The sequence below is a fragment of the Streptosporangium sp. NPDC002607 genome (assembly GCF_053592655.1).
In genome coordinates this window covers 1-57,671 of sequence record NZ_JBSFWD010000023.1, presented here as the reverse complement: position 1 = coordinate 57,671, position 57,671 = coordinate 1, and the positions used below count along the sequence as shown (strand labels likewise).

The 57,671-nt window shown below is 68.4% G+C and carries 46 protein-coding genes and 6 pseudogenes (1 of these 52 running past the window's edge); 40 read left to right on the top strand and 12 right to left on the bottom strand.

The window, feature by feature from the left end; translation table 11 throughout:
* The 6 genes from ACWD3H_RS25120 to efeB form a co-directional block, all read left to right on the top strand.
* Positions 1-847 carry the 3' portion of an alkaline phosphatase PhoX gene (locus tag ACWD3H_RS25120; RefSeq protein WP_355561523.1) on the top strand. Its footprint begins 308 nt before the window's first position, so only the last 847 of its 1,155 coding nucleotides appear in the window; the start codon falls outside the window, past its left edge; the stop codon is at positions 845-847.
* Positions 848-943: 96 nt separating this feature from the next.
* Entirely contained in the window at positions 944-1,729 is a 786-nt protein-coding gene (locus ACWD3H_RS25115; RefSeq protein ID WP_451956704.1) for an SDR family NAD(P)-dependent oxidoreductase, read from the top strand.
* Complete coding sequence (locus ACWD3H_RS25110) at positions 1,719-2,381, top strand: TetR/AcrR family transcriptional regulator (RefSeq protein ID WP_451956703.1); 663 nt, start codon at positions 1,719-1,721, stop codon at positions 2,379-2,381. Before ACWD3H_RS25115 ends, ACWD3H_RS25110 begins: the two co-directional genes overlap by 11 nt.
* Before the next feature lie 182 nt (positions 2,382-2,563).
* Positions 2,564-3,415 carry an iron uptake transporter permease EfeU gene (gene efeU / locus ACWD3H_RS25105; RefSeq protein ID WP_355561514.1) on the top strand — a complete coding sequence of 284 codons (852 nt, stop codon included), beginning with the start codon at positions 2,564-2,566 and terminating at the stop codon, positions 3,413-3,415.
* A gap of 21 nt (positions 3,416-3,436) precedes the next feature.
* Complete coding sequence (gene efeO / locus ACWD3H_RS25100) at positions 3,437-4,582, top strand: iron uptake system protein EfeO (protein ID WP_355561511.1); 1,146 nt, start codon at positions 3,437-3,439, stop codon at positions 4,580-4,582.
* 28 nt (positions 4,583-4,610) lie between these two features.
* Entirely contained in the window at positions 4,611-5,864 is a 1,254-nt protein-coding gene (efeB, locus tag ACWD3H_RS25095; protein ID WP_355561508.1) for an iron uptake transporter deferrochelatase/peroxidase subunit, read from the top strand.
* Positions 5,865-6,131: 267 nt separating this feature from the next.
* On the opposite strand, the gene ACWD3H_RS25090 is transcribed toward efeB, so the two are convergent.
* The 3 genes from ACWD3H_RS25090 to ACWD3H_RS25080 are packed head-to-tail and all read right to left on the bottom strand — an operon-like array spanning position 6,132 to position 10,908.
* On the bottom strand, positions 6,132-8,894 hold the full coding sequence (locus ACWD3H_RS25090) for an ABC transporter permease subunit (RefSeq protein ID WP_451956702.1): 2,763 nt from the start codon (positions 8,892-8,894) through the stop codon (positions 6,132-6,134).
* Between the two features lie 16 nt (positions 8,895-8,910).
* Positions 8,911-9,621 carry an ABC transporter ATP-binding protein gene (locus ACWD3H_RS25085; RefSeq protein ID WP_386308636.1) on the bottom strand — a complete coding sequence of 237 codons (711 nt, stop codon included), beginning with the start codon at positions 9,619-9,621 and terminating at the stop codon, positions 8,911-8,913.
* A 15-nt stretch (positions 9,622-9,636) separates the two neighbouring features.
* Complete coding sequence (locus ACWD3H_RS25080) at positions 9,637-10,908, bottom strand: ABC transporter substrate-binding protein (protein WP_451956701.1); 1,272 nt, start codon at positions 10,906-10,908, stop codon at positions 9,637-9,639.
* 113 nt (positions 10,909-11,021) lie between these two features.
* Between ACWD3H_RS25080 and ACWD3H_RS25075 the strand changes: the two genes are divergently transcribed.
* The 5 genes from ACWD3H_RS25075 to ACWD3H_RS25055 all read left to right on the top strand — a co-directional run bounded on the left by ACWD3H_RS25075 (position 11,022) and on the right by ACWD3H_RS25055 (position 19,150).
* Positions 11,022-12,350 carry a Rieske 2Fe-2S domain-containing protein gene (locus tag ACWD3H_RS25075; RefSeq protein WP_451956700.1) on the top strand — a complete coding sequence of 443 codons (1,329 nt, stop codon included), beginning with the start codon at positions 11,022-11,024 and terminating at the stop codon, positions 12,348-12,350.
* 153 nt (positions 12,351-12,503) lie between these two features.
* Positions 12,504-13,694 (top strand): epoxide hydrolase family protein, encoded by a 1,191-nt coding sequence (locus ACWD3H_RS25070; RefSeq protein ID WP_451956699.1) that lies wholly within the window; start codon positions 12,504-12,506, stop codon positions 13,692-13,694.
* 459 nt (positions 13,695-14,153) lie between these two features.
* Entirely contained in the window at positions 14,154-15,590 is a 1,437-nt protein-coding gene (locus tag ACWD3H_RS25065; RefSeq protein WP_451956698.1) for an aldehyde dehydrogenase family protein, read from the top strand.
* A gap of 686 nt (positions 15,591-16,276) precedes the next feature.
* Complete coding sequence (locus ACWD3H_RS25060) at positions 16,277-17,740, top strand: MmgE/PrpD family protein (RefSeq protein ID WP_451956697.1); 1,464 nt, start codon at positions 16,277-16,279, stop codon at positions 17,738-17,740.
* A 576-nt stretch (positions 17,741-18,316) separates the two neighbouring features.
* Positions 18,317-19,150 carry an IclR family transcriptional regulator gene (locus tag ACWD3H_RS25055; RefSeq protein ID WP_451956696.1) on the top strand — a complete coding sequence of 278 codons (834 nt, stop codon included), beginning with the start codon at positions 18,317-18,319 and terminating at the stop codon, positions 19,148-19,150.
* A 335-nt stretch (positions 19,151-19,485) separates the two neighbouring features.
* On the opposite strand, the gene ACWD3H_RS25050 is transcribed toward ACWD3H_RS25055, so the two are convergent.
* Complete coding sequence (locus ACWD3H_RS25050; RefSeq protein WP_451956695.1) at positions 19,486-20,787, bottom strand: Rieske 2Fe-2S domain-containing protein; 1,302 nt, start codon at positions 20,785-20,787, stop codon at positions 19,486-19,488.
* Between the two features lie 1,363 nt (positions 20,788-22,150).
* On the opposite strand from ACWD3H_RS25050, the gene ACWD3H_RS25045 reads away from it, so the two are divergent.
* The 9 genes and pseudogenes from ACWD3H_RS25045 (at position 22,151) to ACWD3H_RS25005 (ending at position 30,772) form a co-directional block, all read left to right on the top strand.
* Positions 22,151-23,347 carry a cytochrome P450 gene (locus ACWD3H_RS25045; protein ID WP_386308628.1) on the top strand — a complete coding sequence of 399 codons (1,197 nt, stop codon included), beginning with the start codon at positions 22,151-22,153 and terminating at the stop codon, positions 23,345-23,347.
* Between the two features lie 46 nt (positions 23,348-23,393).
* Complete coding sequence (locus tag ACWD3H_RS25040) at positions 23,394-24,533, top strand: hypothetical protein (protein ID WP_451956694.1); 1,140 nt, start codon at positions 23,394-23,396, stop codon at positions 24,531-24,533.
* Positions 24,530-26,026, top strand: a complete 1,497-nt coding sequence (locus ACWD3H_RS25035; protein WP_451956693.1) for a phosphotransferase family protein — start codon at positions 24,530-24,532, stop codon at positions 26,024-26,026. The genes ACWD3H_RS25040 and ACWD3H_RS25035 overlap by 4 nt, the downstream gene beginning before the upstream one ends.
* A 411-nt stretch (positions 26,027-26,437) precedes the next feature.
* Positions 26,438-27,538: an NAD(P)-dependent alcohol dehydrogenase gene (locus ACWD3H_RS25030; protein WP_451956692.1), complete on the top strand. Its 1,101-nt coding sequence runs from the start codon at positions 26,438-26,440 to the stop codon at positions 27,536-27,538.
* A gap of 13 nt (positions 27,539-27,551) precedes the next feature.
* A complete protein-coding gene (locus tag ACWD3H_RS25025; protein ID WP_451956691.1) occupies positions 27,552-28,556 on the top strand; it encodes a hypothetical protein in 1,005 nt (334 codons plus the stop codon).
* Between the two features lie 415 nt (positions 28,557-28,971).
* Positions 28,972-29,253 (top strand): annotated as a pseudogene (locus tag ACWD3H_RS25020) (phosphotransferase); the annotation flags it as partial.
* Positions 29,254-29,257: 4 nt separating this feature from the next.
* Entirely contained in the window at positions 29,258-29,869 is a 612-nt protein-coding gene (locus tag ACWD3H_RS25015; protein ID WP_451956756.1) for a phosphotransferase, read from the top strand.
* 47 nt (positions 29,870-29,916) lie between these two features.
* Positions 29,917-30,186 (top strand): hypothetical protein, encoded by a 270-nt coding sequence (locus ACWD3H_RS25010; protein WP_386308623.1) that lies wholly within the window; start codon positions 29,917-29,919, stop codon positions 30,184-30,186.
* 172 nt (positions 30,187-30,358) lie between these two features.
* A complete protein-coding gene (locus ACWD3H_RS25005) occupies positions 30,359-30,772 on the top strand; it encodes a nuclear transport factor 2 family protein (RefSeq protein WP_451956690.1) in 414 nt (137 codons plus the stop codon).
* Between the two features lie 12 nt (positions 30,773-30,784).
* Here the strand turns inward: ACWD3H_RS25005 and ACWD3H_RS25000 are convergent, their stop codons facing one another.
* Both ACWD3H_RS25000 and ACWD3H_RS24995 read right to left on the bottom strand, forming a co-directional pair.
* Positions 30,785-31,396, bottom strand: coding sequence for a TetR/AcrR family transcriptional regulator (locus ACWD3H_RS25000; RefSeq protein WP_451956689.1), 612 nt, complete (start codon positions 31,394-31,396; stop codon positions 30,785-30,787).
* Entirely contained in the window at positions 31,397-33,025 is a 1,629-nt protein-coding gene (locus tag ACWD3H_RS24995; RefSeq protein ID WP_451956688.1) for an MFS transporter, read from the bottom strand.
* 394 nt (positions 33,026-33,419) lie between these two features.
* Here ACWD3H_RS24995 and aspS point away from each other — a divergent pair, with 394 nt between their 5' ends.
* Positions 33,420-34,724: an aspartate--tRNA(Asn) ligase gene (aspS, locus tag ACWD3H_RS24990; protein WP_451956687.1), complete on the top strand. Its 1,305-nt coding sequence runs from the start codon at positions 33,420-33,422 to the stop codon at positions 34,722-34,724.
* A 178-nt stretch (positions 34,725-34,902) separates the two neighbouring features.
* Here aspS and ACWD3H_RS24985 read toward each other — a convergent pair whose 3' ends face one another.
* A complete protein-coding gene (locus tag ACWD3H_RS24985) occupies positions 34,903-35,322 on the bottom strand; it encodes an ATP-binding protein (RefSeq protein ID WP_451956686.1) in 420 nt (139 codons plus the stop codon).
* The gene (locus ACWD3H_RS24980) at positions 35,319-35,510 is read right to left on the bottom strand and encodes a hypothetical protein (RefSeq protein ID WP_451956685.1); all 192 of its coding nucleotides are present in this window, start codon (positions 35,508-35,510) and stop codon (positions 35,319-35,321) included. Before ACWD3H_RS24980 ends, ACWD3H_RS24985 begins: the two co-directional genes overlap by 4 nt.
* 354 nt (positions 35,511-35,864) lie before the next feature.
* Between ACWD3H_RS24980 and ACWD3H_RS24975 the strand changes: the two genes are divergently transcribed.
* The 13 genes and pseudogenes from ACWD3H_RS24975 to ACWD3H_RS24915 form a co-directional block, all read left to right on the top strand.
* Positions 35,865-36,701 (top strand): helix-turn-helix domain-containing protein, encoded by an 837-nt coding sequence (locus tag ACWD3H_RS24975; RefSeq protein ID WP_451956684.1) that lies wholly within the window; start codon positions 35,865-35,867, stop codon positions 36,699-36,701.
* Complete coding sequence (locus ACWD3H_RS24970; protein ID WP_451956683.1) at positions 36,683-36,907, top strand: DUF397 domain-containing protein; 225 nt, start codon at positions 36,683-36,685, stop codon at positions 36,905-36,907. Before ACWD3H_RS24975 ends, ACWD3H_RS24970 begins: the two co-directional genes overlap by 19 nt.
* Positions 36,908-37,034: 127 nt before the next feature.
* Entirely contained in the window at positions 37,035-37,340 is a 306-nt protein-coding gene (locus tag ACWD3H_RS24965) for a hypothetical protein (RefSeq protein WP_451956682.1), read from the top strand.
* Positions 37,341-37,639: 299 nt separating this feature from the next.
* On the top strand, positions 37,640-39,490 hold the full coding sequence (locus ACWD3H_RS24960; RefSeq protein WP_451956681.1) for an ATP-binding protein: 1,851 nt from the start codon (positions 37,640-37,642) through the stop codon (positions 39,488-39,490).
* Complete coding sequence (locus ACWD3H_RS24955; protein WP_451956680.1) at positions 39,475-40,188, top strand: response regulator; 714 nt, start codon at positions 39,475-39,477, stop codon at positions 40,186-40,188. The genes ACWD3H_RS24960 and ACWD3H_RS24955 overlap by 16 nt, the downstream gene beginning before the upstream one ends.
* A gap of 10 nt (positions 40,189-40,198) precedes the next feature.
* Positions 40,199-41,344: an alpha/beta fold hydrolase gene (locus tag ACWD3H_RS24950; RefSeq protein WP_451956679.1), complete on the top strand. Its 1,146-nt coding sequence runs from the start codon at positions 40,199-40,201 to the stop codon at positions 41,342-41,344.
* Between the two features lie 40 nt (positions 41,345-41,384).
* Positions 41,385-41,721, top strand: a pseudogene (locus tag ACWD3H_RS24945) (transposase); the annotation flags it as partial.
* 112 nt (positions 41,722-41,833) lie between these two features.
* Positions 41,834-42,040, top strand: a complete 207-nt coding sequence (locus ACWD3H_RS24940) for an AMP-binding enzyme (protein ID WP_451956678.1) — start codon at positions 41,834-41,836, stop codon at positions 42,038-42,040.
* A 4-nt stretch (positions 42,041-42,044) separates the two neighbouring features.
* Positions 42,045-42,113 (top strand): annotated as a pseudogene (locus tag ACWD3H_RS24935) (hypothetical protein); the annotation flags it as partial.
* An 83-nt stretch (positions 42,114-42,196) separates the two neighbouring features.
* Positions 42,197-42,907: a zinc-binding dehydrogenase gene (locus ACWD3H_RS24930; RefSeq protein WP_451956677.1), complete on the top strand. Its 711-nt coding sequence runs from the start codon at positions 42,197-42,199 to the stop codon at positions 42,905-42,907.
* 139 nt (positions 42,908-43,046) lie between these two features.
* Complete coding sequence (locus ACWD3H_RS24925) at positions 43,047-44,114, top strand: NAD(P)/FAD-dependent oxidoreductase (protein WP_451956676.1); 1,068 nt, start codon at positions 43,047-43,049, stop codon at positions 44,112-44,114.
* Positions 44,083-45,315 (top strand): cytochrome P450, encoded by a 1,233-nt coding sequence (locus ACWD3H_RS24920; RefSeq protein ID WP_451956675.1) that lies wholly within the window; start codon positions 44,083-44,085, stop codon positions 45,313-45,315. Before ACWD3H_RS24925 ends, ACWD3H_RS24920 begins: the two co-directional genes overlap by 32 nt.
* 175 nt (positions 45,316-45,490) lie before the next feature.
* Positions 45,491-45,637: pseudogene (locus ACWD3H_RS24915) on the top strand (IS701 family transposase); the annotation flags it as partial.
* Here ACWD3H_RS24915 and ACWD3H_RS24910 read toward each other — a convergent pair.
* A pseudogene (locus ACWD3H_RS24910) lies at positions 45,632-45,817 on the bottom strand (MFS transporter); the annotation flags it as partial. The pseudogenes ACWD3H_RS24915 and ACWD3H_RS24910 sit on opposite strands and share 6 nt — an antisense overlap.
* Positions 45,818-46,004: 187 nt before the next feature.
* Between ACWD3H_RS24910 and ACWD3H_RS24905 the strand changes: the two are divergent.
* The 4 genes from ACWD3H_RS24905 (at position 46,005) to ACWD3H_RS24890 (ending at position 49,611) form a co-directional block, all read left to right on the top strand.
* Positions 46,005-47,228 (top strand): cytochrome P450, encoded by a 1,224-nt coding sequence (locus ACWD3H_RS24905; protein ID WP_451956674.1) that lies wholly within the window; start codon positions 46,005-46,007, stop codon positions 47,226-47,228.
* A gap of 2 nt (positions 47,229-47,230) precedes the next feature.
* Complete coding sequence (locus ACWD3H_RS24900) at positions 47,231-47,881, top strand: TetR/AcrR family transcriptional regulator (protein ID WP_451956673.1); 651 nt, start codon at positions 47,231-47,233, stop codon at positions 47,879-47,881.
* A gap of 257 nt (positions 47,882-48,138) precedes the next feature.
* Positions 48,139-49,365 carry a cytochrome P450 gene (locus ACWD3H_RS24895; protein ID WP_355613839.1) on the top strand — a complete coding sequence of 409 codons (1,227 nt, stop codon included), beginning with the start codon at positions 48,139-48,141 and terminating at the stop codon, positions 49,363-49,365.
* Between the two features lie 51 nt (positions 49,366-49,416).
* Positions 49,417-49,611 (top strand): ferredoxin, encoded by a 195-nt coding sequence (locus ACWD3H_RS24890; protein ID WP_350923953.1) that lies wholly within the window; start codon positions 49,417-49,419, stop codon positions 49,609-49,611.
* Between the two features lie 68 nt (positions 49,612-49,679).
* Here ACWD3H_RS24890 and ACWD3H_RS24885 read toward each other — a convergent pair whose 3' ends face one another.
* Together ACWD3H_RS24885 and ACWD3H_RS24880 are read right to left on the bottom strand one after the other, a co-directional pair.
* The gene (locus ACWD3H_RS24885; RefSeq protein ID WP_451956672.1) at positions 49,680-50,429 is read right to left on the bottom strand and encodes a Mut7-C RNAse domain-containing protein; all 750 of its coding nucleotides are present in this window, start codon (positions 50,427-50,429) and stop codon (positions 49,680-49,682) included.
* Positions 50,430-50,510: 81 nt separating this feature from the next.
* Positions 50,511-51,110, bottom strand: a complete 600-nt coding sequence (locus ACWD3H_RS24880) for a TetR/AcrR family transcriptional regulator (protein WP_451956671.1) — start codon at positions 51,108-51,110, stop codon at positions 50,511-50,513.
* A 69-nt stretch (positions 51,111-51,179) separates the two neighbouring features.
* Between ACWD3H_RS24880 and ACWD3H_RS24875 the strand changes: the two genes are divergently transcribed.
* The gene (locus tag ACWD3H_RS24875; protein WP_451956670.1) at positions 51,180-51,911 is read left to right on the top strand and encodes an SDR family NAD(P)-dependent oxidoreductase; all 732 of its coding nucleotides are present in this window, start codon (positions 51,180-51,182) and stop codon (positions 51,909-51,911) included.
* Positions 51,912-52,126: 215 nt separating this feature from the next.
* On the opposite strand, the gene kstD is transcribed toward ACWD3H_RS24875, so the two are convergent.
* Entirely contained in the window at positions 52,127-53,860 is a 1,734-nt protein-coding gene (gene kstD / locus ACWD3H_RS24870; RefSeq protein ID WP_451956669.1) for a 3-oxosteroid 1-dehydrogenase, read from the bottom strand.
* A 797-nt stretch (positions 53,861-54,657) separates the two neighbouring features.
* On the opposite strand from kstD, the pseudogene ACWD3H_RS24865 reads away from it, so the two are divergent.
* Positions 54,658-57,671, top strand: a pseudogene (locus ACWD3H_RS24865) (type I polyketide synthase); the annotation flags it as partial.

Below are 57,671 nucleotides of genomic sequence, written 5' to 3'. Positions count from 1 at the left end.
CGGCGCCTCGGCGATCCGCTTCGACTCCGCGGGCAACGCCGTCTCGGCCACCTCGATCCTGTCGGGCACCCGGCAGAACTGCGCGGGCGGCGCGACACCGTGGAACACCTGGCTGTCATGCGAGGAGGTCGACCGCGGCTACGTCTACGAAACCCGTCCCTTCGGCGGCGCGGCGACACAGCGCCCGGCCATGGGCCGCTTCAAACACGAGGCGGCCGCCGCCGACCCGGTCCGCAAGGTCGTCTACCTCACCGAGGACGAGACCAACGGGCGGTTCTACCGCTTCATCCCCACCACCTGGGGTGACCTGTCCTCGGGCACGCTGCAGGTGCTGTGCGCGGGCTCGGCCACCTCAGGCTCCTTCACCTGGGCGAACGTTCCCGATCCCGACGGTTCTCCGACCGCGACCCGCAGCCAGGTCTCCGGATCGAAGTCCTTCAACGGTGGCGAGGGATGTCACTACGCGGGCGACACCGTGTGGTTCACCACCAAGGGTGACAACAGGGTCTGGCAGGTCAACGTCGCCGCCGGCACCTACGAGCTCGCCTACGACGACAACCTCGTCAGCCCCGGCACCGCGCCGCTGACCGGCGTGGACAACGTCACCGGCTCGACCTTCGGCGACCTCTACGTCGCCGAGGACGGTGGCAACATGGAGATCTGCCTGATCACTCCCAACGACACCATCTCCCCGTTCCTGCGCATCAGCGGCCAGGGATCCTCGGAGATCACCGGTCCGGCCTTCACCCCCGCCGGCAATCGCCTGTACTTCTCCTCCCAGCGCGGCACGTCGGGTTCCTCCTCCGGGGGGATCACCTACTGCGTGACCGGCCCGTTCCGCACCTGAGGGACTGCCGGGCCGTGCGGCGCCGATCGCATGGCCCGGCCGTCCGGTGGTTTCTCGATTCTAGAGAGACTCTCTAGAATCGGCTACGATTTTGCCATGGGACCTACTGTCGTCATCACCGGTGGCAACCGCGGGATCGGGCTGGCCACGGCCGAGGAGTTCGCCCGCCGCGATCACCGGGTGGTGATCGTGGCCAGGAATCCCGCCGCGGCGGGCGAGGCCGCCCGGCTCGGCGCCGATCTGGTCGCCGGAGATCTCTCAACTTTGAAAGGGGTCCGGGCTGTCGCCGAGGCGCTGGCCGGAACCTGCCCGCGGCTCGACGTGCTGGTGCACAACGCCGGGGTCTGGCCATCGGCGCGGCGGCTCACCGAGGACGGGTTCGAGGAGTCCTTCGCCGTCAACCACCTGGCGCCCTTCCTGCTCAACCACCTGCTGGAGGATCGCCTGACCAGGGTCGTCCAGGTCACCGCGGGCCTGTACGTCAAGGGCCGTGCCGACCTCGTGCGCACCCCGGCCGGTACGGACTTCTCTCCCCTGCGCACCTACGCCGACACCAAGCTCTGCAACCTGGCGCTGATGCCGCTGTGGGCCGAGCGCTGGAAGCCGCGGGGCATCACGATCGACGCCGTCCACCCCGGAGTGATCAGGACCGGGCTCGGCGACCGGGGCGGCCCGGTGGGGGTGCTGCTGAAGACCGCGAAGCTGCTGTGGAAGGCACCGGCCGACGGCGCGGCTCCGGTCGTACGGCTGGCGCTCGACCAGGCCGGCACCGGACGGTACTTCGACGTCGACCGTGAACTGCCCCTCGCCTCCGTGGCCGCTGACCTCGCGTGGGCGGGGAAACTGTGGACGCAGGCCGCGGAGCTGACCGGTGTCGCCTAGACAGCGGCGCGGCGAGGAGACCCGGGAGCGGCTGCTGGCGGCGGCACTGGACCTCTACGCGGAGAAGGGCGCCGACGGCTTCACCATGACGGCGGTGACCGCTACCAGCGGCGTCAGCGTCGGAAGCCTCTACCACCACTTCGGCAGCTTCGACGGGCTGGCGGCCGCCCTCTACGCGCGCTGCCTGTCCGAGCTGCTCGACGCCGTCATCGCCGCACTCGACGCGGTGCCGCAAGGGCAGGAGGGAGGCCCCCGTGACGGCACGGAGGCGCGGGCCGCCGCCGGCGTCCGGGCCGTGGTCACCGGATATCTCGGTTTCACCCGTGAGCACAGGGCCGCCGCGCGCTTCGTCCACGCCTCCGCCTACGCCGACTTCCTGGCCGCGCACGCGGATCTGATCGCGGCGGAGAGGGAGTCCAGGCTGACCTGGATCCTGGGCTGGCTGCGACCGTACGTCGAGGCGGGGCTGGTCGTGGGGCTGCCCGACGAGTTGATCGAGATGCTGGTCGTCGGCCCGGTCGCGGAGACGGCCCGCCGCTGGCTGGCCGGGGCCCCCGGCATCGACCTGGACGAGGCGTCCCGGCTGCTTCCCGAGCGGATCTGGCGATCCCTGCGGGCCGCCGAGGCCGCCGAAGCCTCGGTGACGAGGTAGGAGAGGTACGAGGTGCCAAGGGTGGAACGCCCCAAGATGGCGTGAATCACTTGATCGTACGCATACGGCATTATCACCCCCCTTGTTCATGTCTTTCGTACCCCTGTGGGAATTACCTCCTTGTGGAGAGTAAGGTTGCCCTGCCCTAATTTAGGTAAGGCTTTCCATCTCATGGAGTGACGGTGTTCGCCAGCTATCTCATCGGATTACGCGAAGGCTTGGAGGGCGCCCTCGTCGTCTCCGTGCTCGTCGCCCTCCTCGTCAAAAGCGATCGACGTGACCGGCTTCCCCTCGTCTGGGCCGGGGTCGGCGCCGCTCTCGTGCTGTCGATCGCGTTCGGCGCGCTGCTCACCTTCACCGTCGCCCATCTGGAGCACCGGCAGCAGGAGTTGTTCGATGCGACGACCTCGCTGCTGGCCACCGTGTTCGTCACCTGGATGATCTTCTGGATGCGGGGTGCCGCCCGCACGATCTCCGGTGACCTGCGCGCCAAGCTGAGCGAGGCCCTGGAGGTCGGCGCGCTCGCGGTGGCCGTGATGGCCTTCCTCGCCGTGGCGCGCGAGGGCCTGGAGACCGCGCTGCTGTTCTTCGCCTCGGTGCAGGGCGCCACCACCACCGCCGTCCCGCTGATCGGGATCAGCCTGGGCCTGGTCACCTCGGTCGTGCTGGGCTGGGCCATCTACCGCAGCGCGATGCGGATCAACCTGACCAGGTTCTTCACCTGGACCGGTCTCCTGCTGATCCTGGTCGCCGCCGGAATCTTCAAGTACGGAGTGCACGACCTGCAGGAGGCCGCCATCCTGCCGGGCCTGTCCACCTACGCCTTCGACATCAGCGGCGTGCTGCCCGCCGACTCCTGGTACGGCACCCTGCTGTCCGGGATGTTCAACATCACTCCGCAGCCGAGCGTGCTGGAGATGGTGGCGTGGGCCGTCTACGCGGTGCCCACGCTTATCCTCTTCCTGCGGCCGTGGCGTAGCCGCCCGACGCCCTCACCCGCCACCCCCTCGACCGACCCGCAGCCCGCGGGCTGAAACCGCCTGAACAGGACGATCATGCGTACTTTCCTTGCCATCGCCGCGGGTGCACTCGCTCTCACCGGCCTCGTGGCCTGCTCCTCCGAGCCCACCGCGGCCACGGGCGCGGGCGCCTCCGCCGCCCCGGCCAAGGGCGGCCCCGTCGCGGTGGCCGCCACCGACACCGAGTGCAAGGTCGCCGTCACCGAGCTGGCCGCGGGCACCTCGACGTTCGCGATCACCAACGGCGGTGCCAAGGTCACCGAGTTCTACGTCTACGCACCTGGTGACCGGGTCATGGGCGAGGTGGAGAACATCGTGCCGGGCCTGACCCGCGAGGTGATCGTCGAGCTGCCGGCCGGCAGCTACGAGGCCACCTGCAAGCCCGGCATGGTCGGCAAGGGTGTCCGCAGCCCGCTCAAGGTCACCGGCGAGCACAAGCCGCTCAGCGACGACGCCCAGCTCGCCGAGGCGACCGCCAGCTACAAGCGCTACATCAAGTCGCAGAGCGACACGCTGCTGATCAAGGCACAGGAGTTCGTCGACGCGGTCAAGGCCGAGGACATCGAGAAGGCCAAGGCGCTCTTCCCGGTCTCCCGCACCTACTGGGAGCGGATCGAGCCGGTCGCGGAGATCTTCGGCGACCTCGACCCGGCCATCGACGCCCGGGAGAACGACGTGGCCGAGGGGGAGGAGTGGACCGGCTTCCACCGGATCGAGAAGGACCTCTGGGTCAAGAAGGACATCAGCAAGGACGGCCCGATCGCCGACAAGCTGATGGCCGACATCAAGACCATCGTGGAGCAGTCCAACTCCGCCGAGCTGTCGCCGGTGCTGCTGGCCAACGGTGCCAAGGGCCTGCTCGACGAGGTGGCCTCCGGGAAGATCACCGGTGAGGAGGACCGCTACTCGCACACCGACCTGTGGGACTTCGACGCCAACCTGCAGGGTTCCAAGGCCGCGGTTCAGTCGCTCCGTCCGGTTCTGGAGGAGCGCGCCCCCGAACTGGTGAAGACGCTGGACGAGAAGTTCGCCGGGGCCGAGGCCGCGCTCGGCGCGCACCAGAAGGGCGACGGCTGGAAGCTGCACACCGAGCTGTCCAAGGACGACCTCAAGAAGCTGTCAGACGCGATCAACGCACTCGCCGAGCCGATCAGTAAGATCGCCGCGGTGGTGGCAAAGTAACGATCGTTCCAGGTGGGGGAGGGATGCGATGAGTGAGCGGATCAGCCGCAGGAAGCTGTTCGGCATGGGGGCGGCCGGCGTGGCGGTCGCCGGTGCGGGGGTGATAGCGGTGCGTGGGATCGGTGACGAGCCCGCGCCCACCACGGTCGCCTCCGTCTCCGACGCGGCCCCCTTCTACGGCGAGCACCAGGCGGGCATCGTCACCCCGGCACAGGACCGGCTGCACTTCGTCTCCTTTGACGTCATCACCGAGAAGAAGGCGGAGCTGGCCGAGCTGCTCCAGGAGTGGACCGCCGCCGCGGCCAGAATGACTCAGGGCCAGGAGGCGGGCACGTTCGGCGCGGTCGGCGGCCAGCCGGAGGCACCGCCGGACGACACCGGCGAGGCGCTCGGCCTGCCCGCCTCCGGGCTGACGCTGACCGTCGGCTTCGGTGGATCGCTCTTCGACGACCGGTTCGGGCTGGCCTCGCGCAGGCCGGCCGCGCTGGCCGACCTGCCGCACCTGCCCGGCGACGCGCTGCTGCCGGAGATCTCCGGCGGTGACCTGTGCGTGCAGGCGTGCGCGCACGACCCGCAGGTGGCGGTGCACGCCATTCGTAACCTGGCGCGCATCGGCTTCGGCCGGGTCTCGGTGCGCTGGTCCCAGCTCGGCTTCGGCCGCACCTCGTCGACCTCGCGCGCGCAGGCGACGCCGCGCAACCTGATGGGGTTCAAGGACGGCACGGCCAACCTCAAGCTGGAGGACGTGGCGCTGCTGAAGGAACAGCTCTGGGTGGGGCCCGGTGACGGCCCCGACTGGATGGCCGGCGGCAGCTACCTGGTCACCCGCAAGATCCGGATGCTGGTCGAGACCTGGGACCGGGCACCGCTGGCCGAGCAGGAGCAGATCTTCGGCCGGGACAAGGGAGAGGGCGCCCCGCTGGGCAAGAAGAACGAGTTCGACCTGATCGACTTCGAGGCCAAGGGCCCCGACGGGAAGGCCCTGATCTTCGACGACGCGCATGTACGGCTCGCCCACCCGTCCCACAACGGCGGTGCGCACCTGCTGCGCCGCGGCTACAACTACGTGGACGGCTCCGACGGCCTGGGCCGGCTGGACGCCGGCCTGTTCTTCATGGCCTACCAGCGCGACCCCCATCGCCAGTTCGTCACCGTGCAGCGCTCCCTGGCGGGCAAGGACTCCCTCAACGAGTACATCAAGCACGTCTCCAGCGCCCTGTTCGCCTGCCCTCCCGGCGTACGCGACGCGGGCGACTACTGGGGCCGCGCCCTGTTCTCCTGACCACCGAACGCATGTGATCGGCCATCGCCCGGCCGGCGACCCGCCCGCGAGAGCCGGTGCCTTGTGAGGGGCACGCCGGGTCCGGCGGGCGGGTCGGGGAAACGGACTGATCGCAAGGTCGGCACCGCGCCCCGGCCCGATCCGACGACGAGGGAAAGCCGCAGGCCGACGGCTGTCGAGGCCGCGCCGATCAGCGGCCTTGCCTGCCCGTCGTGATCGTCGTCAGCCGGTGGGCTGGGCGTTGGTGATCGGTTGTCAGGAGGGTCGTTAAGAGTCGGCCGGGATCGCCGCGGAGGGGTGGGTGTCCGATTCGGTGATGGCGGTCCGTGAACCGAGGTAGGCGTCGAGGACGTCGGGCAGGGTGAGCACCTGGTGGGGTGGGCCGGCGGCCAGGAGCCGGCCCGAGCGGAGCACGGTCACGGTGTCGCAGCAGGCGGTGATCAGGTCCATGCGGTGTTCGACCAGCAGGACGGCCACCCCGCGGTCGGCGACGGATCGGATCAGGTGGCCGAGTTCATCGGCTTCGTTGTTGTCCAGGCCTGCGGCGGGTTCGTCGAGCAGCAGGACCGATGGTGCGGCGGCGATCGCGCGAGCGATGGCGACCAGGCGCCGGCGTCCGAAGGGCAGTTGTTCGGGTTTGAGGTCGAGGTCGGGTACGAGGCCGCACTGGTCGATGGCATTCAGGGCGTCGGCGTTCAGGTGGATGCGGCCTGGATGGACCAGATCAGTGAGATAGCGGCCGGCGCGGCCGTCGTCACAGGCGACGGCGAGGTTCTCACGCACGGTCAGGTCGGAGAACAACTCCAGGGACTGGAAGGAGCGGATCATGCCGTTGCGGTTGCGGCGGCGCACGCTCCAGGTGTTGATGGCGTCGTCGCCGAGGTGGATCGTGCCGCCGGACGTGGCGACGAATCCGGTGACCGCGTCGATGAAGGTGGTCTTTCCGGCTCCGTTGGGTCCGATGAGACCGTGGACCTGCCCGGGTTCGAGGCGCAGTGATACGTCGTCGATGGCGTGCACGCCGCCGAATGCCACCCGTAGACCCTCCACGCGCAGGGTGCGCTGCTTTGTGACCCGGCTGGTCCGGGGCGGGGTGGCTGCCGTGGTGGTGGGAGCCTGCGGTGATGGCGTATGGGCGGGGGGCGCCTTCCCGGCGAGCCGATCGGTGACAGTGCCGGTGGTGCGGCGGCGGACGAGCAGGTGGTGGAGTGCCTGTCGGTTTTGTTCGAACAGTCCGTCGGGGGCGATGCGCAGTGCGATGAGCAGGAACAGGCCGCCGATGAGGGGGAGGTAGACGTTGATGTCGGGGATGCCGTGCAGCAACTGGCCGGCCAGGCCGTTGGGGACCATGAGCGATCCGATGAGTGCTCCACCGATCATGCCGACGCCGCCGGCCACGGTGACGCCGACCAGAACCAGGGAGGTGAACACGGCGAATTGCGAGGTGAGGACCACCGATTGCTGGTAGCCCAGCAGAACCCCGCCGAGCGCGGCCACGGCGGCGGCCAGGGTGAAGGCGTAGGTTTTGGCAGCGTAGACGCCCACCCCCAGCGCGGCGGCGGCGCGTTCGTTGGAGCGGACCGCCAGCAGGCGCCGCCCGACCGTGCCCCGGCGCAGATTCGCTATCGTCAGGGCGACCGCGAACAGCGCGACCAGAGCGACCACGGCGTAGCGTTCGGGGTGCAGCAGGGGGTCGATGTCCCAGCCAAGCAGGGACGGCGGGGCGATGGTGAGCCCGGCGGTGCCGCCGTTGATGTCGTCGTTGTCCAAGATGAGCTGATAGGCCACATCGGCCAGGGCGAGGGTGACCACTGCCAGGGTTACCCCACGAGTGCGCAGGGACGGCAGCCCGACGACCGCGCCGATCGCGGCGGTGATCAGCACTGCGGCCACGAGGGCGATTTCGAACGGTACGCTGCCCGACAGTTTGGCGGCGATGAACGCTCCGACCCCGGCCAGCACGTACTGGGTCAAGGACAGCTGGCCGGCGAAGCCCGTGATGACGACCATGGACAGGCAGATGATCGCGATCAGCACGGTGAAGGTGAACGCGGTCGACCACTGCTCGTCCATGCCGAACACCACCAGCACGCACAATAGGGCGAATACGATGGCCAGGCGCGTGGGCTTGATGCGCCCGCTGCCCACGGCGGGTAACCGATCCAGCAGGTGGCTGCGCAGCGGCAGCCCATGCCCGCGCAGCACCAACCAGGCGATCACTGCCAGGAACGGCACCGCGGTGGACCAGCCGGGGTTGTCCACATAGCGCTGTAGCCAGCCCTGCACCACGCCGATGCCAAGCGCGGCCGTGAAGGCCAGCGGGAAGGAGGCGAAGCCGCCGATCATGGCCGCGGCCAGGGCGGGCAGCACCAGCAACACCAGTTGGGTGGGCTCCAGGTAGGTGATCGGGCCGATCAAGGTGCCGGCGAAGCCGGCCAGCGCCGATCCCAGCCCCCAGTTGATCATTGCGATCCGGGCAGGGGAATGGCCCAGGCAGGCCACCGCCTGGGGGTTCTCCGCGACCGCGGAGGTGATGCGTCCAAAGGACGTGAAGCGGTAGAAGCCCCACAGCATCGCGGTGGCCGCACACCCCAACAGTATGATCGCGTACCGGTCGGCGCTGACCGGTGCCCCGGCGACCAGCTCCAGTGTGTCGGTGGGCAGCCAGGAAGGGGCCGGGCGGATGTCGATGCCGTAGGCGAGGATGACGGCCGCCTGCGAGACCATCAACACCCCCAGCGTGGCGATCACCCGCGTCAGCGGTGAGGAGCGGTGCATCGGCTGGATGACCACTGCGAACACGCCGATGCCGAGAACGGCGCTGACGGCGATCGCGCCGCACACCGCCACAACCAGCGGTGCATCCCACTGGGTGAACTGGTAGTAGGAGTAGGCACCGATCATGAGGAAGGCGCCCTGGGCGAGGTTCAGGATGCCCGAAGCCCGGTAGGTCAGCACCAGCGCCTGGGCGACGATCGCGAAGATCGCGCCGGAGGCCAGCCCGAGCAGAGCGAATCGAAGGATGTCCATATGCGTCCGTTTCCGCTCAGTCGGCCGAGCTCAGTCCGGCCAGGTACTCACGTTCCAGCTGATCGATACCGCCGTTGGCGTCACCACACCCGACCAACTCGCCGTTGCGTAGCAAATACCAGCGATCGGCCACATCCAACGCGCGGCGGGCCTCCTGTTCCACCAACAGCACCGCGATGTCATGGGAGCGCACTGCCTGGCGCAACACCGTGAACAACCGCTCCACCACGATCGGGGCCAGCCCGAGTGACAGCTCATCGACCAGCAAGGCCACCGGCCGGGCGGCGAGCGCCCGGGCCAAGGTGAGCATCTGCTGCTCACCCCCCGACAGCAGGCCCGCACGCCGGCCCAGCAGCGGCCCCAACTCGGGGAAGATCTCCACTGCCGCCTCGACGCCACCGCGGCCCAACAGCAAATTGTCGCGGACCGACATGCTCGCCAGCACCGAACGGTACTCGGGCACAAACGCCAGGCCCTGCCGAGCCAGCTGATGCAATCGCGCCTGGGTTGGTCGGCCCAGCCAGTGCACCTGCCCGGCACTGCGCGGCAGCTCACCCACCAGCGACATCAGTGTGGTCGTCTTGCCGGCGCCGTTGGCGCCGAACAGGGCCACGATCTCCCCTCGGGCGATGTGCACATCGATCCTGCGGATTGCCGGCAGATCGCCGTACCCGGCGCTGAGCCCGCACGCCTGCAGGACGATCTCCCGCCCGTCGTCATCTCTCATGATCATCGCTCCCGGTCACGAACCATTCGTCAACGCGGCGAACGGGTCGATGGGGGCGTCGGACGTGACGATGACGGTCCCATTTCTGATCTCCGTGTTGAACACGGTGGGGTTGAACAGCCGGGGAGTGTTCGCCATCGGCGCGGTCTTTCCCACCGTGCTGTAGGGACCGGTGATCCCGGTCTCGACCGGCCGGCTCAGGTTGCTCATCGTCGTGGACACCGATGCGCTGTCCACGGTGTCGAGCCGCTCGGCCACCTTCTGAAACAGGACGTAGGCGCCCCAGACGAGCTCGGCGTTCTCGTCCTTCTTCATGGAAGGATCGATCGCGTCCATCTCCTTGTCGAACTGCGCGACCGCCGGGTCGTCACCCTGGCTCAGCGGCCTGACCTGGCTGGTCAGCAGGATGCCTTCGGCATCGGGGCCAAGGGCCTTGATCGTGCCCGCCGGGAAGAGGCTCGTGCTAGAACTGATCTTGCCCTTGTATCCCGCGCGATGCACCGCCTGCACCAGCTTCGGGATGTCGTTGGGCGGAACCGCGACGACCAGACCGTCCGGGTTTCCGGCGATCGCCTGGGCTACACCGGCGCTCGGGTCCGGCACACCACTGGCCACCGAGGCCTCCGCGATCAGCTTCATTCCAGACCGCTGTACCGAATCCTTGATGACCTTGGTCGCGTAGGTACAGGCCGGGCTGCTGCAAGCGATCATGCCGATGGTTTTCGCGCCTGCCTGCTTCACCTGGGCGACCGCCCCGGCGTACCAGCCGGGGACGCCTCCGGCTAACGGATACACGACGGGGCTGGCCATCTCCTGCTCGGTGAGTCCCAAACTGCCGACGAAGGGGATCTTCGCGCGCTCAAGGACGGCGAACGTACCGGGGAAGGTGGTGTGGGCACCGACGACCGCGGTGACCTTCTCCTGTTGCGCCTGGCGGGCGCATCCCGCCTCGACGTTCGGGTCGTAGTTGGTGTCGCAGAAGATCAGTTCCACGCGACGGCCCTTGATGCCGCCCGCATCGTTGATCGCTTTCACTCGTGCCTCGGCCGCCGTCTTCACCTGCGGGAGAGAGATCTTCGGGCTGGCCAGGGATGCCCATGTCATGACCTTGATCGTTTCACCGCTGGACGAGCCGGCCGTCTCGTTGCCGGACCCGCATCCACTGAGGGCGGCGACAGCGGTCGCGGCGACCGCGATCGCGGCGGGCAGGGATGATCGCAGAACTTTCACAGAGTCTCCCTTGCGAGATTTCGCATAGTTATACGGAGGATCGGAGTTGACGGTCAATAGCCGGGGAGGCATCCGTGTAAGCGAGATCGAGGGCCCCTCTTGTCCCAATAGGCGACATGCCGTAGGTTTTGCCGAAATACCGGAATAATGTGATGCGCGAAAGGGGTCGTATGAACCCGATCGAGCAGAAGAAGTCGCTCATGGACGTGTCGCCTGGATCGGCGATGCACGAGCTGATGCGCTGCTTCTGGCTACCCGTGTGCCTGACGCGCGATGTGGCCGAACCGGACGGCGATCCCATGCGGATCCGGGTGCTCGGAAACGACTACATCGTCTTCCGCGACTCCGAGGGCCGCCTCGGCATCCTGGACGAGCTGTGCACGCACCGCAGCGCCTCGCTGTGCCTTGGCCGCAACGAGGAGGGCGGCCTGCGGTGCCTCTATCACGGCTGGAAGTTCGCGGTCGACGGCACCGTTCTTGACACGCCCAACGTCCGCGACGAGCGGTTCAAGCAGCGCGTCCGCCAGCCCGCCTACGGCGTGCGCGAGGCCGGCGGCATCGTCTGGGGATACTTCGGGCGGCCGGAGGCCGAGCCCACACTGCCGCACCACCCGTTCTTCGACCTCCCCGCGGAACACGTCATCGTCGAGCTCGTCGTCGCGTCGGCGAACTACACCCGCGTGGTCGAGGGCCTGCTCGACTCCTCGCACACCGGCGTGCTGCACCAGGATGCGCTGAAGAAGCTCGACACCGGCAACGGTCCAGCGCCGACGCTCGGCGGCCGGACGCGTGCGTCGACGGGCGCCGTCCTCGCCAAGAACCTCGCACCGGACATCGAGGTGCAGGAGACCGACTTCGGCCTGCGGTACGCGGCGATCCGCACCGTCAACAACGAGGACGGCACCGAGACGCGCGCGGCCCGGATCACCAGCTACGCCTTCCCGACGACCATCTTCGTCCCGCCGGACTACCTCATGCAGATCACGCTGCCGGTCGACAACGACCGGTCGCACTTCTTCATGATCTTCTGGGACCCGGTACGGCAGATCGGCGTCGGCGAGGCGCGTGACGAGGTGCGGGCCTACTACGGCATCGACGATATCGGCATGGACAAGTGGGGTCTCGGTCGCGAGTTCCACGATCTGCCCGGCCGGCCCTCCAAGGAGAACAACTGGGGCCAGGACCGGGAGGCGATGCGCAACGGGAGCTTCACGGGCATGCACCGGTTCATCCCCGAGGACTTCGGTGTGTCCGCGTCGATGGGCCCGATGGAGCTGTACCCGATCGAGCACCTGGTCCCCGCGGATCTGGCGATCGCAAGATTCCGTCGCCGGCTGATCGACAACGCGCAGCGCGTCGCCAGGCGAGAGGCGCCGCTCGGCCTGAACGCCAAGCAGCAACCCCGAGGGGACTACCTGGTGCTCGAGGGCGGCCGGTCGTGGAAGGACCACTTCGGCACGTCCGAGATCATGAAGCAGTCCATCGCCCGCGATCTCTGAGAGGTCGCGTCGGATCGTCGCGCCGGACGTCGGGGGGTGAGCCGGAAAACGGTTCGGCTCCGATCGTGTGCCCCCTGGCGCAGGGCAACGGCATTCCGTGCATTGATACGAAACACACGTCTGCGATCACACTTCAGCGCGCAAGAAACAGAGATGCCGATGACGACATCACCGGTGGCCCGGCCGTTTCGCCTCACGTTCGCCAAGGAGGCCGTCGCGGACCTCCGACGGCGGCTCGAGCTCACCCGCTGGCCCGACGAGCCGGACGCGCCGGGCTGGTCCTACGGGACCGACCTCGGCTACCTGCGCGAACTCGTCGACTACTGGCGCGACGGTTTCGACTTCGCCGCCGCCGAGCGGCGCCTCAACGAGATTCCGCAGTTCCTGACCGACATCGACGGCCTCGACGTGCACTACCTGCATGCCCGCGCGGCGAACGACGACGCGATGCCGCTGCTCGTGCTGCACGGCTGGCCGGGGTCGATCGTGGAGTTCCTGGACACCACCCCCCGCCTGAGCGAGCCGGAACGCTTCGGCGGCCGGGAGGAGGACGCCTTCCACGTCGTCGCGCCGTCATTGCAGGGGTACGGCGGGTCTCCCGCGGCGACGGCTCCCGGGATGTCCCCGCGCGCGATGGCCGGCCGCTTGGCGAGGCTGATGGCCGAGCTGGGCTATGACCGCTACATCGTGCAGGGCGGGGACTGGGGCAGCCTCATCGCCTGTCACCTCGCCGCCGACCACCCCGACCACGTCGTCGGGCTGCATCTGAGCATCGCCCAGCCGTTCCCCCCGCCGAGCGAGGCCGACCCGATGTCGCTCGTGGCCGAGCACGAGAAGCCGTGGATGGAGGCCAACGCCGAGCACGCCGCGAATGGTCTGGGCTACCACGCGATCCAGAGCACGCGGCCGCAGACCGTGGCGTACGCGCTCACCGATTCGCCGACGGGATGGTGCGCGTGGGTGCTCGACAAGTTCCACGTGTGGACCGACTGCGAGCGCGACGGCCGCCGGGACATCAGGAACGCGGTGTCGTGGGACGCCTTCCTCACGAACCTGTCGCTGTACTGGTTCACCGACACGATCGCCTCGGCGGCCCGGCTCTACCGGGAGCAGACGCTTGCGCAGGGCCGCGGTGAGGGCTCGGCCGGGCCGGTCACCGTCCCGACCGGAGTGGCGATCTATCCCGGCGAGATCGTCAAGTCACCGCGGGCGTGGATGGAACGACGCTTCCCCGTCGCGCACTGGTACGAGGCGCCGCGCGGCGGGCATTTCGCCGCGCTCGAGCAGCCGGAGAACTTCGCCGAGGATCTCCGCCGATTCCGCGCCGTGCTCGCGGCCTCGTGACGGCGGGAACAGATCGGGTCCGAAGCCCCGGACCGTGGCGAGGCCGTGGTTCGTCAGCCCGGCGAACGATGCGGCCCGGCCCATCTTTTATTGCGAAGTTTCGTGAAAATATGCGGAATATCGTAATGATAAGTCAATTGGCGAAGGCGGTTCCGTGGTCGTGTCCGGAGAAGCGGACCGCTGGGGCTGCTGTTGGCTCTTGTCTTGGATCGCGACCTACCGTAATGTGTCCCGAAATAGTGGTGAAACACTGGAAAGCGCTGTTTAAGCTGGAGACCCCGGCCATGGCGGCGATTGTGCGAGCGTCGGATCTCCCACGCGGGCTCGGCATGCGGTGTGCCAACCGGTTCTCGGCATGCGGAGGTTCCCGGGCATCGCGGGTCGGTGAGCCAGGTCGCGGGTGGAGCTTGGTCTTCAGCGGAAATTACTGGGTGTTAGGGAGTGGTCAACGTGGACCCGGTGAACGTAGAACTCGTCATCCCCGTGAAGCTGCCGACCGACGGGGTCGTCAACGTGTACAACCCCGCGCGCACCGATGAGGTGGTCGGGACGATTCCCCGGATGTCGGTGGCCGACGTCGACGCCGTGGTTCGCGCGGCGCACGACGCGCAGCGCGCCTGGGCCGCGCTGACGCCCGCGCGGCGTTTCGAAATGATCGAAGGCGTGGTGACCACTCTCGACATCGCGGGCATGGATCAGCTGCTCACCCGCGAGCACGGCAAGGTGCTGGCGGACTCCACCCGGGAGCTGCAGTACCTCGACTACCCGGTCAAGTTTCTCGAGGAGCACTTGACCTGGCTGACAGAAGGTGAGGATCTGGGCGACTCGGGGATGCACCGCACGCGGATCTACCGTGACCCGTTCGGTGTGGTCGGCATCCTCGCCCCGTGGAACGTGCCCATCGGCATGAGCGTCATCACCATCGCCCCGGCACTGCTGGCCGGCAACTCGGTGGTCGCCCACGTTCCGGTGACCGCGCCACTGACGGTCATGAAGCTCTTCGGCCGGCTAGCCGCCGCGCTTCCCGACGGAGTGCTGTCGCTGATCTCCTCGCCCGACACGAAGGTGGCCCAGGCGCTCGTCGAACATCCGCTGGTACGTCACGTCCACTTCACCGGAAGCCCGGCCGTCGGCGCACTCGTCGCGCAGGAGGCGGCGGCGACGAACACGACGATCACTCTCGAACTCGGGGGCAACGACCCCGCCATCGTGCTGGACGACGCCCTGGACGACGCGTCGATCTACCAGCGGCTCGTCACCGCGGCGTTCCCGTTCGGCGGGCAGGCGTGCATCGCGCTGAAGCGGCTGTACGTCCCCGCCGCCCGGGTCGGCGAGGTCGTCGAAGGGCTGGGCGCTGTGCTGCGCTCCACGGTCGTCGGCGACGGCATGCGGCCCGAGGTGACCATGGGCCCGTTGCACACCGCGGCCATCCGCGCCCGGGTGGCGCGCCTGGCGGAGGAGTCGCGGGCGGCCGGCTTCCGGGTGGACGAGTACGGCACGCTCGTCGACGATCCGGATCGGGGCCACTTCCTGCTCCCCACGGTGGTGTCCGGGGTGACCAACGCGGCCGCGGTGGTCCGTGAGGAGCAGTTCGGCCCCACCCTGCCGGTGATCGGGTACGACTCCCTGGGCGAGGCGGTCGCGATGGCCAACGACTCCGAGTTCGGGCTGGGCAGTTCGGTGTGGTCGAGTGACGTGGACCAGGCGGTCGCGCTGGCGCGCCGGATCGAGGCGGGCATGACCTGGATCAACACGCACGGCGGCCCCGGCATCGACGGCCGGGCGCCGTGGGGCGGCGTGAAGCAGAGCAGCGTGGGGCGTGGTGGCGCCAACCGGGCGGGGCTCGAGGGCTTCACCGAAGGACACGTGATCACTCTGCCCGGCTCCGCGCGTTAGGCAGACGTCAGGGAGTGTCCTGTGGATCGCGGTGACAGCCGCGCCACGCGCAAGATCCACAGGACACTCTCCGCGGAACGAGCCCCTGCCGCCTCGATCTCTCGGCGAGAACGGCGGTGACGGACGGTAGTGACGGACGGTAGTGACGGACGGTGGGCCGTGGCTCGGCCCACCGCCGGCGGACGGGTCGGCACCGTCCGCCATACCGAGATCCTGGAGCGGGGCGCGGCAGGGGCGTCCGCCTCTTCGCCGTCGCCGGCCTCGATCGGCTGCGAGACGATGTCGGTCGGCGCTCCTCGATAAGCGCGGATACCGCTCGGTTCATCGCCTGTGCGGGTACGACGTTCGGACCCACAAAGCCGGAAGACGCCAGTGGCAGCTAGGCAAATATTGCGAAACTCCGTGCTAATATACGGTATTTCGTTGCTGTGGCCAATATTCAGGACGGCCTGCGAGGGGTCGCCGTCCGGCACGGCGAGCGGTCGCGCCTTCGGCGAATGCCCGTCGCCTCCGGCCCGTCGTGAGCGTGCGGGGCGTCGCGGTGGGCGTCAAAGCCCAGTCGGGGGGTGAAGGGCCGACCGCCCCCGCCGCTGTCATCCGTGCGCGAGACCGGCCCCCCCCGGGGGGTGCCGGTCACACAAGTACAGCCTAGCCAAATAATACGGTTAATCGTAAGATATAACGATATGTCGGAACTAAAGATGCAAGCCGGCGGGGAGCCGGACGGGCCGACCGTGCAGCTCGCTCGTTTCGCCGCCGAAACCGGTGCCGCAGACCTGCCGCAGGTCGCGCTCGACGGAGCTCGACGCCTCCTGCTGGACACCGTCGCGTGCGCCGTCGCAGGGTGGGATCTGCCGTCGAGCCGGATCATCCGTGAGCTCGTGGAGGAGCAGGGAGGTCGGCAGGAGGCGACGGTCCTGGTCAGCGGCGCCAGGCTGCCGGCCCCGGCGGCGGCGTACGTCAACGCGCACCTGTCCAACGCGATCGATGCCGATGACACGCTCAACTACAGCGCCCACATCGCCGCCTCCACCGTCGCGCCGGCGCTGGCGATCGCCGAGCGCGTCGGCAGCTCGGGCCTGGACACCCTCGCCGCGATCGCCCTCGGCTATGAAGTGGCCGGACGCATCGGACTCTCCCTGCGTGGCCTGGTCGTCACTCCCGCGGGGTCGTTCACGTTCGCTCCCGTCACCGGGTATGGCTGGACCGGCTTCGCCGCCGCGGTCGCGAGCGGCCGGCTGCTGGGCCTCGACACCATGGGGATGCGGCACGCCTTCGGTCTCGCCGCCGCCGCCACACCATTGCCGACGTCGGGGAAGTTCGGCCTCGACCTTCCCCGCCCGATGACCAAGTACGGCCTGTACGGTGAGATGGCCCAGGGGGGAGTCATGGCGGCACTCCTGGCCCGGCGGGGGTTCACCGCGGATACGACGGTGCTCGACGGCGAGCGCGGGCTCTGGCGCATGGCCGGCTCGCTGGACTGCGACTGGACGGCGCTCACCGACGGGATCGGCACCCGCTGGCTGGTCGATGAGGCGTCCTACAAGGACTATCCCGGCTGCCGATTCCTCAACCCGGCCATCGACGTCTTCCTGGACATCCTCCGCGACGAGGGCCTGACCGCCGACGAAATCGAGCGTGTCGAGGCGCTGGTGCCCGGCAGCGCGACCGCCAAGCACATGAACGACCCGACCGGCGAGTCCATGGTCGACGGCTGCTTCAGCCTGCCGTACCTGCTCGCGTGCGCGGTGCTGGCCGGCCCCCCCGGTCCGGGGTGGCACAGGCCCGAAACCCGCTCCGACCCCGCCATCCGGCGCTTCTCGGCCAAGGTCGACGTCGGGGTGGAGCCTCGGGCCGCGCAGGCGGCGAAGGAGGACCTTACCCGGTACGGCCACAGCGTCAGGATGTGCACGACGGTCACGGTCGAGGCCGGGGGGCGGCGCTTCACCCGCAGCGCCGACTATGCCCGCGGGGATTCCTACACGCCGGAGACCCGGATCACCGACGCGGACATCGCCGACAAGTTTCGCCGTTACACCACCGACGCCCTCGGCGAGGAACGGAGCGAGCGGGCCCTCGCGCTCGGCAACGAGCTGGAACGGCTGAAGAACCTGGAGAAGTTCGTCGCCGGCCTCACGGTGCAGGCCTGACCTGCCCGCGGGGGTGCACTCCGGGTACGGCGACGATGCCCTGCCGACGCCGTCGGGGGGCCGTGATCCGGAACGTGACCGATCGACGCCGCGGAGACGCGTTAAGGGAGAACGTCCGGCGGCAACCCGTCAGGCCGGGTTGACGCGGTTTCATCAGCATCGCTCGTGGCGCCTCCCCGAGGAGGTGCACCGCCCCTTCCGGATCGGGCGGTGTTCGACCGAGGTCAATGCCGGGTATGCGATGGGGTCTGGCGTCCACCGGCCGAAGGCCAAGCGCCGGGAGCGTCTTGATCGACGGATTTTTGATGTGCAAGGTCCTTGCGACGGTATCCTCGATTCGGACTCCATCATCCTGGATATGGCCGGTGCGCGATCTTGCCGCCTCCTCATGTCCGATGATGACCCGTTAAATGTTTCCGTTGATCGACCGGTGTCGGACGGGTGTTTCGGGGGCTTGGTCGGCCATCCGGGTCATGCGCGACATTGAGTGATTGATCGGCGTGTTTCCGACTGGCAAGGCCTCGTATATGGATGTCGCACAGCGGTCCGCGGTTGCGACACGTGGAAGGGATTCCGATGGCGAAGGCTGTGGAACCGGCTCTGTCGGCAGAGGCCGCCTCGCCGGCACGGCGCGGGCGGCGGCCACGCGGCGGTCTGGTGGAGGCCAATGGCACGACTGTGCCCGCCGCCGCCCGAGCGATGGCGCTTTTCGAGGTCTTCGGGCGTGAACGGCGCGAGCTCACCAAATCCGAAGTGGCCCGGCTGCTCGACATTCCGGAGAGCAGCAGTTCCGATCTGCTCAATACGCTGCACGAGCTCGGTTATGTGAGCCGTACCGCGACGACGCGCCGCTTCTACCCGACCGGCCGGCTGCTGGCCGTCGCCACGGTGATCGCCGAGAATGATCCCCTCTCGGCGTTCGGGGTCGAGGCGAGCGGGCTGCTCGCACAGCGGTCGGGCGAGACCGCGTGCTGCGCGGTGCTCGCCGGCAACCGCATCAAGGTGGTCGCGGTCTCGGAGGGACGGCACCGCCTGCGCTATGTGATCGGCGTGGGGGACACCTTCACCATCCACGGCACCGCGATCGGCAAGGCGCTGCTGGGCGGCCTCGACGACCATGAGATGAATCGGATGCTGAGGCTGAAGGCGTTGTCCAGGCTCACGGACCGGACGAAGACCGAGCCGCGAGAGCTCGAGGACGAGGTTCGCAAGCACCGGGAACTCGGCTGGTATCAGGCCCTCGACGAGGGCGCGGTCGGCGTCAGTTCGTTCGCCGTCTCAGACCGGGTCGGAGACGATGTCGTCGGTCTGGGCATCATCGGCCCCACCGACCGGGTGCGGTCCAACCAGGACGAGTTACGCCAGATCCTTTTCGAGGTCAGGGACACCGTCTTCGGACGCACCTCCTGATCGGCCCGTTCCCCGGCACCGGCGGCTTGGGGCCAAGCCTCTTGAGCTGCTGTTCGACCGGCGGCGGGGCCCTTACCGGCCGATCGGAACTTCGCCGGCAGCCAAGATCGCCGCCACCTCGACCAGGAAACGTGACGCTGCGCAACTGGCGAGCAAGGCAAGTTGCAAGATCAAGATGGTGGGAAAAGTGCCCCCACCTGCGCAGACGCCTTAACTCGCCGGCATCGCAGCTCAAGGAACTTTTCTCTTCCTGTGGAACTCAACGTGAAACTCCGAGGTCGGGCCCCGGAACGATTCGAATGGGTTCCTCGACCAGCGAGTCGGCGCTCGGTGTGTCAGTCGGCGGCGCGGGTGTAGTAATCGCGCCAGTCCTCACCCTCGGGGATGTCGTACTGCGCCGGCCGTGGCTGTTCGTTGGGGGCGAGACCCCTGGGGTCCTCGCCCTTCTGGACCCGTTGGGCATTGTCGATCATCTGCCGTCTGAAGCGGGCGATGGCAAGGTCGGAGGGGACGAGGTGCTCTATCGGGGAGCGCCCCACGGGGCCCATTGAGGCGCTGACGGCGAAGTCCTCGGGGATGAAGCGGTAAAGGCCGGTGAAGCTGTCGTTCTTCATCGCCTCGCGGTCCTGCCGCCAGTTGTTCGACTTGTTCGGACGGTCCGGCAGGTCGTGGAACTCGCGCCCGGCTCCGTAGAAGTCCTTGGCGATGTCGTCGATGCCGTAGTAGGTGCGGATCTCCTGGCGGGCCTCCCCGTCCCTGATGTTGCGAGTAGGGTCCCAGAACGCCATGAAGAGGTAGGACCGGTCGTCGTCCACGGGTAGCACCAGCTGGGCGAGGTGGCCGGACTGGATGAGGATCGAGGTGGGGTGCTTGAAGCTGGTCACTCTGGCCCGGCGGCGCACCGTGCCATCGGGTTGCGGGTGCTGGCTTATGGCGGCGTAACGGAGGCCGAAGTCGGTCTCCTGCACCTCGATGTCCGGTGCGAGGTCCTGCGCCAGCACGCCCGCGGACGCGACGCGGGGCTTCCCGCCGAAGCTGGGCGCCGGTCCCTCACCGGCGACGAGTTGACGCAGGGCGTCCTGGTGCAGTGAACCGGTGTGAGTCGTGTCGATCAGGCCCTCGACAAGACGGGTGTAGTTGGCGGAGCAGACGAGGAGTTCGACGACGATGTTCTCGTCGGGCAGGTCGAAGAACGGGTAGTGCTGGAAGGGCGGCTCCTTGTCCTGCGGGCCGAAGTAGCCCCAGATGATGCCGCCGGCCTCGCGCACGGCGTAGGCGGGTTGACGCACCCGCTCCTTGAACCGCGGGTCCCGGACGTTGGGGGTGTCGAGGATGGTGCCGTCGACGGCGTACTTCCAGCCGTGGTAGAGGCAGCGCAGCCCGCCCTCCTCGTTACGGCCGAGGCACAGCGAGGCGCTGCGGTGGGTGCACAGTTCGTCGAGCAGGCCCAAGCGGCCCTCGCTGTCCCGGAAGAGCACGTAGTCCTGGCCCAGTGTGCGGACGCGCATCGGATCGCCGTCGTTCTCGGCCACATCCGTGGAGAGCGCGATAGGCAACCAGAACCGCTTCAGGCACGCATTCATCGGTGTGCCCGAGCCGACCTCCATGAGCAGCTTCTTCTGACTGATCAGGTCCATGCCCGACATCCCTTCGCCATGGTTAGGTTACGAGCCACATTCAGTACGGTATTTCGGTGTATCGGACAGGGCGTCGCGGTTGGCGGCAAGGTTGCGAGGCTCCTGCGGGGTGCCGAGACAAGGACCGCGCCGCCACTCCAGGCGGGCCGGCCGATCTCGTTGAGGCAGTGGACGACACCGCGTACGGCGTCTGCGCCGGTCAGAACCGGGCGGGCGATCATCGGGACGGCATCATCGCCGGCCGGCGTCGCCGCACGATCGGTTGCGCCTTCCGCCTTTCCTGATCGGCCGGCCTGTGCACGTCTGACAGACGTGTCCTCACGTCCGATCGGCGTGGCCCCTCACGCCGGTTCGGCGGGACCGACTTCCGCCGAACTCGGCCTCTGTTCTGCCGGATCCATGCGCTCGTTCCTCCTGTCACCCCGCTTTGTTTCGCCAAGATTGCGATATCTCGCGAGATATTACGGTTGAACGTTGATTAAGACAAGGGGTGGACGCTGCCGCGGACGCGTGGGATCTCCGGTGGCCCGTGACTTCGGACGGTAGAGGGGGCGGGTGTCGGGGAGGGGGCGATGAAGCGGTGCACCTGTGCCACCATTCCGGGGAACCCGGTCCGAGGTGCTCTTTCCGGGGCCACCGGATGGGGTCCCGGGCGGGCGGGGGTGAGCGGGCGTGCCGGGTCACGTCGGCTTCCCTCGTGGGTGTGGATGTCCGTGGGTGAAGACGGATGCCGGAAGCCCTTGCGTCCGCTCTGCGAAATATCGTAGATTTCCACGAAGTTACACGGGTATCTCGCAAGGGTGAACCGTGACGCTCGAGGAAGTGCGTGTGCAGGCACCAAGTGATTTTTCCAGGCTGACGGGTTCCACCGTCACCGTGCCAATGGTCGGCGCCATCGATCGAGCCGGGTGCCTAGGAGCGCGCTCTGTGGCCGACGTGCCGGACCACTCGGACCTCACTGGTGCCCCCTGGTCGGCTCGGCCAAGGAGTCCAACCGGGTGCCGGAGTGCCACGGGAGCATGTCGGATCCGATCAATGCGGCCGCCTCCCGCCGCCCACGGCGGTGAGCGGCATGGAGCGCTCTGCCTCGCTGGTCGTCGACCGGTTCGAGCCGGAGCGCCTCGGTGGCCGGTTATGGCCGGTCGCGGGTGGTGACTGGTCGCCGCCTCGGTCGGCCGTGTCGGCGTCCCTCGTTCCTCCTGCCGTCCTTCCCGCGTGCTCCCCGAGCGTCCGAGGAACCGGGTGCCCTCCTCCGATGCACGTAGATCTCATTTCACGTCATTGACTAAAACCACGATAAATCGTAGCTTTACGCGAAATCCCGTAATAGCAGTCGTCGGATGACGACGAGCGGAGGGTTCTGATGTCGGAGAAGAAGTGTCCGGTTCTGGACATCGCCAAGGTGAACAACGCGCATGGGCACGCGGAGGCCTATGCCGAGGTGCGTGCGGGAGGGCCGGTCGCCAGAAGTGAGGACCTGGGCGGCTACTGGGCCCTCCTCGGCTATTCGCAGGTGCGTGAGGCCGCAAACGACACCGGGCGCCTGTGCTCGGGGCTGGGTTCGACGATCCCGGCCCTGGGTATGACGTTCCGCCCCATCCCGGTGGAGGTGGACCCTCCGGAGCACCGCAACTACCGCCGGATCCTCGTGCCGGAGCTGCGCCCGGACCGGGTGGCGGACTGGGAGGAGCTCACCCGTCGGAAGGCCGACGAGGCGATTGACACCTTCATCGAGAGCGGCAAGGGCGACCTGAACGCCATCTCGCGGTACATGCCGCCGGCGGTGATCGCCGCGATCCTCGGAGTGCCCGACGACGGCCCGACCATGGTCGAGCTCACCGACGACATCAACCGTGCGGCGACGAAGAACGACGCGGAGGGGAAGAAGAACGCCAACATCGCGCTGATGCGGTTCGTCGAGAAGATCGTGACCGAGGCGGAGCAGGACCAGGACCGTGAGGACCTGCTCACGATGATCGCCAACGCTGAGATCGACGGCGTGCCCATCGGGCACGACAAGGCGATGGCGATGACCATCACCGTGGTCGTCGCCGGCCAGGAGACGACGGTGAACGGGATCGGCGGCGCCCTGTGGCGCCTGGGCGCTCACCAGGATGTCAAGAAGCGCCTGCTGGAGGACCCTTCGCTGATCTCCACGGCCGTGGAGGAGAGCCTGCGCCTGGATTCTCCGGTGCAGATGATGGGCCGGACCGCCACCGCCGACTTCGAGCTCGAGGGTGTGCCGATCTCCAAGGGCGACCGCGTGGGGCTGGTGTGGGGCGCGGCGAACCTCGACCCCGCGAAGTTCGAGAACCCCGAGAGGTTCGACATCGACCGGCCGAGCAACCCCCACGTGGCCTTCGGGCACGGCATCCACCGCTGCATCGGGGAGCACCTCGCCCGTCTTGAGATGCGCGTCGCCATCGAGCAGGTCCTCGCCCGCATGCCCGACTTCGAACTGGACGGCGAGATCGAGATCGGCACCAACATCCCCCTGAACCGCGGTCCCAAGGCGATCCCCGTCAAGTTCACCCCCGGCCCTCGCGTGTACGCCGCCTGATCGGCCTGAGGTCCGTCCATCGATCCGGCACTAGTGGGAGATATCAATGCTGACCAGTCTCGATGAGTCGCTCTATCACCAATCGTCCCGCGTGTTCGCGGAGGCCGCGGTGAGCGACCACCGGTTCTACGACCGGTACACCTACACCTTGATGGCCCCCGGCGGGGCCGTGGCCCTGCTGACCGGCATGGCGGTCTACAAGAACCTCAACGTCCACGACGGCTTCATCTGCACGCAGGCGGGGGCGGCGGTCCAGCGCAACGTCCGGCTGTCCCGGCCGCTCCGGCCGATCGTGGAACCGCTCACCCTCGGTCCGATGCGTACGGAGTTCCCCGAGGCGTTCAAGGTCACCAGGATGATCGCGGAGCCCAACGAGTTCGGCGACGCGTTCGACCTCTCCTTCCGCCCGGTCTTCACCCGGCTGGAGTCGCCGCACTACGGCGAGGCCGACGGCCGGGTACACACCGACTACCGGCGCTTCAGCCAGGTCGGGTGGACCAGCGGCACGCTCGTCGTCGACGGCCAGGAGCATACCTTCGACCGCTGGTTCGGCTGGCGGGACCACTCCTGGGGCGTCCGCCCGGGGGTCGGCGGCTTCGAGCCCTACACCGGCACCCGGAACCGCGGCGGGATCCCGTCCGCGGCCAGGGCCGGTGGGATGGGCATCTTGCTCGTCTACTGCGGCTTCGCCACCGACAGCTACTCCGGCTTCTTCTTCACCATCGAAGACGAGGTCGGCAACCGGCTCTACATCGACGGGGCCATCCGCGTGAACGACGGCGAACCGTCGGAACTGGTCGACGGGTCTCACAAGATCACGTTCCACCCGGGCACCAATGTGTTCGACTCGATGCAGATCCAGGCTCAGACCGCCGACGGTGAGGTGTGGGATCTCGACGTCGAGGCGATCGGGCGGCCCTGGGCGTACCGGGGCACCGGCTATGACCACGGCTGGAACGACGGCAAGGGCCTCGGCGCCTGGCGCCATGACGGCCTCACCGCGGAGACCGACGTCTACGACGTGTCGCATCCCGAGAACGTGGTGCTTCCCAACGGTGAGGTGATCCGTCCGATCCACCGGGAGCAGCCGGTCCGGGTCACCGTACGCGGCGAGCAGGGCAACGGCCACGCCCCGATGATGGTGGTCGGCCCGAACCAGGTCTACGGGCTGAAGGAACGGTCGTGAGACCCGTTCCGGGCTCGTCCTGGGCCAAGGCCCGGGCCATGCCCAGGGGGCTCGCGCTGCGCCTGATACGCCAGGCCGTGGCGGCCGTGTACGACGACGAGACGGCCGACGCCGGCCGCAGGCGCTTGGCGATGCGGCTCGACCAGGCCATCGTCCGGCTGATCACGACCGAGACCCGGCTGCTCGAGGTCGAGGCGGGCCTCGCCCCCGAGCACGAGTCCCACGTGGAACGGGCAGACGCGCTGCTCGGTGCCTCGGACCCGCGAAGCTCCCATCCACTGGACGTGCTTGCCGAAAGGGCCCGCGTGCTGGGGGAGCGCCTGAAGGACGCCTCTCCCGACACCGCCGACGAGATCTGGGGGCTGCTGCGGGACATCGCCGGCACCGACCACGCCGGTCGGCAGGCACTGGAACAGGCCATCGCGGAGACCCGCGACAGCGGGGTCGCCGGGCCTCATGACTCCGCGGGCGAGGCGGCGAAGGCCGAGGCGCGGCCACTGGACGTGGACGGCTTCGACACCTACCTCGCCGGCCGGGACTGGGCGGCCCCCCGGCCCCGCGTCACCGAGGTGGAGATGGTGGTCGGCGGACAGTCCAAGCACACCTACCTCGTCAGCGTCGATCCACAGGAGGGGCCCGAGGCCTGGCGCGGCGGCGTCGTGGTGCGGATGGACACGGGCTACTTCGACAACAGCGTGCTCGACGAGTACGCCCTGATGACCAGGCTCTTCCAGGCCGGCCTCCCGGTGGCGGAGCCGCTGCTGCTGGAGGCGGACAAGGCGGCCTTCGGCCAGCCGTTCATGGTCAGCCGCCGCCTGGACGGCAAGGCCGCCGGCATGATCCTCGACGCGGTCGGCGCCTCCTCGGCGGAGGCCTTCGCCCTCGCCGCCGCGCTCGGACGGCTGCACTCGGTTCCGCTCGACCGGCTCGTCGACTCGCCGCCGACCGATCTGCCTCAGGTGGTGGAGGAGTCGCGCCGGAAGATCGAGGAGCTATGGCGCGACACGACCCTGACCGAGTCGGTCGCGGTCGAGCTGGGGCACCTGTGGATTCGGGAACACGCCCACGAGCTCGCCGGGCAGCAGCCCGTCATGGTGCACGGCGACGCGAGCCTGCACAACACCCTCGTCGACCGGGGGCGGCTGACCGGGCTGCTCGACTGGGAGTTCGCCCACGTCGGCCATCCAGCCGAGGATCTGGCCTACTGCCGGCTCGCGGTCGAGCGGGTGGCCGACTGGGACGCGTTCCTGCAGCGCTATCGCGAGTGCGGTGGCCGGGACGTGTCCGAGCGGGAGCTGAACTTCTTCGGCGCGTTCTGTCAGCTGCGCAACGCGTCCCTGTGCGCGCAGGTGATGGACAACGTTGTGGCCGGCCGGATCACGACCTTCGACATGTTCGTGACCTCGGTGGACACCTTCTCCCGGATGGAAGCGGTCCTCGCCCAGCAACTGCACGCCGCGTTCACCGCCGACCGAGCCGCGGCCGCGCAGTGAGCCGGATCGAGCCTGCTCCACGCCGACGGACATGTGAACGCGGACTCCGCACGCCCCGGGGGCGCCAGGGACGACTCGCCCCCTGCGAACGACGACCGAAGCAGGACCGATGCCAAGTGACGAGGAGCAAGGTTGACTTCCTCTCCACGGCTGAAGCCGGGGGAATCCAACCCTCACAGGTCGGATTTCCTGCTTCACTGCCAGTCGCCCGCCAGGAGGATTCTCCTTTGAGGTCTTACTCCGGCTCCACAGGCGTTTTTCCTCTCCGCCGGCCCGGCGGCGAGGGTGGTGCGGGTCATGCGTGCGGCGGCTTGGTCGTCGCCACCGTTCGAGCATGTTAACCCATGCGGCGCCGTACCGCGTTTCCTTCCCACGCCTAAAGGCGGGGGTCTCCACACTGAAGGGATTTAGATGAAAGCAACAGCGGCGGTGTGCAAGGCGCCCAACCAGCCGTTCCTGGTCCGTGAGGTCGAGGTCGCCGAGCCACGGCCCACGGAGGTGCTGGTGCGCGTCACCGCCACCGGCATCTGCCACACCGACATCTCGATCATTCAGGGAAAGATCCCCTTCGGCATGCCCGGCGTGGTGGGACACGAGGGCGCGGGTGTGGTGGAGGAGGTCGGCTCCGGTGTGACCACCGTGCGTCCTGGCGACAAGGTACTGCTCATCTCGCCCTCCTGCGGACACTGCCGGCCCTGCCTCATCGGACATCCGGCGCTGTGCGAGGTCCCGGCTCTGCGGTGGGGAGGCGGGCGGCTCGACGGCTCCCCGGTCCTGACGATGGACGGTAAGCCGGTCGCGTCGAGGTTCCTGGGGCAGTCCTCCTTCAGCACCTACGCGCTGGTCGAGGAGCGCACCGTCCTCAAGGCGCCGGACGACATCTCCGACGAGATCCTGGCGCCCTTCGGCTGCGGTGTGGTGACCGGAGCGGGTGGCGTTCTCAACGTGCTGAAGCCGCAGTCGAACCAGAGCGTGGTCGTGCTGGGGGCGGGCGCGGTCGGCATGTCCGCGATCATGGCCGCGGCCCTGACCCCGGCGGCACGGCTGATCGCGGTGGACGTGGTGCCCGAGCGGCTGGCCCTGGCACGGGAACTCGGTGCCACGGACACGATCAACGGTGCCGAGAGCGACGACCTGACGGCGGCCATCAAGGACGCCACCGGGGGTGGTGCGCACATCATCGTCGAGACGACCGCCAGCACCAAGGTGCTGCAGTCGGCCCTGCCGGCGCTGGCCCGAGGCGGGGTCATGGGCCTGATCGGGGCTCCGGCCGCCACTGAGCAGGTGTCCCTGCCCGTGGTGCAGCTGATCATGGGCGCGATGCGCATCGAGGGCATCGTCATGGGGGACGGCACCCCTCCGTTCCTGCAGGCACTGATGCGGCTCCACCGGGACGGGAGGTTCCCCGTCGATCGGCTCGTGCAGACCTACCCCTTCGACCAGATCGAACAGGCCATGGCCGATGCCGAGAGCGGCAAGGTCATCAAGCCCGTGCTGACCTTCGGAGCCTGAGGGACGGACCACCATGAATGAGATCGACTACAACCCGACCGGACTCGACTCCGTCGACGAACTCCCCCTCCCCAAGCCCCCGGACGAGGCGCTGTGGGCGGAGAACTTCTGCTATCAGGCCTGGGACCGAGAGCAGGACCTCGGCGTCTGGCTGCACTTGGCGCGGATGCCGTACGACCACGACATCTGGCGGGAGACCGTGGTGGTCTTCCTACCCGGTGACCGCTACTTCCTGTCCCGCGCGTTCGCCCGCGGCGCCCACGAGGCCGGCCCCGGCTCGGCGGGGACCAGACTCACCTGCGTCGAACCGTTCCGCCGGTTCCGGCTGCAGTTCGACGGGGTGGGGCGCTACGTGCGGCAGGCCGACGTCGAGGACGGGTCGCTGCGCGACGGGCCGGCCCAGCCTTTCCGTCTGGACCTGGAGTTCGAAGCGGCGGCGCCCCTGTGGGACATGAGCGCCCACCTGAAGGGCCAGCACTTCGCGTCCATGCACCACGAGCAGTCCTGCCTGGCCACAGGCACCTTCGAGACTCTCGACGAAACCTTCACCATGCGGCAGGGCGGCGCGATGCGGGACCACTCCCGCGGCGCGCGGGACTTCACCAAGCTGCACAGCCACGTGTGGCTGAACGCGGTGTTCCCCAGCGGGCGGTGCTTCAACGTCCTGGCGAACTACGAACGGTCGACGGGCAGGACGCTCGCCCGCGGGTTCGTCAGCGACGGCCGGACGTTCCAGGACTTCGCCATGGAACCCTCGTTCCTGCAGGACCCGGACAAGCCGTTCGAGGCGGGGAACCTCAAACTCAGCAACGAGGGGGAGTCCTTCGAGATCGGGGTGGAGATCCTGCGCGTCCTTCCCATGGCCATGCGCCGCCCGAATGATCTGGTGCTGGGGAAGGAGGCCGCGGGAGACGGGCTCGGCAACCGCCTGTACGAGGGGCGGGCCCGGTACACCTGGGACGGCGAGGTGGCCTACGGGCACATCGAACGCAGCTGCCCGTTCGCGGTGGGAGAGTGAGCCGGTCGTGGAGCGCGCACAGACCTACCTCGTAGCCGAGATCGAGGCCGTATGCTGGCTGCTCCGCAACTCGGTCGACGTGCTGCAGACCTCGATCCGCCCGGCGCTGGCCGGTCTGCCGGCCGCCCATGCCACTCGATGCGTCGAGGTGCTGGCAGCCGCGGTCGACCAGCTGACCCGGCTGGCCGAGAACGGTGGTGAGCCGCCGGTCTTCCCGGCGCTCGCCGACGAGCTCGCTGACATCGACCGGATCCAGGAGCGGCTGGCGGCGGTGAAGGCTCCGCCGGCGGCGCGGACCTCGCCCGCAGGGCAGGAGTCCCCGGTGCGGCACGACCTCGAGGCCGAGGAGCTGGAGTCGTACCTGCGGGAGCACCCGCGCGGCGGCGCGAACCTGCGGCTGCACCATCTGGAGCGGATGGCCGGCGGGCGGTCGAAGAGCACCTACGCACTGACCGTCCACGACGCGGCCGACCTCCCGAGTGACCTCGTCATCCGCAAGGACCAGGAGACGCTCCTCAACAACACCTCCGTGGTGTCGGAGGCCGAGCTGCTCGAGCGGCTCCACCGGGCGGGACTGAAGGTTCCCCAGCCGTTCCACCTCGAGTCCGACCCCGAGGCCCTGGGGTCGCCGTTCCTGATCCTGCAGCGTCTGGGGGGGGACGACGGCCGGGGAGGTCTTCGACCCGCCCAGGAACGAGCGGCTGGCGCTGGCCCTGGCCGAGCAGGTGGGCCTGCTCCACTCCCTCGACGTCGGCGGCCTGGCCGACGATCCGTTCCTCGTGACCAAGGACGTCACGGGCGATCAGCTGTGCGAGCAGCTGGCCGCCTTCCGCGCCACGGTGAACGAGTTCAGCGAGCCGTACCCGAGCGTGCTCGGAGCGCTGGACTGGCTGGACGAGCACGTCAGGGACTTCGACGAAGAGGTGCGGCTGGTCCATGGGGATCTGGGCTTTCACAACGTCCTCGCCGAAGGTGACGAGCTGACCGCGGTGCTGGACTGGGAACTGGCGTCCCTGGGCCACCCGGCGCGTGATCTCGGATATCTTCGCAGCACGATCGAAATGATGACGGATTGGGATAAATTCCTCGACGCCTACCACGCGTCCGGCGGGGTCAGGTGTGATCCGCACGCGGTGGACTTCTACATGCTGTTCTCGAGCGTGTGGCTGTACCAGCACCTCGCCCGATCCGGCCGGATGCGGCTGAAGTGGGACGCGCGGAACATCGAGTACACGATCTCTTTCGCCGTGCTGGGGCCCAACATGCGATACCGCCTGGCACGGCAGTTGGACGGCGTGCTGACCCGCGGCTGACGTCTCAGTGTGTCCCGGTGAGGCGGGACCGTCGAAGAGAGCGGAGGATGATGAGCAAGCAGGACGACAAGTCCGTCCATGTGGAGGTCGTGGTGGCCATCACCTGGGAGGAAGGCCGATACTCGGCCCGATGCCTGGGGGTGGGCGACCTCACCTGCCGGGGAGACACCATGGTGGATGCCGTGCTGGACCTCGCCGAGCAGTTGTCGCGCCACTTCTCCGCCGGCGGTTCCCCGGTCGGCCGCCCGGACCGTTCCGAGCTTTGGCAACCGCTCCCGGTGGAGATGCTGACGGCACTGGACGTGGCCGTCGACTGATCCCGCCTCCCGTGCCCGGCGACCCCCGCCTGTCCCGGCCGCCTGTTCCGGTCGTCGCGGCCGAATTCGGCGATCCCCAGCGACCCCGGACCTCCGAAGGCGTCGTCGCCTCCGGCCGGAGACAGGCGGTGAGCACGAGATGTCTCGTGTCCGTAGACCACGAAGGAGAATCATGACGGAACCCGGTACCCATCCTGACCGCGAGACCATCCGCCAGACGGTGCTCAACTACATCAAGGGCCTGGAGAACTCGGACTTCGACGCCGTCGCGGACCTGTTCACCGACGACGCCTTCTACTCCCACCCGCCCTATGACCCGGACAGCCCCAAGCGGGCCGAGGTCAAGGGGCGCGAGGCGCTGCGCGCCCTGCTGAAGGGGCGGCGCGGCAGCCGCAAGTGGCACCACGAGCTCCAGTCGCTCTTCGTCGCCGACGACCGCTGCCTCGTCGAGGGCATCGTCCGTGAGTTCGAGGGCGGCCCGATCAGGTCCTCGTTCGCGGGGGCGGGGACGTTCGACAGCGAAGGCCGGATCAGCCGCTGGGTGGCCTACCGCAGCGTGCCCGCGATCGGGGAGTCGCTGGATTAGGCGGATGGTGGATCAGCGCAGGGTTCGGCAGAACATGTCGAGGGTGATTTTGATGATCTCGGTCGTTTCTTCCGTACCGGAGCCGCCGGAGGACTGTGACATGAGACGCAGGGTGCCGGCGCGGAGCACGCCCCAGGCGAGTTCGGCCCGCAGCGCGGGATGGTCACATCCCGCCTCGCGGAGCACGTCACCGAGCGGTTCGATGAGCGACTCGTGCAGCTCGTTCAGCCGTTCCCGGCACTCGGGCGGCAGCCCGAGCGTCAGCGACGCCGGGATCAGCGCGTAGTCGGGGCTGCCGATGAACTCCAGCGCGGTCCTGCCGTACGCCCGGACCTGCTCGTCGAGTGACGCGGCGGACCCGTCGGGCGTGGTCCCCGCCACGGTGGCGCGCAGGCGATCGGCCCAGCGGGGGAAGGCCTCCTCGGTGAGCTGGGCGAGGATGTCGGCGGTGGAGGAGAAGTAGCGGTAGACGCTGGAGCGGGCCAGGCCGATCCTGGCGCCCACCGCCGCCGGAGTGAGCGCGTGCACACCCTGCGCGGCCAGGATCTCGCGCGCCGCCTCCAGCAGGGCGGCGTGCTGGTTGGCCCGGTGGGCGGCGACGGTCGCCGCGCTGATCCTTGGCATCTACACCTCCAGGTGGCGTCCTCCAGTATCGGGCTCGGGCGTCCCTGCTCCGTCCTCGTCCTCGTCCTCGGGGTCTCGGGCGGGAGCGGCGGTGCGCGGAAGCAGGAACGTGAAGCCGAGCCCGGCCAGCAGGACCAGCCCGGTGATGACCGGCACCCTGCGGGTCGCCTCCGTGGCGCCCGCGACCGCCGCCGCGTGGATGGCCGGGTCGCTCAGCTCCGGGATGGCCGCGCCACCGCTCTCCTGCACGGCGTTCGCCACGCTCGTGCGGACCTGCTCCGGGTAGGACGCCATGTTCTTCTCGACCGACGAGCCGAGCCCGGTGACCAGCACCCCGCCCAGAACGGCGACCCCCAGCCCCGCGCCGACCTGGCGGATCGCGCTCTGCAACCCGGAGGCCTGGCCCGCCTGCCGGGCGGGCACGTCGGCCATCAGCACGCTGGTGAGCTGGGCCGTGGCGAAGCCGATGCCGAAGCCGTAGACGAGCATCCAGGGCACGATCCGCCACACGCTCATGCCGGCCTCAAGGGAGAGACCGATGCCGATGGCGCCCACGACCTCCAGGGCGAGGCCGATCTGCACGACCGTCCGCGAGCTCAACTTCCTGGTCAGGCCGGGAACCACGCCGCCGGCCAGGAAGGTGCCCACGGCGAGGGTGGCGATGATGAGGCCGGCCGTGAACGCGCTGTGGCCGAGCGCCGACTGCAGGAACAGCGGCAGCACCAGGATCACGCCGAACTCGCCCAGCGCCACGATCATCGCGGCTATCGCGCCGTAGCGGAAGCCGGGCAACGTGAACAGCGTCAGGTCGATCAGCACGGGGCGCCCGGCCCGCTCGCGGCGCCGCTCCAGCAGGATGAAGGCGGCCACGGCCAGGATGCCGATGCCGAACGCGAAGGGCACCGGGGAGACCTCCTCGAACCGCAGTCCGAAGAGTTCGGCGGCCCGCAGGGGAGTGAGCCAGCCGTACTTCTGACCCTCGATGAGGCCGAAGACGATGGAGAACACGCCCAGTACGATCAGCGCGATGCCCAGCGGGTCGTGGCCGGTGGCCCGATCCTCACGGGAGGAGGGGATGCGCAGCGCGCCGAGCAGGACCAGCGCGCCGATGGGCAGGTTGATCCAGAACGCCGCGCGCCAGCCGTGGTCGGTGACCAGCCAGCCGCCGACCAGCGGCCCGATGGCGGCCATCCCGCCGACGATCGAGCCCCAGATCGCGAATCCGATCACCCGCTGCCTGCCGAAGTAGGTGGAGTTGATGATCGCGAGCGTCATGGGCATGGCCATCGCGGCACCCACTCCCTGGATCCCCCTGGCCCCGATCAGCATCGCGCCGCTCCCCGCGATCGCCGCCAGCAGGCTCGCCACCAGGAAGACCACGATGCCCGTGGCGAACAGCCGCGGCCTGCCGCGCTGGTCGCCGATCCGGCCCAGCGGGATGAGCAGGGACGCGAACACCAGCAGGTAGAGGGAGTTGACCCACTCCACATCGGTGACCGTGAGCCCCAGATCGTCGATCATCGCCGGAACGGCGACGTTCACGATCGTCGCGTCGATGACGACCATCGAGACGCCGACCGCGAGCACGAAGAGAGGCAGCCAGCTTTGACGAGAACTTGGCGACATCATGTCGCGAACTATAGCAACATCATGTCGCTATCTATCCGGGCGTGCGTCGATGTTCCGCCTAGGACGGTCAATGGACTGGGCGCGACCTGGGTGGGCCGGGTAGGGTGGCGATCAACAGCGATGACGGAGACGAGTAGCGCCTCGATCACCGGAGTCGGAGAGAGCCGCCGGCAGCTGCGAAGGCGGACTCCGGCCGGGGTGCGAAGACCCTCCCGAGCTGCGGGGAAGAACGGCCTCCGGGCCCAGTAGAGTCCCGCCGAATCGCCCACGTCAAGGGTTTACAGAGGCCACGCCGCACAAGCCGGCGGCGTGGCGAAGGTGTGGTGGCACCGCGAGGATCCCGCTCGCCCACGCCTCTCAGGGGACGCGTTGCGAACCAGAGGAGGTCACCACCATGCAACGCATCCTGTCCACCCAGCTGTCCGCGCACGTCGGTGAGACCGTACGCGTCGCGGGCTGGATTCATCGTCGCCGACTGCTGAAGTCGGTCGCCTTCCTGATCCTGCGCGACGCCGCCGGACTGACCCAGGTCGTGGTGTCCGAGGAGGCCGTCCGCGCTCGGCTGGAGGCCCTGCCGGAGGAGACGACGGTCTCCGTCGTCGGCACGGTCACCGTCGAGCCGTCCGCGCCGGGCGGCGTCGAGATCACCTCGCCGGTGATCGAGGCACTGACCGACCCCGCCGAGACGGCCCCGTTCGACCTCTACCGGCCCGATCTGCGCGCGAGCCTGCCGACGATGCTCGACCACGCGCCGGTCGCGCTGCGCCACCCGAAGCTCGCCGCCACCCACCGCATCGGCGCGGCCGCGGTCGGCGGCTTCCGTACGGCGCTCGAAGCGATGTCGTTCGTCGAGATCCACACCCCGAAGATCGTGGGCGCGGCGACCGAGAGCGGCGCCAACGTCTTCAAGCTCGACTACTTCGGCCGTCCGGCCTACCTGGCGCAGTCCCCTCAGCTCTACAAGCAGATGATGGTCGGTGTCTTCGAGCGGGTCTACGAGGTCGGACCGGTCTTCCGCGCCGAGCCGAGCGACACCGCCCGCCACCTGGCGTCGTACACGTCCCTCGACGCCGAGATGGGCTTCATCGAGGACCACCGCGACGTCATCGCCGCGTGCCACGCGACGGTCGGGGGCATGCTGGCCGGCATCCGCGCGTCGGCCGGTCCCTCACTTGAGCTTCTCGACGTCACCATGCCCGCGCTGACGGAGAGACCAGTGGTGGTGCACTTCACCGACGTCCTTGAGATGATCAGTAAGGAGACCGGCCAGGACATCACCGCCGAGCCCGACCTCGCACCGGCGCACGAGCGCTGGATCGGGGAGTGGGCCTTGCGCGAGCACGGTTCGGACTTCGTATTCGTCGAGGGCTACCCGGCCGCGCACCGCGCCTTCTACACCCATCCGGACCCGGCGCGGCCCGGCTACTCGCGCGCGTTCGACCTGATATTCCGGGGCCTGGAGCTGGTCAGCGGCGGCCAGCGGATGCACCGGCACGCCGACTACGTGCGAACGCTGACCGCGCGCGGCGAGAGCGACCTGTCGGCGTACTCGGGATACCTCGACGCGATGCGCTCCGGCATGCCGCCGCACGGCGGCTTCGCCTTCGGGCTGGAAAGGTTCATGGCACGCCTGCTCGACGTGCCGAACATACGCCAGGTCACCCTCTTTCCCCGCGACCTGCACCGGCTCGCTCCGTAAACGACCCGCTTGTGGCCGAGGTGGGGGAGGCCGGCGTCCCGGACGATGGTGGGATCAGGTCCGTGGACGCCGGCCTTTTGTACGGTCCACGCCCGGCACGGGGGAGCCGTCGGCGTGGACCGGCTCCGGGGTCAGCGGGATCGGGGGACGGTTCCGTCTGTCCGGAGGTTTGGGGAGGTCAGGGCTGCTGAGGCCGGGTGGGCAGGTCGAACCAGACGACTCGCCCGGTTTCGCTCTCCTTCCAGCCCCAGGCCGATGACAGCTCCTGAACAAGCCACAGACCACGGCCGTTCTCACTGAGCGAGTCCACCTGTGCGGGAACCTGTGGAATGGTGCCTGAGGAGCCCTCGTCGATCACTTCCACATGCAGCGTGTGGTCATGGTCGGCAACCACCAGCCGCAGCATTCCCTGCGGCCTGCGCCCAGAGTCGGAGTGTTGTACGGCATTCGCCACCAGTTCGCTGACCAGTAGCTCAACCTCATCCGCCCTCGGATGACCTGCCACTCCCGGCAACTTCCGTACATATGCCCGCGCCACTGCGATCGAACTCGGCGAGCCGGGGAGATCAACGGCACCCAGAAGCCTAACGGTGCTCATTGCGCCATCTCCCAGACACGGTTTGACGCCTCACTCGACAGTGCCCGCACTCGCTGGCCCTCGCCCCGGCCCCAGGTGAAGAACCACGTTCCCTTGAACCTCAGCGCCATGATCCGCAACGGCCCGGCCGCCCGGGAAACCAGCAGAGCCGGTTCCTTTCCGGTCGGCAGCTCAACCATCGCGCTCAAGCCAAGCTTGTGCAGGTCCCATGCCAATCGGACCAGGTGAAGGTACTGATCTTCTTTCACGCGCCGAGGAATCCGCTGAGTGCTTACAGATGCGCTGCCATTTGTCCGGATAGTGCGACTTTCGGAATCTTGATTTGTCATCTCGGGCTCCAGCTGTGTGAGGTAATTGTCGGTTTATCGTTGCGATCTTCCCTGGTGGCTCGTTTGATGTACGCCCAGAATGCAGGTAGGCATAGCTGTCTCGCATAGGAAGTCGAAGGACAATCCGATTGCAGAAAACCTCGGCTGATGTAAGAGATTTCGCTACCGTGTAAGCAAAGGTCGGCGGTATGCCAAGGAACCTCGGAGGCGGTCATGGTCAAAAACCTCGATTCCCACCTGTCTCCTCTCGCGCGCTTTGGCCGTGAACTGGCCAGATGTCGTAAGGAAGCAGGGTGGTCACAAAGACGGCTGGCCGATCGCCTTGGATGCTCACCGTCTCTTGTGGGGCACATCGAAGCCGGTACCCGCAACCCGCAGCTTGACTTCGCGGAGGCATGCGATCGCGTCTTCAGCCTTCCCGAGAGTGACTACTTCGTCCGGTTATATCGACGGATCCACCAATCACCTTCCGGGCCGGGATGGTTCCTCCGCTGGATTGAGGAGATCGAGCCGGGGGCAACCGTGCTGCGGATCTGGGCACCCTTCTTGATCCCCGGCCTACTCCAGACGGAGGACTACGCGCGAGCCGTCTTCCTCGGTCACTTCTCGACTCCCGAAGCGGAGATAGAAGATCAGGTAGCGGCTCGTATGCGGCGACAGGAAATTCTCAACCGGGATAATCCTCCCGAACTTCGGGTGCTTCTGGATGAGTGGGTGGTCAAACGTCCGATTGGTGGCAGGGGAGTCATGTATCAGCAGCTCGACCACCTGGCGGCTGTCGCGCAGCATCGCCGCGTGACGGTACAGCTCGTTCCGTATGACACTTCTTGCACAGATGGCTTGTTGTCGGCATTCGTCATCGCGGAATTGCCCGATGCCCCACCCGCCGTCTCCGTCGATTCGGCAGGTAAAGGCGAAGTGTCAGCAGAGCATGATCTCGTCACGCGGATCCTGGACCGTTATGACAGACTGAGCACAGAGGCATATCGTCCAGGCGAATCACTCGAAAAGATCAAGGAAGCAGTGGAGCGATGGAGCTTAAAGATCTGACCACCACGGATCTCTCCGGGGCTGTGTGGAAGAAGAGTTCCCGCAGCGGCAACAACGGCGGTGAGTGTGTCGAGGTCGCAACCAACCTTCCTTGCGTCGTAGCCGTCCGTGACAGCAAGAACCCGACCGGCCCAGCGCTCGTCTTCGCCCCTGCCGCTTGGTCGGCGTTTCTGAGTGGCATCAAGGGTGGCGAGTTCGGCATCTGAGGCTGGATCCACCGAGCCGAATCTGAAGTGAAGATCCTGAAATGCGAAGAGCTGCCCTCTGACCTGGGATGATGGGAGTTCTTCAGGCTTCCGTCACCTTGATCGGGAGGACACCTCTCGCGTGTAATTGCTCCACGAATCTGCCAAGACCCATGCGACCTTCGACGCGGAACGCGTGGTCGCGTACGGCGGACCGGGGCCGATAATGCGGTCGGCCTGGGAGAACCGGCGGCCGAGCACGTCGCCCCCGCACACCAAGATCGATGCCGCCCGCGCTCTGGCCTGGGGCGGCCTGGATGCTCCCGCCGACTGGGCGCGCGTGCGGCGTCGTTTCCGTGACGGCCATACCGAGACCTGGTGGGCGGCTGATGCCCGGCTCCGGTCGTGGCAGAACGATCCCACCGGCCGAGCCGGGACCCGCCGGCACGGGTGACCGCTCAACGCCGAGAGCTCCCGGCCATGGCCAGAGGCTCTCGGCGTCTCAAGGGCCGGCCCCGGGACACCCGGTGCTGTGACCGGCGAACCTTCCCGGTCACAGTTCCGATGTTCCTCAGACCCCGAGAATGGTGCTGAATGAGGATCGGGCGGTCAGATGTGCTACTGATGCACGATGGGGAGCGTAAGTATCGGTAGAAGTCGGCGGATCCTGGTTGCGGCCGTCGTGGTGATCAGGCTGGTCGTCCTGGACACCCGGATTTCGCCCTGCCGCCGCCTCGGACCCTCCTGACCTCCATGCAGTGGGTTGCGCTCGTCCTCGCCATGCTGATCGTGTACGGCGCGGCTGTACGGCGCACCGCGGAGGTGGCCGGGGTGGTGGCGCTTGCCTTTGTCGTCATTACGGGTGGGGTCTCCGGCTTTCTGGGGTGGCGGGTCCGTGATGTCGTCGGGAGCCTGTTGCTGGCCGCCGGATTGGCTGCGGTGGCGTGGGCGCTGGGGCGGTGGCGGCGGCGGGTCCTTGCCAAGCGGGATGCGCTCGCCGCCTTTCTGGCGGGGGTTGAGGCAGTGCCCGCGACGGCTGCCGCGGTGGAGCGGCTTCGGCTGGCCGGCGAGTTGCACGACACCGCGGCTCATCGGCTCACCGGCATCGTGGTCGGCGCGGCCTCAGCGCTGCGGCTGGGGGATGCGCGGCTGGTGGCGTCTGCGCTGGAGCATGCGGCGGCTGAGGGGCGGCTGGTGGTGAGGGAACTGGCCGCGCTCACGGATGGCGTTCCCGGGGTGCCACGGCTGGCCGACGTCGACGCGCTGGCCGGACCCGGGGTGGTGTACCGCAGGACGGTGGACGAGGTGCGGGAGGAGGTGGCGGCGGTCGCGTACCGGGTGGTGCGGGAGGCGCTGACCAACGCCGCCCGATACGCGCCGGGCGCGCAGGTGCGGGTGGAGCTCGCCGCCACCGACGGAGACCTGGTGGTGACGGTGATCAACCAGGCCGGGGAAGGCGGCAGGGCGGAGGACGGCCTCGGGGCGGGCAAGGGGCTGGCCGGGCTCAGGGCGGCCGTGGCCGAGTGTGGAGGAACGCTGACCGCCGGCCCCCAGGGTGACGGGTGGGCCGTGGTGGCGTCCTTCCGGATGACGACACGGGGGCGGGGGAGGAAGGACGGGTGGCGGGGGAGACGGGGGGCGGATTGGGCGTTGGCGGCGTTGGCCGTCGGGTTGTCGGTCGGGACCAGCCTGCTCGACAGCGACCCCGCCGACCTGTTGCTTCTCCTTCCCCTCTGCGCTCTCCACGCACTACCGCTCGGCTGGCGCAGACGGGCACCCGGCGTCGCGCTGGCGGTGGCGCTGTCGATCTACCCGGTGCTGGTGGCGACGCGAGCCGTACCGCCCGCGGGAGATGTGTTCCTGTGGTGCTCGTGGGTGGAACTGGCGCTGCTCTACGCCATCGGACTAAGCGGGAAGGGCCTTCCTGCTTGCCTGGGCATGGCGGCGGTAGGTGGGCTGGCGCTGGCGGCCGGCCCGGGGATCACGGGCAACCGGCTGGGCGCGTGGGTGGTGCTGAGCCTGGGCGTCACCGTGCCCGCCGTCACCGCCTGGGCACTCGGCGCGGCCGTCGCGACGATTCGGGCGCGGCGGTCGGTCGGGGAGGCGCAGGCGCGCACGGCGACGGGTGAGCTGACGGCGGCAGCCGTACGAACGGAGCGGGACAGGATCGCGGGCGGCTTGCGGCGTACGGCGATGCGCCACGCGGAGGCGGTCGTGGCGGCGGCAGATGCGGGCCGGCTCGCCGACGCGCTGGCCGAGGCCAGGGGTGGACTCACCACACTCAGAGACCTGCTCGAAGAGCTGGGCGAGACGGGAGATCCGGCCCCTACGCTGGCCGGAGTAGCGGCGCTGGCCTCCCGCAAGGGCGCCATCGTCAAGTTCACGGGCGAGCGCCGCGAGGTGGACCCGGCGGTCCAGGTGGCCGCGTTCAGAGCGGCAGAGCAGTTCTTCGAGCACGGCGACGAGGTGACCGTGACCTACCTGAACGGTGGCGTGAGCATCGAGGGCAAGGCCACGGCCGGGCTCCGGGACCTCGCCGACGCGGTCGGGGGGGAACTGATCACCATGGCTGATGGCACGATACGGGTATGGCTACCCGAATGATCACCATTCTTGTCGCCGACGATCAGGCGGTCGTGCGGGCGGGCATAGCAGCCGTCCTGGACGCCGAGCGCGATATGACCGTGGTGGGTCAGGCGGCCGACGGACAGGCGGCGGTCGAGCTGACTCTCCAGTCGCGCCCCGACGTGGTGCTGATGGACGTCAGGATGCCCGGCCTCGACGGCCTGCGGGCCACGGCGCGCATCACCGCCGAGGTGCCCGGGACGCGGGTGGTGGTGCTGACCACGTTCGGGCTGGACGACTACGTCTTCGGCGCGTTGCGGGCCGGCGCCGCCGGGTTCCTGCTGAAGGACGCGGAGCCCGAGCGGGTGATCGACGCGGTCCGGGTGGTCGCAGCCGGAGACGCCATGCTCGACCCAGGCATCACGAGGCGGCTTATCGACCGATTCGTGCAAGAGCCGCCGCCGTACAACGGCAGCACGGGCATGCTCACGCCGCGCGAGACCGAAGTGCTCAAGCAGGTCGCCACCGGCCTGAGTAACGCCGAGATCGGCGCGGTGCTCGGCATCAGCCCGGCCACCGTCAAGGACCACATCGCGGTGATCCTCGGCAAGCTCGGCGTACGCAACCGCCTTCAGGCCACCATCGCCGCGTACGAGACGGGCCTGGTCCGCCCCGCCGCGCGGCGGGGGGAGCAGCCCATCCCGACGGAGGAAGAACCGGCCTCCCCACCTTCCTAGCGTTGATCCCATGAAGCTTGTCCTGGGGGCCGTCCTTGCCCTGATCCTCTCGCCGCTGATCTTCTTCGGCGTCGCCATGGTCGTGCCCGTGTACCCGGTCTTCGCCGGAGCGGCCGCCGTCTCGATCGTGTCGATCACATGGCTGGTCGCGCGAAAAGCACTGTATGTCGTAGGTATCACCGTTGTGCTCTGCGGTATCGCCGCCGTCACCGTCCTGCTCCCGTCTCCCGCGCCGGTGCCGGTGATTCCGGCGGGTGTGCGGTTCTGGGACCTGCCCACCGGCTCCCGCCTGGCCTATGTCAGCGAACCGGCCAGAGGTACGGCCAGGCCGTATCCGGTGATCTTCCTACACGGCGGCCCCGGCACACCGGGTGAGGGGGTCCCGGAGGGTGGGCGGGAACTGGCCGGTGAGGGGTTCGACGTCTATGCCTACGACCAACTCGGCGCTGGACGCTCCACACGCCTCGACGATGTCAGCGGTTACACGGTGGCCAGGCACGTCGCCGATCTCGACGCCGTCCGCAGCGCGCTCGGCGCCGAACGGGTGATCCTGGTCGGCAGGTCCTGGGGCGGCACCCTGGCGGCCGCGTACATGGCGGCCCATCCCGGCCGTGTCGCCAGGGCCGTGCTGACCTCGCCGGGAGCGATCTGGGAGCCTGCCTATCCCGACGGCGTGGGCTCGCCGTGGGGCAACGGGGACGGGCCCGACGGTTCGCTGCGCTTCCTCGTCCAGAACGTCCTGCTCGGGCTCAACCCGGCGGCCGCGCACAGCATGGTGCCCGACCGCGAGGCGGACGCCTACTTCCGCGAACTGCTCATCTCCGCCAAGGACGCCACCGGCTGCCCGGGGGCGGCGCCCGCGCCCACGCACACCAATCAGCCCGGCTTCTACGTCAACCAGGTCACCTCCGCAGACGCGGAGACCGTACCTGATCCCAGGCCCAAGCTGCGCCAGGTCCACGTGCCGACGCTGATCGTGCGCGGCCAGTGCGACTACCTCAAGTGGCAGGTCACCGACGAATACCGGCGCACTCTGCCGAACTCGACATTCCTCTACGTGCCCGGCGCAGGGCACTCCATCGCCAACGGCCGTCCTGACCTCTACCGCGAGCTTCTGACGGCCTTCCTCCTCGGGAGAAAGCTACCTACGCCCTAGCCAGTACCACAGTCATGCCCCGCGATCTATAGTTTGGTTTATGTCGGATGTGGTGACGTCTGAGGATCTGCAGTCTTGGGCGGCGGGGCTGGATGGATTGTTCGGGCGGGTGGAGCCGCGTCGGCAGGCGCGGGCGTACCTGACGGGGGCTGCTGGCGCCGGTGGAGCGTAAGAACGGCTGGCAACCGGCGGAGGCCGCAGGTGATTCCCAGCCTCATCGGATGCGGCGATTGCTGAACAACGTGCGGTGGGATCCGCGGGACATCCGTGTTGACCTGCGTGATCACCTGATCGAGCAGCTTGGGGATCCGGGCGGAGTGCTGATCGTGGATGAGACCGGGTTCGTCAAGAAGGGCACCCGGTCGGCTGGGGTGCAGCCCAGGAATGGCCGGATCGGCGACCTCATCCTGTCCGGCGGTGAACATCCACCCCACCGAGTCGAGTAGCACCTGATCTCCCATCCGGCGGTCACCGACATTGCGGTGATCGGTGCCGCCTACCCCGGAATCGGCCCAGCGGGTGCTGGCCGTGATCCATCCAGCCGCAGGCGACGACCTGCGGGCCCACTGCGCGGACGCCCTGGCCTCCTGCAAATGCCTAAAGCGCTTGGAGTTCCGCGCCGACTTCCCCCGCACCGAGAGCGGCAAGCTGCTGCGCCGCCGGTTGAGGGACGCGTACGAAAACAACGAAAGGTGACATCGTGGGAATTCTGGATGGCCGCGTGGCCATCATCACCGGCGGAGGCCGCGGCATCGGCGCCGCGCTCGCCCGCGCCTTCGCCCGGGAGGGCGCCTCGCTCGTCGTGAACGACCTCGGGACCGGTCCCGACGGCGCGGGCGGCGACAAGGGGCCGTGCACGAGATCGTCGAGGAGATCAACGACTCGGGTGGCCAGGCCGTGGCGGACGGCGGGGACGTCGCCGACGTGGCGACCGGGCAGCGGCTGGTCGAGACCGTCCTGCCGCTGGAACTGCTCGGCCCGCTCGGCTGCGGCCTGCAGACCGGCGCCGGCTCCGTGCTCGTCGCGCTGAAGGTGCGCGCCGGATCCAGCATCGCGATCTTCGGCACGGGCGCCGTCGGCCTCGCGGCGGTGATGGCGGCCAAGGTCGCGGGCGCCACCGACATCATCGCCGTCGACCTGCATGCCGGGCGGCGCGAGCTGGCCCTGGAGCTCGGGGCGACCCGGGTGGTCGACGGCGCCGACCCGGAGCTGGCCGCGGTGATCGGGGGAGTGGATTATTCCTTCGACACCACCGGCGTGTCCGGGGTGATCAGCACGGCCATCGCCGCGCTGCGCCCGGGAGGCGTGTGCGGACTGGTCGGCGCGGGCGGTGGCGAGGTCACGATCAGCCCGATGGCCCTGGCCGGGCGGAGCGTGACCTACATCCTCGAAGGCGACGCCGTGCCGCAGCTTTTCATCCCCGAGCTGATCAGCCTGTGGTGGCAGGGCCGCTTCCCGTTCGACCGCCTGATCCGTACCTACCCGCTCGGCGAGATCAACGATGCCGAGCGTGACTCCTTGAGCGGTGTGACGATCAAGCCCGTCCTACTGCCGGGCTCATGAGGTCGATCGTGGTCGCCGGCGCGGGCAGCGCCGGTCTCGCCGCCGCCGAGACCATCCGCAGGGAGGGGTACGACGGACGCCTGACCCTCCTCGGCGGCGAGCCCGGGCCCCCTACGACCGGCCGCCGCTGTCCAAGCAGGTGCTGGCGGGAACCTGGGACCTGGGCCGGGTGGCCCTGCGTCCGCCGGAGCACTACGCGGCCCTCGACATCGACCTTCGCACCGGCTGTCCCGCTACCGGGGCCGACCTGGCCGCCGGAGAGGTCGTGCTCAGCGACGGCGGGCGGGTGCCCTTCGACGGCCTGATCGTCGCCACCGGCGTCGAGCCGAGGCGGCTGCCCTTCGGGCACGACCTGGCCGGAGTCCACCTGCTGCGGGACGACCGTGACGTCATGGCACTCCGGGCGGCCTTCGAAGCGGGGCCGCGGCTGGTGATCGTCGGGGCCGGGTTCCTCGGCGCCGAGGTCGCCGCCACCGCCCGCGGACTCGGCCCTGAGGTCACGCTCGTCGATCCGCTGCCGGCGCCCATGCTGCGGCAGCTCGGCGCCACGCTCGCCGGGCGGGTGGCCGAACTGCGCCGCGCCCAAGGCGTACGGCTGCGGATGGGAACCGGCGTGCTCGGCATCACGGGCGAGCGGGGCCGCGTCACCGCCGTCGCGCTGGACGACGGCACGGTCGAGCCGGCCGACTGCGTGCTCGTCGCCGTCGGATCCACACCGAACGTGGCCTGGCTGCGCTCCTCGGGCCTGCCGCTGGCCGACGGGATCGTCTGCGCCGCCCACTGCCGCGCCGCCCCCGGCGTGTACGCCGCCGGCGACGTCGCATCCTGGATCCACCCCTGGTACGGCCGCATACGCCTTGAGCATCGGATGAACGCCACCGAGCAGGGGATCGCCGCCGCGCGCAACCTCCTGCATGGGGATGTTGCCGTGTTCGCGCCCATGCCATACTCCTGGACCGATCAGTACGAAACGAAGATCCAGATCCACGGCGTGATCCCATCCCACGCCGAGCTCGTCGTCGCCGAAGGCGACCTGGACGGAGACCGGTTCACCGTCCTCTACCGGGCGGGCAGCCGCACCCACGCCGTCCTCACCTGGAACGACCCGAAATCCGCGCGCCGCTACCGGCAGGAGCTGGCGGCCGGGGACCCCCCACAAGCCGAAGAAGGCGACCATGACAGAGACGCAGTCCTCAACCCTCGCTGAGACCCTGGCCCAGCGATTCCCCTGGCCTCGGCCGGTCATCGACCCGCCGGACGCCTACGCCCAGCTGCGCGCGGAGAACCCGGTGGTCCGCGTCACGCTGATCAGCGGCCAGCAGGCCTGGCTGATCACCCGCTACGACGACGTCCGGGCCATTCTGGCCGACCCCCGGGTGAGCGCCGACACCCGCAAACCCGGGTTCCCCAGCCTCGGCTACCAGCCATCGGAGCACGAGCGCCCGTTCCTCCGGATGGACCCGCCGGAGCACACCGTGTTCCGCCGCCTGCTGTCGAAGAACTTCATGGTCAAGCGGGTGGAGTCGCTCCGCCCCGACATCCAGCGCCTGGTCGACAAGACCATCGACGCGATGCTTGCCCGGCCGGAGCGCCCGGTCGACCTGGTGGAGCACCTGGCCCTGCCGGTGCCGTCCACCGTGCTGAGCTGGATCCTCGGCGTACGGGCGGAGGACCGCGCGTTCTTCAACAAGGTCACCGAGGCACTGATGAACGGCAGCGACGTCACCGACCCCCAGGCCATGCAGCGCTTCCTCCAGGCGATCCAGGACCTGAACGCGTACACGGCCGAGGTCGTGGCCGAGAAGCAGGCTCAGGAGGACCCCGGCGACGACATCCTGGGTCAGCTCGTCCGGGCCGCCCGCGAGGGGACCGTCACCCACCAGGACATCCTCAACACCGGCCTGCTGTTCGTCCTCGCCGGTTACGACACCACCGCGAATATGACCGCGCTCGGCACGCTGACCCTGCTGCAGCACCCGGACCAGCTTGCCGAACTGCGTGCGAACCCGGCGCTCATCCCGGCCGCGATCGAGGAACTGCTGCGCTACCTGACCATCGTGAACCTGATCGTCCTGCGGGTCGCCGCCGAGCCCATCGAGATCGGCGGTCAGGTGATTCCGGCCGGGGACGGGATCATCCCGCTGAACATCTCCGCCAACCGCGACGACGCCCACTATCCGGACGCGGCGACCTTCGACATCCACCGCGGCGCGCGCGACCACTTCGCCTTCGGCTACGGGGTGCACCAGTGCATCGGCCAGCCACTGGCCAGGGTCGAGCTGCATGTCATCTTTGAGACCCTGCTGCGCCGGATTCCGACACTCAGCCTGGCGGTGCCGGTCGAGGAGATCCCTTTCAAGATCTGGTCGCCCATCAACGGTGTGTTCAGGCTTCCGGTTACCTGGTAAGGAATGACATGATCATCAACGGTGTACATGTGCCGGCGGCCGGGATGTTCGACGTGATCGACCCGGCTACGGGCAAGGTCTTCGCCCAGGCGCCCGACTGCGGCCCCGAGCACTAGTAGGACTTGGTCACCTCGGGTAAGAGACGGTATGTCACCTGCTTTGGGGGCGAGGAAACATGACCCCTCAAGGACTCGAGGCCGTGCGGGCGCGACTGGAGACGTTTGCCGCTGAGGTGTTCTCCTGTTTCGCCCGTACTGATCAGCGGCGGTGGGGCGCGCGGTATGTGCGTGGCCTGCTGAGCGATGTGGCGCGTAAATCGATGCTTGCCGTGCATGTCTCCCAGCCGTCCCACCACCGGCGTCGCGACGGCGCCCGCGAGCAGCGTGGCGGTGATCGCCCAGGTGGTGTCGGACACCGTGGCGCTCAGCAGCCTGGGGAACTGGGGGATCACCAGGGTCTGCATCAGCGAGACCGCGATCCCGGCGAGGGCCGGCACCACCATGACGGTATTCGTCCGCGACGGGGCGGATGCCACGGCAGGTTCGGCATGGGGCATGGCGAAATCTCCGGCCTGACAGTACGGGTGTGGATGGTCTGACAGATTTTAGACAGGTTTTAAGTCAGTTGCTTGACTTAAGTTAACAACATCGGTTGACTGATCGTGACTCGAAGGTCGGTTCTGAGGGGGCATGGTGAGTCAGGGTGACGGTGGGCCGAAGCTGAGCTATCCGATTCCCGGCGAGGCGGCTTTGGAGCCGCCGGCCGAATGGGCGCGACTGCGGCAGGGGTGTCCGGTCGCGCGGGTGACGCTGCCCAGCGGGGACGAGGCATCGCTGGTCACGCGCTATGAGGACGTCAGGCGGGTGCTGTCCGACCCGCGGTTCACCCGGCCGACGCGCGCGGACGACGCGGCCCGGATCTCGGCCAACGAGTCGGGCGGGCTGTTCAACAATGAGATGTCGATGTCGATACCGCAAGCCGGTGAGGGGCATAAGCGGTGGCGGCGGATGATCGGCAAATGGTTCACCGTCAAGCGCATGGCCGCGCTGCGACCGGGGATGGAGGCGATGGCCGAGCGGCTCGTCGACGACATGCTGGAGCGGGGCCGGCCGGCGGACCTCAAGGCGAGCCTGGGCTTCCCGCTGCCGGTGTGGGTGATCTGCGACCTGCTCGGGGTCCCGGACTCGGACCGGGACAGGTTCGCGTACTGGTCCGACACGTTGCTCAACCTGACCCGGTACACGCAGGCGGAGATCGACGCGGCACAGGCCGAGTTCGTCACGTACATGGCCGCCCACATCGCCGCCAAGCGTGCGGAACCGGGCGAGGACCTGCTCAGCGAGCTCATCACCGGCGCCGACGCCGACGGCGAGCGGCTGTCCGACGCGACACTGGTGGCCACCGGCCAGGGTCTGCTGGTCGCCGGACACGAGACCACCGCGAACATGATCGGCAAGATGGTGGCGATGCTGCTGGCCGACCGGCGGCGCTGGGAGCGGCTCCTGGCGGATCGGTCGCTGGTGCGCTCCGCAGTGGAGGAGGCGCTGCGGTTCGACGCCAACCCGGGATTCGGCATGCCGCGCTATCTCGGTGAGGAGATCGAGGTCGCCGGGACCCTGCTACCGCCTGGGACGACCGTGGTGTGCAGCATGGCCGCGGCCAACCGCGACGAGAGTGCCTTCGAGGGTGCCGACGAGATGAACCTCAGCCGCAGCCCGAACCCCCATCTGGCTTTCGGTGTCGGCGCGCACTCGTGCCTGGGGCAGGCACTGGCCCGCACCGAGTTGCAGGTCGTGCTCGAGGTGCTGCTGCGCCGGCTTCCCTCCCTGGAACTCGCCGTTCCGGTGGAAGAGCTGCACAAGGTCGAGGGACTCGTCGTCGGCGGGTTGCGCGAGGTTCCGGTGCGATGGTGACCATGGCCGGCAGGACCGCCAGGGCCGAGCGGGCCGATGCGACGCGGGAGTCGATCCTGGTGGCGGCGGAGCGGTTGTTCGCCGAGCACGGGGTGTTCGCCGTCTCCAACCGTCAGGTCAGCGAGGCCGCGGGGCAGGGAAACAACGCCGCGGTCGGCTATCACTTCGGGACCAAGGCCGATCTGGTCCGTGCCATCGTGCGCAAACACGCCGAGCAGATCGAGCGGGTACGCGTGCGGATGCTGGCCGAGATGGGCGACAGCTCGAACGTGCGGGACTGGGTGGCCTGCCTGGTGCGCCCGAGCGCCGAGCATCTGGCCGCCTTGGGAGACCTCACGTGGTATGCCCGGTTCGGTGCCCAGGTGATGACCGACCCCGCATTCCGCGAAATCATGGTCGACGAGTCTCTCACCTCGCCGTCGCTGCACCAGGTCCTCGACGGGCTGAACCGCTGCCTTCCCGAACTGCCGGCCGAGGTGCGTGCCGAGCGCGGTGACATGGCCCGTCAGCTGATGGTGCACATGTACGCCGAGCGTGAGCGCGCTCTCGCGGAGGGCACCCCCACCCCCCGGTCCAGCTGGCACGACGCCGCGACCGGGTTGATCGACGCGCTCGTCGGGCTGTGGCTGGCACCGGTCACGCCCTGCCCATGACGGGAGCCGTCGCGCCTCGGTGAATCGCGGGCAAAGGAGGAGCTGACCATGAAAGTCACTGTGGACGAGGTCAAATGCCGCGGTGCCGGCCAGTGCGTGCTGATCGCGCCGGAGGTGCTCGATCAGCCCTGCGATGACAGCCGAGAGACGCCGGTCCGACACCGCTCTCGGCGACGACCACTGCCCCTTCAGGAGGGGAAGTGCTCATCAACGCCTGCCGTGAACATGTCGCGGTACGGGTTCCATTGGAGGAATCAATGACCAGTACGTTGAATCCGGCGAGTGAGCACCCCGCGGAGATTCCGGAGTACCCGATGGCCCGGGCGGCGGGCTGCCCGTTCGACCCGCCCCCGACTCTGCGGGCCAAGCAGCAGGAGGGGCCGCTCGCCAAGGTCCGTCTGTGGGACGGCAGCACCCCGTGGCTGGTGACCCGTTACGCCGAGCAACGGGCACTGCTGGCCGACCCGAGGGTCAGTGCCGACGTCACCCGGCCCGGCTACCCGAGCTCGGCCCCCGTCAACGGCTCGTCGAAGGTCAGCTTCATCCTGATGGACGATCCCGAGCATGCTCGGCTGCGGCGGATGGTGACGGCGCCGTTCGCCATCAGGCGGGTGGCCGCGCTGCGGCCGGCCGTGCAGAAGATCGTCGATGACCTGATCGACGACATGCTCGCCGGCCCGAAACCGGTCGACCTGGTCGAGGCGTTCGCCCTGCCGGTGCCCTCACTGGTGATCTGCGAGTTGCTCGGTGTGCCGTACGCCGACCACGACTTCTTCCAGGACAACAGCAAGACCGTCATCAAGCGGGACGCGACGCCCGAGCAGCGGTCGGCCGCCCTCGGCCGGCTGGCCGGCTACCTGAACGACCTGTTGGGCGAGAAGCTCACCAACCCCGGTGACGACATGCTGTCCGGGCTGACCGAGCGGATCAGGACCGGGGAACTGTCCCGGCAGGAAGCGGCCCAGATGGGGGTGCTGCTGCTGATCGCCGGGCACGAGACCACCGCGAACATGATCGCGCTCGGCACGCTCGCCCTACTGGAACACCCCGACCAACTGGCCCTCCTCCGCGACTCAGGCGATGAGCGGCTGGTCGCCTCGGCGGTGGAGGAACTGCTGCGCTACCTGCACATCACGCACAACGGGCGGCGCCGGGTGGCGCTGGAGGACATCGAGATCGCCGGGCGGCTCATCCGCGCCGGCGACGGGCTGATCTTGGCCAACGACATCGGCAACCGTGACCCCGAGGCGTTCCCCGACCCCGACCGGCTGGACATCCAGCGCGACGCCCGCCGCCACGTGGCCTTCGGCTTCGGAGTGCACCAGTGCCTGGGCCAGTCGCTGGCCCGGCTGGAACTGCAGATCGTCTACAGCACCCTCTACCGGCGCATCCCCACCCTGCGGCCGGCCGCGGATCTGGACCAGATCCCGTTCAAGCACGACGGGTCCGTCTACGGAGTCTACGAACTCCCCGTGACTTGGTGACCTTCCCTCGCACGGCAGACAACCGACTACGCCGATAACCAGGAGGATCTCATGAAGGTGACCATCGACCAGGACAAGTGTGTCGCTTCCGGACAGTGCGTGGTCGCTGCCGCGGACGTGTTCGACCAGCGTGACGAGGACGGCATCGTCGTGCTGCTCAACCCGGACCCGCCGGCGGAACAGGCCGCCGACGTCCGGCACGCCGCGGTGGTCTGCCCGGCGCTGGCCATCCACATCGAGGAGTGACGGGCAGATCGACTCCGGACGCTGCGCCATGGTTCTCGATCTCGGTGCTCCGTGCCGCCGCGCCGTGCTCAGCCGTTCTCCGGACCCAGGTCGTCCGTGCGCATGGCCGATCGTATGATCTCTTCCAGGCGCTCGCTGTGCGCGCCGCGCCAGTAGACCTGGCCGCATTCCGAGCATCGGCCGTAGACGTCGTAGGAACGCTTGGTCCCGGGCTCCAGCAGGCGGTCGATCTCGTGTTTCTCGACGGGGATCAACTCCCCGTTGCAGGCCGTGCAGCGGGTCCACGGCCGCAGCGGTAGCGCGAATCGCTCCAGCAGGTCACGGAGCTGATCGTTCGCCTTGTTGCCTCGTACGTAGGCGCCGAGCCAGAGCGCCCGGCGGCAGAGCAGGCCGTGGTCCTGGGTCAGCAGCACGCGGCGTTCCCGGTTCGCCTCGACGACCAGGGAGGGGTCGTCCATGTCGTTGTGGTAGGTCGCGTCCACGCCCAGCAGCCGGAGCCGTCGCACGAGGGTGCCCAGGTGGACGTCGAGCAGGAACCGGGGCGCCTGCTGTCCCGGTTCGAGCGGCACTCGCTGGGGGCGGGGCACGGCGTGAACGTGGATCACGTCACCGGCGGCGGGCTGGTAGGACGGGCCGACCTCCGCGCCTTCGACGGTCAAGGGCCCCACCTCCGGCAGCGGAATGCCAAGTGACTCCACGACATGCCCCAGCGTCGATGTCCCGTCGGGCGCCACCCGCTGCCACTCGCCTCGCCGGCGCGCGGGCAGGAACAGGAGCAACTCGGGGGCGATATGCAGGCGGATGTCAGATTCGATCACACTTTCAGCATGCCATCCTCCGCAGGCGTCTCGAGGCCGTGGTGCGGGATGGGTGACGGCTGTGACCCGGGCCTGCGTGATCTACGTTGGCGTCGACTCTGAGCGCGGGCTTATGGCCAGCGCGGCCAGCTCCGCTGCCTGTTCGGGGTGGAGCGGGGGCAGCGCGGTCAGCAGGCGCAGGTAGATGATGCCCAGCACGGCCTCGGTGGCCAGCGCGACGCTCGGCAGGTTCAGCCGATCTTCTCGCTGGGCCTTTTCCATGATGGGTGCCAAGGATGCCTGCTGGTGCTGATGAGCCTGCGACAGGGCCTTTCCCAGGGCGTCGTCGGCCGCGAAATGCGGTGCGAGCTGTCTGATCAACTCTCCGGCGAGGGTGGTCGTCAGCACGGTGATCTTTTTGTGGAGCAGGGTTTCCAGGGCGGCGGCGACGTCGTCGGTCTCCTCGGTGGTCTCGCTCACCTGGGCGAAGGCCATGTCCACCGCGTCGGAGATCAGCGGGGCGATGTCGGGCCAGCGTCGGTACACGGTGGGGCGGCCCACGCCCGCGCGGCGCGCGATGGCCTCGATGGTCGTCTTGCCCAGCCCGTTCTCCGCGACGATTTCGAGCGTGGCCCGCAGGATGCGCTGAGAGGCGTCACTGTCGAGGGGTCTGCCGCCGCGCGGCCGGTCGATGTCACGCATGGGCTTATCTTCTCACCTAGATACGTTACGATACACAGACGTAATGAATCAGGGTGAGAGGAGCGTGTCATGCCCCTGGCGTTGATCACAGGAGGGTCGCGCGGAGTGGGTGCCGCACTGGCGCACGAGCTGGCACGGCGCGGATATCGGCTGCTGCTGTGCGGTCGGGACGCCGATGCTCTGGCCCGTGTCGCGGCCGCCCTGCCGCAGGTCACGGCAGTCCCGTGCGATCTCGCCGATGTGACGCAACTGCGTCTTCTCGCCGAGGCGGCGACCCGCCTGGGCGAGTTGTCGCTGCTGGTCAACAATGCCGCTGTCCAGGACGTCTACGAACTCGGAGACCTGACACCGGACCAGGGGTGCGATCGCATCAGCCGGGAGATCGCGATCAACCTGACCGGCCCCTTGCGGTTGACGGCACATTGCCTGCCGTTGCTACGGGCCCGGCCAGGCTCTCGGATCGTCAACGTGACCTCGGGGCTGGCCATCGCGCCCAAGCGCGGTGCCGCGGTGTACTGTGCGACGAAATCGGGCCTGCGCACCTTCACCCGGAGCCTGCGCTACCAGGAACAGGCCGCGGCATCGGGAGTGGCGGTCACCGAGGCGATGCTGCCGCTCATCGACACCGACATGACCGCGGGCCGCGGCAGGGGAAAGATCAGCCCGCAGGACGCCGCCCGGGCCATCGCCCGCGCCATCGACCGAAATCGCGACCACGTCCATGTGGGCAAGATCAGGCTGCTCAACGCGCTGCACCGGGTGAGTCCGCGGCTGAGCTACCGGGTGACGCGCGACGGGTAGCACCGCTTTTCGTGACCTGTTCGGAATAGCCGTTGGACGTCGGGCAGGAACCGGGGCGCGCGCTGTCCCGGTTCGAGTGGCACTCGCCGGGGGTGGGGCACGGTGTGAACGTGGACCACGTCACCGGCGGCAGCCTGGTAGGCCGAGGCCGACCTCCGCGCCTTTTCAGGCCGCCTGCACATGGGAACCCCGGATCGCCGCGTGACCGTCCTTGCTCAGCGGTTGTCAGCGATGTGGTTGGCGGCGACGTAGCCGAACGTCATGGCGGGGCCGATGGTGGAACCGGCGCCGGCGTAACTGTGGCCCATGACGGCGGCGCTGGCATTGCCGGCCGCATAGAGGCCGGGGATGACCGCGGCGGCCGGAGAGAGCACCCGGGCCTTGTCGTCAGTGACCATTCCGCCCTTCGTGCCGAGATCACCGGGGACGATCTTGAAGGCATAGAACGGCGGGAGCCACAGCGGGGCGAGACAGGAGTTGGGAATGACCGCCGGGTCGGTGTAGTAGTGATCGTAGGCACTGTTGCCACGCTTGAAATCGAGGTCCCTGCCGGTCGCGGCGAAGCTGTTGAAGCGGCTGATCGTGCCCTGCAGAGTATTGGCGGGGACGCCCATCTTGGCCGCCAGACCCGCGATCGTGCTCGACCTGACGAGGGCACCGTTGCCGTACCACGCGTCCGGGAACGGCAGGGTCGGCGCGAGATCCTTGAAAAGGTAGCGGTTGCGGTAGCTCTGGTCGATGATCATCCAGGAGGGGATGTCCGGCGCCGTGGCGTTCTTCTGGTACATGACATGGACCACGTCGCTGTAGGGCGCGGCTTCGTTCACGAAGCGCACGCCTTGCTGGTTGACGATGATGCTGCCCGGAAGGGTGCGCTCGGCCAGACAGAAGTACGGTTCGCCGGGCAGCGGGATCACCGGCCCCCACCAGGAGTCGTCCATCAGCGCGACCTCGGCGCCGGTCGCGAGGCCGGCCAAGATGCCGTCGCCGGTGTTGGAGGCGGCACCGATGGTCCAATCGGTGCCGATGGGCTGCTGCTGATATCGGTTGCGCATGCCGGCGTTGTGCTCGAAGCCGCCCGAGGCGACCACGACCCCGTACTTGGCCTTGAGCAGGGTCTGCGTGCCGTTGCGGGTCACCAGCACGCCGGTGACCCGGCCCGCGTCGACGCGTAGATCGATGAGCGGGGTGTTCAGCCAGACCGGCACACCGGCCTGCAGCAGTCCGGCCCGCAGCGCTCCGGCCAGCGATTGGCCCATGGTGAGCGGTTTTTTGCCCTGTGCGGTGGCCTTGATCCAGCGATTGTAGGTTTCGAGCGCGATGGCGGCGCCCTTGGCGTTGACCAGGGCGAGGTTGAGCCACTTGTAGTCGGCGCTGAAGACCACCTGGCCGTTCGGAACCGGGATGTAGGCAGGGTTCAGGTTGGCCAGTTCCGGGCCGAGGAGATTCCCGTCGAACATGTCCGGCTCGATGGATCGGCCGTTCGGCAGGCCGCCGGTCCGTTCGGGATAGTAGTCGGAGTAGCCCTCCATGTAGCGGAAGCGCAACGGGCTGTTCTGCATCACGAAAGAGATCATGGCGGGGCCGTTGTCGAGAAACGCCGCCTGTCGGCCCGCGGGCACCTCGCTCCCGACGACCGCCGCGAGATAGGCGGCGGCTTTGGCCGGGGTGTCCGGTACCCCCGCGGCGAGAATGACCTGGTTGTTCGGTATCCAGATCCCCGCACCTGACCGGGCCGCCGAGCCGCCGAATTTGGCCGCTTTCTCGACCACGAGCGTGTTCAGCCCTCGCTCTGCCGCCACCAGCGCAGCAGTCATCCCGGCTGCCCCGGCCCCGACCACCACGACGTCATACTCCGGCGCGTCAGCGATATCCGCATGGGCGGCGACACTGCCGATTATCGTTGAGCCGAACGCGATCCCGGCGCCGGCGGCGGCACCGCGCAGCACCTGCCGGCGGGTCGGATGGGAACTGTGAGCAGGCATTCGAAGACCCTTCGCATGAGAAACGGCCTTGACGGCACCTCGCGCCCGGTACCTGCTGTTGAAACATGTTCTATTTCGAAGTGCCAATCATGCGCTTGGTTGGTATGCCTGTCAACGGCGGACGGCGTCGATCTTGACGGATCCGGATGTCCGCCATCGGGCGTCCGGCCGACTGTGGTTCCCGTCGCTGTCGTCCCTCTGCCACACCGGGCCGCCCTGCTTCGTCGCCGTCGCTCCCATTTTCGGGTGGCGCCCTTGGCGTATCTTCTGATCATGGAGAGGGGCCTGATCGAGCGGTCTCGTGTGGTGACGAGTAATCCCAAAGAGCGGGCGAGAAGGAACTTCGGCACGGCAAGCCACATTCGAGTGACTGACCCGGCACCCACTACCTCGAATCTATCCAGCCAAAGACGAACGCAGCACTGGGCCATACAGGGAAAACCCAGGTCGACGCAGCATTTCCGACTGAAGCGTGCCCCCAGGAGAATTCGCCCACCACGATAGGCCCTCACGCGCCGAGCTGCGTAAACGAGCCCATCGTGACCCCAACAGAGCAATTATCTGTTGAACTCGGGTCGGTATTCAGGACCGAATGAGAACTAGGCATTGCCCTAGATACACCGTCCTTACAATCCCGGGGAAAGTAGATCATGAACTGAGGCCAGCCCCTTGGAGACAACCCCATGAGCAAACTGGCGACTTCGGCGGATATAGCTGTTGTGGGTCTTGCTTGTCGGTTGCCTCAGGCCGATGGTCCAGCGGCGTTCTGGGACTTGTTGACCGGTGGGGTCGACGCGGTCACCGAACGGACCGGTGACGGTGGGCCGAGGTGGGCGGGACGGTTGGCGGACAAGGCGGCTTTTGACGCGGCCTTCTTCGGACTCTCCCCACGAGAGGCCCGGTACACCGATCCGCAACAGCGGATCATGCTCGAACTCGGCTGGGCGGCGCTGGAAGACGCCGGAATCATCCCAAATGTTCTCAAAGGGACGCCGACCGGCGTTTTCGTCGGTGCGATGGCCGACGACTATGCGTATCTGAGCCACCGCGCCGGGCGCATCGGCCACCACTCGCTGACCGGAATCGGCCGCGGGATCATTGCCAACCGCCTCTCGTACTTCCTGGGTGTCAACGGGCCGAGTCTGACCGTCGACACCGGGCAGTCCTCGTCATTGGCCGCCTTGCACCTGGCGTGCGAAAGTCTGCGGAGCGGCGAGAGCGAGATCGCCCTGGTCGGCGGCGTGAACCTCATCATGGCCGAGGAGAGCACCAATATCGTCGAGGAGTTCGGTGGGCTGTCCGCCGACGGGCGATGCTTCACCTTCGACGCTCGCGCCAACGGTTACGTGCGCGGTGAGGGCGGCGTCTGTGTCGTGCTCAAACGGTGGGAGGACGGCGACGACGCGTACGCCGTCATACGGGGGACCGCGCTGAACAACGACGGTGGCGGTGACTCGCTCGCGGTGCCGCGCGGTGAGGCGCAGCAGGCGGTGATTCGGGCCACTTGTCGCCGGGCGGGGGTGGCGCCGAGCGATCTGCACTACGTGGAATTGCACGGGACCGGCACGGCGGTCGGCGACCGGATCGAGGCGGCGGCGCTCGGCGCGGTCTTCGCCCCGGGCCGGGACTCGCCGTTGCTGGTCGGGTCGGTCAAGACGAACATCGGTCACCTGGAAGGCGCGGCCGGGCTGGCAGGTTTCCTGAAGGCCGTGCTTTCGCTGCGGCACCGGATGATTCCGCCCAGCCTGAACTTCGCCGAACCCAACCCCGAGATCGACTTCGACGCCTGGCGCCTCCAGGTCGTCCAAGAGAACACCCCGCTGCCAGACGGTGCGGTGGCGGGTGTCTCGTCGTTCGGAGTCGGCGGGACCAACTGTCACGTCGTGCTTTCGTCGACCGGGCGCGGGGCCGACGCACCGGAGAACCCCGTCGAGGCACCGCTGTTGTGGCCGATGTCGGGCAAGACGGCGGGCGCGGTCCGCGACCAAGCCCGCGCCCTGCACGCGGAGCTTCTGTCCCGTCCCGACCTGAGTCCCGCGGACGTCGGCTTCTCGTTGGCGACGACCCGCACCGTGTTCCCGCACCGGACGGTGATCAGCGCAACCAGCCGGACCGAGTTTCTGGGGGCTCTCGACACCCTTACCGGACCGAACGTGGTCAGCGCCAAGGCCCGTGCCGAGGTGAAACCGGTCTTCGTGTTCCCTGGGCAAGGGACGCAATGGGTTGGTATGGGGACCGAGCTCCTTGACACGTCACCGGTCTTCCGCGAGCAGTACACCGCCTGCGCGGAGGCGTTGAGATCGTTCGTGACCTGGGATCCGTTCAGCGTGCTCGACGACGAAGCCGCGCTCGCCCGAGTGGATGTCGTGCAGCCGGTGCTGTGGGCGTTCATGGTCTCCGCCGCCGCGCTTTGGCGTTCCTACGGTGTCGAGCCCGCAGCGCTCGTCGGTCACTCCCAGGGCGAGATCGCCGCAGCGAATGTGGCCGGCGTGTTGTCCATAGAGGATGGTGCGCGTGTCGTTGCCATGCGCAGCAAGGTCATCGGTGCGAGGCTTGCCGGTCGCGGGAGGATGGCATCGGTCGCGATGTCCCTCGACGAGCTGCGACCGTTGCTCCCGCCGGTAATCTCGGTCGCGGCGGTCAACGGCCCCAAATCCGTCGTCGTGGCAGGTGAACCTGGTCCGATGCGGCAGCTCGTCGACGAACTTACCCAAGCCGGTGTCAGGATCAAGCTGATCGGTGTCGACTACGCCTCCCACACGGCACAGGTCGAACCTGTCATGGCGGAGCTGGCCGAGCTGCTCGCTCCGATACGACCACAGGAACCTCGGATTCCCATCCAGTCCACGGTGGACGGTAGCGAAGTGCTGGACGGCGACTACTGGGTGCGCAACCTGCGCCAGACCGTTGAGTTCGAGGCGGCGACGGATGCGCTGAAGGCCGCCGGGCACGAGGTCTTCCTGGAGATGAGCCCGCATCCGGTGCTGACGCCCTCGATAGAGGGTGATGTCTCGGTGGTGGGCACACTGCGCCGCGACGACGGAGGACTCGACAGGTTCCTGCTGTCCTTGGCGACCGCGTACACCCACGGCGTCACCGTGGACTGGCACGCGGTGTTCGATGCCGGGCGCCGCGTTCGGTTGCCGGGCTATGTCTTCCAGCGCCGGCGGTACTGGCTTGACGAGCCGGAGAAGGCCGAGCGGCCGGCCGCGGTGAACATGGCCGGAATCGTCGCCGCTGAGATCGGTGCCGTGCTCGGCCACACCGACCTCGACCCCACTGCCACGTTCAAAGAACTCGGCATCGACTCGGTCACCGCGGCCGACCTGCGGGCGAGACTCGTCGCCGCGACCGGGCTCTCGCTGTCCACCACGGTGATCTACAACCATCCGACTCCGGCGGCGTTGACGTCCTACCTGGACGCTCTTGCCGACGGATCGGAGCCGGTCCGGGTGAACCAAGATCTGGTAGCCGGCGACGACGATCCCGTGGTGATCGTGGGAATGGCGTGCCGTCTGCCGGGGGGAGTGGACTCGCCGGCCGCGCTCTGGCGTCTCATGGACTCCGGTGCCGACGCGATCTCCGCGTTCCCGGTCGACCGTGGCTGGGATCTCGACGCGTTGTCAACGCTGCCGCAGCAAGGCGGGTTCCTGGCCGATGCGGCCGGGTTCGACAGCGACTTCTTCGGGATCTCGCCGCGTGAGGCGCTGGCGATGGATCCGCAGCAGCGGCTGGCGCTGGAGGTGACCTGGGAGGCGGTGGAGCGGGCCGGGAT

Coding starts and splice junctions, on each gene's coding strand:
- efeO (WP_355561511.1), top strand. CDS start 3,437: ATGCGTACTTTCCTTGCCATCGCCGCGGGTGCACTCGCTCTCACCGGC.
- ACWD3H_RS25115 (WP_451956704.1), top strand. CDS start 944: ATGGGACCTACTGTCGTCATCACCGGTGGCAACCGCGGGATCGGGCTG.
- ACWD3H_RS25025 (WP_451956691.1), top strand. CDS start 27,552: ATGAATGAGATCGACTACAACCCGACCGGACTCGACTCCGTCGACGAA.
- ACWD3H_RS25090 (WP_451956702.1), bottom strand. CDS start 8,894: ATGGACATCCTTCGATTCGCTCTGCTCGGGCTGGCCTCCGGCGCGATC.
- ACWD3H_RS25055 (WP_451956696.1), top strand. CDS start 18,317: ATGGCGAAGGCTGTGGAACCGGCTCTGTCGGCAGAGGCCGCCTCGCCG.
- ACWD3H_RS25030 (WP_451956692.1), top strand. CDS start 26,438: ATGAAAGCAACAGCGGCGGTGTGCAAGGCGCCCAACCAGCCGTTCCTG.
- ACWD3H_RS24920 (WP_451956675.1), top strand. CDS start 44,083: ATGACAGAGACGCAGTCCTCAACCCTCGCTGAGACCCTGGCCCAGCGA.
- ACWD3H_RS24880 (WP_451956671.1), bottom strand. CDS start 51,110: ATGCGTGACATCGACCGGCCGCGCGGCGGCAGACCCCTCGACAGTGAC.
- efeB (WP_355561508.1), top strand. CDS start 4,611: ATGAGTGAGCGGATCAGCCGCAGGAAGCTGTTCGGCATGGGGGCGGCC.
- ACWD3H_RS25005 (WP_451956690.1), top strand. CDS start 30,359: ATGACGGAACCCGGTACCCATCCTGACCGCGAGACCATCCGCCAGACG.
- ACWD3H_RS24960 (WP_451956681.1), top strand. CDS start 37,640: ATGCAGTGGGTTGCGCTCGTCCTCGCCATGCTGATCGTGTACGGCGCG.
- ACWD3H_RS24895 (WP_355613839.1), top strand. CDS start 48,139: ATGACCAGTACGTTGAATCCGGCGAGTGAGCACCCCGCGGAGATTCCG.
- ACWD3H_RS24970 (WP_451956683.1), top strand. CDS start 36,683: ATGGAGCTTAAAGATCTGACCACCACGGATCTCTCCGGGGCTGTGTGG.
- ACWD3H_RS24875 (WP_451956670.1), top strand. CDS start 51,180: ATGCCCCTGGCGTTGATCACAGGAGGGTCGCGCGGAGTGGGTGCCGCA.
- ACWD3H_RS25050 (WP_451956695.1), bottom strand. CDS start 20,787: ATGGACCTGATCAGTCAGAAGAAGCTGCTCATGGAGGTCGGCTCGGGC.
- ACWD3H_RS24900 (WP_451956673.1), top strand. CDS start 47,231: ATGGCCGGCAGGACCGCCAGGGCCGAGCGGGCCGATGCGACGCGGGAG.
- ACWD3H_RS25010 (WP_386308623.1), top strand. CDS start 29,917: ATGATGAGCAAGCAGGACGACAAGTCCGTCCATGTGGAGGTCGTGGTG.
- ACWD3H_RS25060 (WP_451956697.1), top strand. CDS start 16,277: ATGTCGGAACTAAAGATGCAAGCCGGCGGGGAGCCGGACGGGCCGACC.
- ACWD3H_RS25070 (WP_451956699.1), top strand. CDS start 12,504: ATGCCGATGACGACATCACCGGTGGCCCGGCCGTTTCGCCTCACGTTC.
- ACWD3H_RS25045 (WP_386308628.1), top strand. CDS start 22,151: ATGTCGGAGAAGAAGTGTCCGGTTCTGGACATCGCCAAGGTGAACAAC.
- ACWD3H_RS25040 (WP_451956694.1), top strand. CDS start 23,394: ATGCTGACCAGTCTCGATGAGTCGCTCTATCACCAATCGTCCCGCGTG.
- ACWD3H_RS24995 (WP_451956688.1), bottom strand. CDS start 33,025: ATGATGTCGCCAAGTTCTCGTCAAAGCTGGCTGCCTCTCTTCGTGCTC.
- ACWD3H_RS25085 (WP_386308636.1), bottom strand. CDS start 9,621: ATGAGAGATGACGACGGGCGGGAGATCGTCCTGCAGGCGTGCGGGCTC.
- ACWD3H_RS24975 (WP_451956684.1), top strand. CDS start 35,865: ATGGTCAAAAACCTCGATTCCCACCTGTCTCCTCTCGCGCGCTTTGGC.
- ACWD3H_RS24950 (WP_451956679.1), top strand. CDS start 40,199: ATGAAGCTTGTCCTGGGGGCCGTCCTTGCCCTGATCCTCTCGCCGCTG.
- ACWD3H_RS24985 (WP_451956686.1), bottom strand. CDS start 35,322: ATGAGCACCGTTAGGCTTCTGGGTGCCGTTGATCTCCCCGGCTCGCCG.
- ACWD3H_RS24905 (WP_451956674.1), top strand. CDS start 46,005: ATGGTGAGTCAGGGTGACGGTGGGCCGAAGCTGAGCTATCCGATTCCC.
- ACWD3H_RS25000 (WP_451956689.1), bottom strand. CDS start 31,396: ATGCCAAGGATCAGCGCGGCGACCGTCGCCGCCCACCGGGCCAACCAG.
- ACWD3H_RS24890 (WP_350923953.1), top strand. CDS start 49,417: ATGAAGGTGACCATCGACCAGGACAAGTGTGTCGCTTCCGGACAGTGC.
- ACWD3H_RS24955 (WP_451956680.1), top strand. CDS start 39,475: ATGGCTACCCGAATGATCACCATTCTTGTCGCCGACGATCAGGCGGTC.
- aspS (WP_451956687.1), top strand. CDS start 33,420: ATGCAACGCATCCTGTCCACCCAGCTGTCCGCGCACGTCGGTGAGACC.
- ACWD3H_RS25075 (WP_451956700.1), top strand. CDS start 11,022: ATGAACCCGATCGAGCAGAAGAAGTCGCTCATGGACGTGTCGCCTGGA.